Consider the following 49,741-nt stretch of genomic DNA (forward strand, 5'->3'; position numbering starts at 1 on the left):
CCCATGGTTCCGTCCATCGTTTTGCTGTAGGGCTGTCACGATAGCACGGAGCTATATACCCGCCACCGAGCGGGCTTTTTTATTCCTTACTCCCTTGCGGGGAGGAACCGAGATGCCAAACATGCCAGACAAACCAGACACATGGGCGATAGCGCTTGCGTGGTTGAGTCAGCATTCGCCGATCCTCTATGCGGCTGCTCTGTCGTGCGCCATGGCTGTATTGCGGATCACCTACGGAGGCGGCACCCGTCGCCAGATGTTGGTGGAAGGTGCGATCTGCGGCGGGTTCACCTTGACCATCATCAGTGGACTGGACTTCTTCGGCCTGCCCCAAAGCATGGCCACTTTCGCCGGTGGTTGGGTTGGCTTCCTGGGAGTGGAGAAGATCCGCAACATTGCCGATCGGGTGACTGAATTCAAGCTGCCGACCCGCAAGACCGAGTAAGTCGCGACACGTTTCGCGAATCAGCAAATTGTGTCGCGCGATGTTTTAATCGTGTCTTGCGAGGTCAGAAAAGCCTGGCTTCGAGGTTCTTTATGAGCTTCTGTTTTGCTCCGGTAAAGGTCGATTCTCGAATGCGCTGTGAGATATCCCCACCCAAGGTGCTTGGCCCATAAAGAAATTTGCACACTGTGTTATTGATCTCGTCATTTATTCCCCCAGCGCCGAGATTATTCCAGAGTTGAGAGTTGCGATTACGTTCAGCGACGACCTCAAATATCAGCAATGCAACGTCTGCTGGAGCCATGGTCGAAAAGCTGTCCCCACCGCTCAATGACTCGTTCGCAACTTGGCTTGAGGTTATCGGTTGCTTTGTTGCTTCGATCACAAACAGCTTTGCGACATGGGCACAGACAATCTCTAAACGGTCCCTCACTACATTTTCATGTTTCCATGCGGAGTCGAGCGCAATAACTTCTGGCCGGCTGGCGACTTCTTTCGCCTTTCCAAACAGTTCCATTTTTTTTCCTTGAGAGATTGGTGGGACAGCAGTACTCATACCGGCATTGGGCCATCAACTCAATTGCTGCTTTAGTCCAACTTGAGACAATTTATGACGACCAAGAAACCCGACTGGGAGGCGATCGAACGAGCCTACCGGGCCGGTTCGCTTTCCATCAGAACCATCGCTGAGCGCCAAGGCGTGAGCGACACCGCGATCAGGAAGAAGGCCAAAGCCCTTGGATGGGCGAGAGACCTTTCTGACCAGGTGAGGAAAGAGGTTCGCAGCAAGCTGGTTCGCGGAGAGGTTCGCAACGACCAAGGCGCGAACTGCGAACTTGACGCCGAGATCATCGAAGAGGCGGCAGAGGAAGGCGCCCGAGTGGTTCGCAGCCACCGCCGCGACATTCGCAAGGCGACGATCCTTGTGAACCTGCTGATGGATGATCTGATGACCACCATCCAGCGCCGCGAAGAGATCGAAGACGCGATCGAGGATGAAACTTCCGAAGACAACAACGGCATGCGCCGGGCCTCGATGCTCGCCGCCGTGGCGCTGCCCAGCAATTCCAAAACACTGTTCCAGCTTTCCTCTGCAATGAAGAACCTGCAGGTCCTGGAGCGTCAGGCATTTGGCCTGGACGAGAAGGAGAAGGCGGACGACGCCGACGAACTCTCGAAGATGATGGACGAATTATCGAAGGACGCCTGACATGAAGCCCGAGCACATGAAGCTGCTCCAGGATAAGCGTTGGCGGTTGAACAATCTCTACTTCATCACCGACAAGCAGGGCAAGAAAGTCCGCTTCCGGATGACGGACGAGCAGATCGAATACTTCGAAGGGATGCACACCCGGAACATCATCCTGAAGGCTCGGCAGCTCGGTTTCACTACCGAGTGCTGCATCACCCAACTGGACGCCGCTCTTTTCGAGTCGGCCAAGTGCGCGCTGATCGCCCACACCCTGAATGACGCCAAGCGCCTGTTCCGGGAGAAGGTGAAGTACGCCTACGACAACCTGCCGAAAGAGATCCGTGCCGCAAACCCAGCGAGCAACGACGCCGCCGGCGAACTGGTGTTCAGCAAAGGTGGTTCGCTCTACGTCAGTACCTCGTTCCGTGGCGGCACGTTGCGTTACCTGCACGTTTCCGAGTTCGGGAAGATCTGCGCCAAGTTTCCGCACAAGGCCCGTGAGATCGTCACCGGCGCCTTCGAGGCGGTGGCTACTGACTGTTTCGTCACCATCGAATCCACGGCGGAAGGCCGGGCCGGTTACTTCTTCGACTATTCACAGAGCGCCGAGAAGCAACTGCTGTCCGGTACGCCGCTCGGCAAGCTGGATTGGAAGTTCTTCTTCAGCTGGTGGAAGAATCAGGCCTATTGGCTCGACCCGGCACAAGCGGTTATCCCGGAGCGCCTGACCAAATACTTCAACGAGTTGTTCGCCAAGCACGGCATCGACACGAATCCGGGCCAGCGCGCCTGGTACGCCGCCAAGGAGAAGACACTCGGCGATGACATGAAGCGGGAATACCCGTCGATCCCAGCCGAAGCCTTCCAACAGTCGATCGAGGGCGCCTACTACGCCCAGCAGTTCACCAAGCTGCATGCCGCTCAGCGCATAGGCGCAATACCGAACAACAGCCACCTGCCGGTGATGACCTTCTGGGACATCGGCGTCAGCGACTCCACGGCCATCTGGTTCGTGCGCCAGGTTGGCGAAGAGTTTCACGTCATCGATTACTACGAGAACTCAGGCGAAGGCCTGCGGCACTACATGAAGGTGCTCAAGGACAAGGGTTACACCTACTCCGAGCACTGGGGGCCGCACGACATCGACAACCGAGAATTCGGCAGCGATGCCAAGACCCGCCGAGAGTTGGCGCGTGAGGGTTATGAGATCGACGGCGAGAAGTACAGCATGACCTTCGAGATTGTCCCCAAGATCGGCGTCAACGACGGTATCGAACAGGTTCGCGAGATCCTGCCGAAGTGCGTGTTCGATGAGGCTAAGTGCGAAGAGGGGATTGGATGCCTCGAAAACTACAAAAAAGAATGGGACGACAAGCGCGGCTGCTGGAAAAACAACCCGCTCCGTGACTGGACCTCTCACGGCTCCGACGGATTCCGGTACTTCGCTGTCGCGAAGAGCGCCAGGAAGCCGGCCACCAAAATCAGAATGGGATTTGCACGCTGATGAGCGACGTCACTTTCACTCGCCCCGAGTACGACGCGGCGAAAAACCGCTGGCGCTTGGTGCGCGACGTCTGCAAAGGCTCGGAGACCATCAAGGCGGCCGGCGACCGTTACCTGCCAAGGCCGAATGCAGCCGACACCAGCGAGGACAACACAGAACGCTACTAGGCGTACAAGAAGCGGGCGGTGTTCTACAACGCCACCGGCAGAACGAAGCACAGCCTCGTCGGCGCGGTGTTTCGCACCTGGCCAACCCTCACGGTTCCGGCAGCACTCGATTACGTGGCTAGGGACATCGACGGGCAAGGCGTCAGCGTCTACCAACAATCCCAATCGGTGATCGGGCATCTGCTCGAAGTAGGCCGTCACGGGCTGCTGGTCGATTACGCAGCAGTCGAGGCCGGAACGGTCAGTAAGGCAGACGAGCTTTGCGGCCGCGCTCGAGCGAACATCGCCAGCTACACCGCTGAGTCGATCATCAACTGGAAGACTCGCCAGATCGGCGGTCGGCATCTGCTCAGCCTTGTCGTGCTGCGCGAGACGATTGATGTTGATACCGATGATGGATTCGGTAGCGAGCAGGTCATCCAGTACCGGGTGCTACGCCTGGATCCGGCCGGACAGTACACGCAGGAAGTCTGGGAAGAGGGCTCAAGCGAGACAACCCAGAAGGTCGCACCGTTTACGCCGCTGAATGGCCTCGGTCGTCCATGGCAGGTAATCCCGTTCCAATTCGTCGGCAGCGAAAACAACGACACCAGTATCGACGATTCGCCGCTGTACGACATGGCGGAGATCAACGTCGGCCATTACCGCAACAGTGCGGACTATGAAGAGGCGGCCTACCTGGTAGGGCAACCTCAGCCATGGATGTCTGGCCTGAGCGATCAGTGGCGCGACCATCTGGAAGAAGAGGGCATCTACCTCGGATCCCGAGCGCCTTGGTTGCTGCCTCAGGGTGGAGCCTGCGGAATGTTGCAGGCCCAACCGAACACAGTCGCGAAAGAAGCTATGGACGCGAAGAAGCAGGATATGGTTTCGCTCGGCGCCCGACTGATTGAGAGGGCAGCGCGGTGAAGACCGCCACCCAAGCTGACAACGATAGCGCCGCCGAACACAGCGTCCTGTCGCTGGTGGTCAGCAACGTGAGCGAAGCATACAGCCAGTGCCTGGAAGGGATGGCTGAGTTCGTCAACGCTACCGGCGAGGTGGTCTACAAGCTCAATCAGGACTTCAGCCAGATCACTCTGGACGCAGCCATTCTGGTGGCGCTGTTCAACGCGGTGCAGGGGGGCAAGCTTCCAGAGGGTGACCTCTGGCAGTACCTGCGTGATCGCGGGGTGATCAACCCGGAAAAGACGGACGACGAAATCCGGGACGAACTGGAGGCGCAAAGCTCCGGACCGGACTTGGATGACACAGAGGTAATCACGAATGGCGGCCAACCAAGCAATCCTTGACGCCACAATCCGGCACACCGTCTTCCTCGAGCAGTTGAAGTCGGGAGAGGTGGAGAAGTTCGCTCCCTTCCTCAAGGAGATCGACCGCTCGATCCGCGAGCGGCTGACCCGGGCCGATCTGACGGATTACACCGTCGCCCGTCTGGAACGGCTGCTTAGCGAGGTCGACAGCCTGCTGCTGGGCATCTTCGACCGGTACAGCGAGAAGCTGAACCTCGACTTGGTGGATATCGCCAACTACGAGGCCGAGTTTGAGGCGACCAGCTTGACCCGGGCGGCGCCGGTGGGCGTTTCGTTTGATGCGGCGGTGCCAGGTGCTGCGGCAATCAGGGCGGCAATCCTAACCAATCCGCTCAGCGTGCGCGGCGCCGACGGAGGAAAGCTGCTCAAGTCGTTCATTGAGGGCTTCACCAGCACCGAGCGGCAACGCCTAACTGGCGCGATCAGGCAGGGCTTCTTCGAAGGCCAGACGAACTTCCAGATCATCAAGAATATTCGCGGTACCAAGGCGCTCCAGTACAACGACGGCATCCTGGCTACAACGAACCGTAATGCCGGCGCCATAGTCAGGACGGCGGTGCAGCATGTCGCCACCCAGGCGCGCATGGAGACGCTGAAGGAAAACAGTGACGTCGTACAGTCGGTGGAGTGGGTCAGCACCTTGGATTCGAAGACCACCAGCCAGTGCCGGACGCTCGACAAGCAACGATTCAAGCTGACTGAGGGGCCCAGGCCACCTATCCACATCAACTGCCGCTCGACGGTGGTGGCGGTGACCCGGTTTAGCACTCTGTTTGCTAAGGACGCCATTCGGGCATCCATCGGCGACGGCGGTGCGCAGCAGGTGAGGGCTGACCTCAGCTATTACGACTGGCTCCAGCAGCAGCCGTCGGCGTTTCAGGACAAGGCCATAGGCCCGGTCCGAGCCAAGCTGTTTCGTGAAGGCGGCCTGAGTGTTGAACGCTTCGCCGAACTGCAGCTTGATCGTAACTTTGCGCCGCTGACTCTACTGGAAATGAAAAGGCTCAAGCCGTTTGCTTTCAACAACGCTGGTCTCTGAAAAAATGAGCGGCGGGGTTGCTCAGCAACACCCGCCTCAAGGAATCAAGGGCGGTCTCGATTAAACCACTGGGAGTCGATTTTCTTTTCTTTTGGAATCGGATGCTGCTTACAGAACTCGGCTGCTTCTTCGTAAACAATTTCGAGACAGTTGACAGTTCGCGAGTATGGCTGGATCTGGGCCTGCGAGATTGCTCGCTCACGATCAAAGATTTGACCGGGGAGCAACTGCGCTTGGTTGAAACGGATCTCGCGAAACAGACCGGTTTTGACCAATTGGTCGGTCACTTCGTTGACGGCCTGCATAGTGTTCCGATACGGCTCGCTGATGAAGCAGATCCGAATCAAAGCTTCGAGCGAGAAGCGCTCCCGGCCTTCGAAGTCACGAAGCGGTTTGGCGCGCTTGTTGATCGGAAGGCTTTGGATTCCACAACGCACCCAGTATTCGACGAATCGTGGAAGGTCAAGCGTTGCGCCGGCCCCAGCGTTTGGCAGGGTGATCGCCAGCGGGATTTCGTAGGTGGTGCTCATCGAGCCCCGCGATGGCTCAATTCCGAATGCACGCTTGTACTCATCGTCGTACGGGATGACGACGAAAAGTGGTTTTTTGTTTGCATCATAGATGATCTGATGGTTTTGCATTTGGACCTCCTTGGGTCGCATAAGGAGCGAATTATTTCGCTCCGTGAGCAAAAATATACTGCTCCCTGAGCGCTCCTTCAAGCATTTATTTGCTCCTCCTGTCTGTGGCCGTCCACAACATCACTTATTAATCCCTAAAAACAGTAGGCCGAGCCTGCATCTAAGTCTCTGGGAGACACCCAATGCTGAAATTCCAAATGGATACCCTGGAAGGGGTAGATGAAGCCGTGCGCGCTCTTTACATCGAGAAGGACGGCAAGTTCGTACTCGGCATTGAAGGTCTGCCGCAGCAAGAAGATGTATCCGGCCTGAAGGCCAAGGTGGATGAACTGCTCGGCGAGAAGAAGCTGGCCGAGAAGAAGGCGCGGGAGGCGGAAGAAGCCGCGCGCCTGGAGCGTGAAGAAGCCGCTCGCAAATCTGGCAACGTCGAAGAACTCGAGCGTTCCTGGACTGAAAAATTCAACCGCCGCGAAGCTGAGCTGAACGGCATGCTGGAACAGGAGCGTGGAACGCTGAGCGGACAGATCCGGGATCTGACTGTCGGCCGTACCGCTACTGATATCGCGTCTGCCCTGGCGGTTCAAGGCAGCGTCAAAGCCCTGTTGCCACACATCGAACGCCGTCTGAGCGTCGAGCAGCGCGACGGGAAGCCTGTTGTGGTCGTCCTCGACGCACAGGGCAAGCTCTCGGCGGCAACGCTGGACGAGCTGAAAGCAGAAATCGCGAATGACGCGGCTTTCGCGCCGCTGATCGCGGGTAGTAAGGCATCGGGCGTCGGGGCTGCGGGTGCTGGAGGTGGCGGCGGGGCCGCGAAAGGAAACATCGGCGGCACCAAAACTGAACGTACTGCGGCGATCGCCAGCAAGTACCCAGATCTCCCACAATCGTAAGGAAATAGTCCGTGTCCCTGTCTCAAATGCAGGTTTTCAACCAGTACATCATGCCGGCGACTCTCGAAACGCTGGATCAGCTGACTGCTGCCTTCAACGCTGCCAGCAATGGCGCAATCATCATCTCGTCGGAAGGCTTCACTGGCGACTTCCTCCAAGAGTCGTTCTTTCAAACCCTGGGCGCCGCACAGCGTCGTGTCGACCGCTACGCTGCGAACGGAGCCGCGCCGATCACCGACCTGACCGAGCTGAAGAACTCGTCGGTCAAGATCGCCGGCGGCTTCGGCCCTATCCGCTACGAGCCGTCTCAAGACAGGCTTCAGAGGCAATCGGATTTGCCTATCTGAAACTCGACTATCGGTGAGGCGGTTGAATCTTTGTAAAGGAGGTCAATGGAAAGACCCGATTTCACGAATTGTCCTAAACCTTTTTCATTACAGAATGCAGAAGCCGCAAGCGCTCTTGCGTCCTTGGTGAATTCATCAGAATCGATTTCGTTTTTCGTAACTTTAGTGAGTGTGTAAGAGATACGCATGACCTCATCGCTGTAGGTCACAGAATCGATGCGAGTTGAATCGTCAGATGCTTTTCCGGACTGAACACTCATGATGAGCGCGAGACCCTTGAGCTGGCGTTCCCGCTCCTGCTTTTTCTCTTCCGGAGCAGATTGTGCGTGCCATACCTGTACCAAAATAAAGAGCAAAATCATTGCCGAAAAAAAAATGATTATTCCGCGATTCTGTTTCAATTGAGATCACCGTAGCAAAAGGCCATCACTTATTTGACCATGCCGGTAACATCATCTCAAGTTAGTGGATATGCCGGTTACATCTCCGGCGCCGAGTTCCACGGCCAATCGTGAAATCTCCGGCCTCGCTACTGGCGCCAGGCTGATTTTTGGGTTGTTTTTATCGACTCAATAGCAGGTCTGATTGGCTCATTGTGCCTAAACGTTGGCACTGGTGAGGTAGCTTCTGTTTTTGGCCCAGCATGTTGGGGCTTTTTTTTGCCTCAAATCAACCTGTAGCCAAGACAGCCTTCGGGAAGGCCTGGACGTCGATAGCTGGATAGTGCGTTGAGCCAGTATTCGTCGATCCTCTATGCGGCTGCGCATGCCTGTATATCACCTACGGAGGCGGCACCCGTCGCCAGATGCTGGTGGAGGGCGCAATTTGCGGCGGGCTGACCTTAACCATCATCAGTGGCCTGGACTTCTTCGACCTGCCACAGAGCATGGCAACCTTCCGGCGGTAGGGCTGGTTTCCTGGGCGTGGAGAAGATCCGCAACATCGTGGACCGGGTGACTGACTTCAAGCTCCCAAGTCGGAAGCCTGAATAGGTCGTCCTGACGGGTGCTTCTACGCTTCAATTTGTTCAGGGCAGTTGAGTTGCTTATTCAGCTCGTGGCAATGAGTTTCTGCCTGCACAGCCTGAAGGAAATTTTGATTGATCGCCTGGCCTGTGCGGACATCGACGATTCGATAGTAGAAACCGTTCAAAACGCCGTTAGCGGGTTTCTTTTGCACGATGAATACTTCTTCCATGGCGACCCCCTTTTAAGTCAATTCCTACACCGTAGTAGCTGGATTTTCATTTTCCAGTGAAACGGATGAATGGGGCTTCGACTGACTGATCGCCGCTTACGGATTTGTCGCAACACGTTTCGCGAATCAGCAAATTGTGTCGCGGCATGCGACGTGATTGGTGTGCTGCCGGGCGCCCCAAAACGAATAAGCGATTGATATTGCGAGTAGGCCTTCTCAGGCTCGGACTCGTTTTTGGGTAATTGCGAGCATGATCGATGAAACTATCCCAGGCATCAGGAATATACATGTGGCTTGTGGGATTTCGCAGGTGTAGTAAGCGATGATCAAGCCCCAGGACATGGTAACCACTGCACTGAACGCAAGTAGGCGACTGTTTCGAAGATTGGGTGAGGCTGCCATCGCAAGTGAGTAGATTTTCCAGGCAGAGCCGATGCCGAAAATCGAGATGATGCAGATACCAATGGATCCTGCTACCACGAAGGGCGTTGTGGGAGGAATAAACATGGCAGGAATGAAGATGCCAATCAGCCCCGCTGTGAAAAGCAGAGTGATAGGCAGAAAGCCGACAATTGCTCCAATTGTCAGGCCAATGCGCAGTTTTGTCAGGTTCTCCATGTTTCTTGCCTTGGGTTCCATAGCGCCATTCGCGGGGGGGTATTACCGGCATCCAGCCACTATTTCAAGCCCTGGGTGATCCCCGTTCACGTGCCGGGCCGCGACCAAGGGCTCACCGACGGCGATGCCGGCCGGTCCGTGCCTGTCGTTTGTCGGCTGCAAGCCACTTCATCCATGTATTAATCCTCCACGGCGCAAGCTCGTCGGCCGTTGTGCAAGGTGGCGGTTGGCAGAGCGGTGGGTCTTGCTACAGCAAAAATGCAAAGCGACGAACTGCAGGATTTCGAATGGAGAAAATTGGAAAGGGTCCTGAATCTGTGCTTTAAAAGACAGGCCGCGAGTCAGGATTCCGCGGCATGTGCGCCTGGAAGGCGCCGGCCCGTGAGAGGCGGATTGTCTCCAGGTGTTTCCTGAATAATAAAAGGACTTAACGATGACTCTTTCTCTGCAAGACATCAAACCTGACCAGGTCGAAGCGTTCAGCAAGCAGTCGCGAGCTGCCTTTGATGCGGAAATCAAAAGCCGGCAAGCGGTTCTCAGTGCAAAGCCCGCACTGCAGGAAGTTCTCAACCAAAACGTTCATCCGCAATCGTTGTGCGGCTGCGGATGTCAGCAAAACGTCTGTGGCTATTTCTGTTTTGAAGGTTGTGGTTGTGGCTGCGCGCCGCATCCCGAAACGATCCAGATCAGTTCGTCGCTCGCCATTATCGGGCCTGAAGCGCCACAGCAAGGCACCAAGGTTCGCTTTATCGGTCAAGCCTCGGGCTCCGGCAGCAACATCGACATTTCCAATGCCTACTTGCAGGGAACCGTGCCGGATGCGGAGAACCTCGTCAACGTTCCGCTGACGCTGCAACTGGCGATCAACGGAGGCACGTTGTCGCTGTCCTTGTATGAAGGCAACCGTTTGCTGACAGTGCTGACTCATCCAACGCAATATGGCACGATCAGTGGGCAGTTTTTCGGCGGTGGGACTGGCAAGTTCGTTCCAGCGTGATGTGACTGGCGACTAAGTCATTTCATGCGACACAAAAAGCCCTGACAGTCATTGTCAGGGCTTTTCAGTTTCTGGCTGTTTTCACACCGATTAGCTGTCGAACACCTGCGAAGGCCGGCGCAATGTCGGATCAAACGGATTGATCTTCGGCCCGATCCCCGCCGCTTCGCGCTTGAGCAATTCCACCACCATCGGCAACCGGCTCGGCCCGAGTCGATCGCTGATGGTCGCCACACTCAACGCCGCTACCGCGTGGCCGTTGCGATCCAGAATCGGCACCGCCAGACCTGCCATACCCTCCAGAACTCCGGTGTTACGTGCGGCGTAGCCCTGGCGGCGAACGTTCTCGACTTCCGAGCGCAGGAACACTTCGTCGTACAGATGAAAGTCCTTGAGCCGTGGCAGGTTGTAGCGGATCACGGTTTCGCGTTCTTCTTCCGGCAGGAATGCGAGGATCGCCAGGCTGCCTTGCCCCACGCCCAGCGCCACGCGTCCGCCGATATCGCCGGTAAAGGTGCGGATCGGGTAGGGGCCTTCGCTGCGGTCCAGGCAGATTGCATCGAAGCCGCTGCGCGCCAGCAGGAACAATGAGTCTCCCAGCGATGCGCTGAGGCGCAGCATGCTCGGTCGTACCAGGTCGCGCAGGTTGCCGGTATTGCCCGCGTTGGCCGCGAGGGCGAAGAACTCCAGGCTCAGTCGATAGCGTTTGGTGCGCACGTCCTGCTCGACCATGCCTTCGTCCATCAGGCTGCGCAGCAGGCGGTGGGTGGTGGGTTGCGAGAGGCCCACCTGTTGCGCGAGTTGGGTCACGCGCTCACCGCCTTCAGGCACCGTTCCCAGGATGCGCAGCAGCGCGAACAGTCTGGACACCGCGCCAGCACCCACTTCTTTCGCACTTTCATTCCGCTCAGTGGAATCCATTGGCGATCTATCCGATACAAATTTTGTTGAATGAATAAAACTGAAAAAACTGCTTCATTCAGTGAAATTCCATCTTCCGTCCATCCTAGTCTTCGTCCTAATCTGCGTCCACAGGGGCGAAATGAACAACAAACGGCAGCCGGTTCCAATCGAGCGCCACCGCACCCGCTAGACCCTTTTCGCATCTGCCCAAAACAAAAAAGCGCGTTTCGACGCGACTCAAAAAGGTGGAACGCAGATATGGCATTTCTCCAGCTCAACGCCTTGAGCAAACGCTACGGCGCCGTCGATGCGGTGGTTGCCACCGACCTTGCAGTTGAGAAGGGCGAATTCGTGTCCCTGCTCGGTCCTTCGGGCTGCGGCAAGACCACCACGCTGCAAATGATCGCCGGATTCGTGGATGTCAGCGGCGGGCAGATCCTGCTCGACGGTCGCGATATCACTCACGCCAAGCCTGCCAGTCGTGGCCTGGGCGTGGTGTTCCAGAGTTACGCGCTGTTCCCGCACATGACCGTGCGCGACAACGTTGCTTTCGGCCTGAAGATGCGCAAAGTGCCGGCCACCGAGATCGCCGGCAAGGTCAAGACCGTGCTGGAACTGGTGCGCCTGAGCCAGCACGCCGAGCGCTACCCGCGCGAGTTGTCCGGCGGCCAGCGTCAGCGGGTGGCCCTCGCGCGAGCCCTGGTGATCGAACCGCCGGTGTTGCTGCTCGACGAACCGCTTTCCAACCTCGACGCCAACCTGCGCGAAGAGATGCAGTTCGAAATCCGCCGCATTCAGTGCGCCGTCGGCATCACCACATTGATGGTCACCCACGACCAGGCCGAAGCACTGTCCATCAGCGATCGTGTGGTGGTGATGCAGGCCGGGCGGGTGACCCAGATCGACGCGCCGTACAAGTTGTATGAACATCCGCGCACGCGCTTCATTTCCGACTTTGTCGGCAAGGCCAATCTTCTGGCCGGTGACTACGACGAGTCGGGAATCCCGCAGGTGCGTCATACCGGCGGCGAAGGCGCACTGACCCTCAGCCTGCGTCCGGAAAAAATCAGTCTGGTGGACGCCGGTTCCGGACGCCTGCAAGGCGAGGTCATCAACCGCTACTTCTTCGGCAGCCAGTGGCTGTATCACGTCAACACCGCGCTCGGCGAAATCACCGTGGTGCGCAGCAACGACGGCAATGCGCCGCTGCGTTGCGGCACGGCGGTGGGGCTGGACTGGCAGGCGAGTCTGCTGCGGGTGCTGGCGGCCGATGAGGTGCGCGCATGAGTCGGGGCTATCTGCTGTCGCTGCCGGCTCTGGCATTGTTTACCGGGCTGTTGATTCTGCCGCTGGGCCTGACGCTGGTGCTGTCGTTCAACGTGTTCGACTATCAGGTGGGCGTGAAGGCCGATGAATGGACCCTGGCGCACTACCTGTCGCTGTTCAGCGATTCGTACTTCTACGAAATTTTCTGGCGCACCTTTTGGATCAGTGCGCTGGTGACGCTGCTGTGCGTGGTGATCGGTGTGCCGGAGGCTTACATCCTCAGCCGCATGGGCACGCCGTGGCGCTCGGTTTTTCTGATTCTGATCCTCACGCCATTGCTGATTTCAGTGGTGGTGCGGGCGTTCGGCTGGAGCCTGCTGCTGGGCGCCGACGGCCTGATCAATCAAATGATCCAGGCCTTGGGCGGACGTCCGGTGAAGCTGTTGTACACGCCGTTCGCCGTGGTCATCGCGCTGGTGCACGTGATGCTGCCGTTCATGATTATTCCGGTGTGGACCTCGTTGCAAAAGCTCGACCCGTCGGCAGAGCAGGCGGCGCTCTCGCTGGGAGCCAGCCAGACCACGGTGATGCGCAAGATCGTCTTGCCTCAAGTCATGCCGGGCGTGCTGTCCGGCACCCTGATCGTGTTCGGTCTGGCGGCCAGCTCCTTTGCGATCCCGGGCCTGCTGGGCGGACGTCGGCTGAAAATGGTCGCCACGGTGGTGTACGACCAGTACCTCTCGGAACTCAACTGGCCCATGGGCGCGACCATTGCGGTGGTGCTGCTGCTGGTCAATCTGCTGATCATGCTGAGCTGGAACCGCATGCTCGAAAGCCGCTACAAAAAGTCCTTGGGGGGTTAAGCGCATGTCCAGAAACGGTCCTTTGGCCCTCGGGTTTCATAGCCTGGTGGTGCTGTTCATGATGGCGCCGCTGATGGTGGTGTGCCTGGTGGCGTTCACCCCGGAAAACACTCTGAGCCTGCCCACTTCGGGCTTCTCCCTGCGCTGGTTTCGCGCGGTGTTCGAGCGCGCCGATTTTATCCATGCGTTCTATAACAGCCTGATCCTGGCGTTCACCGCTGCGACCCTGGCGACCTTGATTGCGGTGCCGGCTGCCCTGGCGATCAGCCGTTATCAGTTTGTGGGGCGCAACTTTTTCAGTGCGCTGTTTCTGTCGCCGATCATCATTCCGCATCTGGTCCTGGGCGTGGCGATGTTGCGGCTGTTCGCGTTGATGGGTGTCAACGGCAGCTTCACCTGGTTGATGCTGGCGCATGTCGTAATCATCACCCCCTACGTGTTGCGGCTGGTGCTGGCCGCTGCCATCGGTATCGATCGCAGCGCCGAACAGGCCGCCGAATCCCTGGGTGCCAGCCGTTTCACGCTGTTCCGGCAGATCACTTTGCCGATGATCCTGCCCGGCGTTGCCGGTGGCTGGTTGCTCGCGTTCATCAACAGTTTCGATGAAGTCACGCTGTCGATCTTTGTCAGTTCGCCGGCCACGCAAACCCTGCCGGTGCGCATGTATGTGTACGCCACCGAGTCCATCGACCCGATGATGGCGGCGGTCTCGGCGCTGGTGATCGCACTGACGGCGGCAACCATGATTCTGCTCGACCGGGTCTATGGCCTGGACCGGGTGCTGGTGGGGAAACATTGATGGCGCTGTTCAAACGACTGGCAGAAAACGAGCGCCCGACGCTGGCTTTCACCCTCGACGGGCAACCGGCCACGGGACTGCTCGGCGACACCCTGCTGACCGCCGTGCTGACTTGCGCCGAACACCTGCGCGGCAGTGATTTCAGCGCCGAGCGGCGTGCCGGATTCTGCCTGATGGGCGCGTGCCAGGACTGCTGGGTACGGCTGGCGGATGGTCGGCGGGTGAGGGCTTGTTCGACGTTGCTGGAAGACGGCCAGGCCATCAGCCGCGACCCGGGGCGTCAGTCATGAAGCCGGTGGTGATTGTCGGTGCCGGCCCGGCAGGCATCCGTGCTGCACAGACCCTGCTGCACCATGGCGTAATACCGTGCATGGTGGACGAAAGCCTGCGCGGGGGCGGGCAGATCTACCGGCGTCAGCCCGCCAACTTCCGGCGCTCGGCCAGGCAACTTTATGGTTTCGAGGCGCACAAGGCCGAGGCTGTGCATCGCACGATGGATGAGTTGGCGCCGCTGATCGACTACCGCCCGGAGACGCTGGTGTGGAACGCCGAGGACGGTCGTCTGGATATGCTCAGCGACGGCCGCGCCGACAGTCTCGAGTATTCGAAAGTCATCGTCGCCACGGGGGCCACCGACCGCATTCTGCCGGTGCCAGGCTGGACCTTGCCTGGTGTCTACAGTCTGGGCGCGGCGCAAATCGCTTTGAAGTATCAGGGCTGTGCTATCGGCGAGCGAGTGGCGTTTTGCGGCAGCGGGCCGTTGCTGTATCTGGTGGCTTATCAATACGCCAAGGCCGGGGCCAACGTGGTCGCGGTGCTTGATAGTGCGCCGTTCAGCGCCCAGTGCCGGGCGTTGCCGGCGTTGCTCGGGCAACCGACGACGTTGGCCAAAGGTGTGTATTACCGCGCCTGGCTGGCAGCCCATGGCATCCCCGTGCATCAGGGCGCAACGCTGACGCAGATCGACGGTGAACAGCGGGTCAGCGCTATTCGTTGGGGGGAGAGCGCCCTGGAGTGCGACGCTGTGGCCTTCGCCCATGCCCTGCGCAGCGAAACCCAATTGGCGGATTTGCTCGGTTGTGAATTTGTCTGGAATGCCCTGAACCGTGCCTGGCTGCCGCAACGGGACGCCGCCGGGCGCAGCAGCATCGACAGCGTTTATCTGGCGGGCGACGGAGCCGGGATCATGGGCGCCGACGCCGCGCAAATGGCCGGTGAGCGTGCGGCGCTGGCGGTGCTGGAGGATCTGGGCATTGCCATCGATCAGCGTCGTTCGGTCGTTCTGGAACAACAACTGGCTGGCATCCAGCGCTTTCGCCATGGCCTGGAAACCGCGTTTCCCTTTCCTGAACAGTGGGCGAGGCAGGCTCCCGATGAGTTGATCCTGTGCCGTTGCGAAGAGGTCAGCGTCGGCGAAGTGCGCGCGGTGGTCGATCAGGGCCACTGGGAACTGAATCGGGTCAAGGCCCATTGCCGCGTCGGCATGGGGCGCTGTCAGGGCCGGATGTGCGGACTGGCGGCAGCGGAAATCGTCGCCGAACGCAGTGGGCGCGGGATTGAAAACGTCGGACGGCTGCGCGGCCAGGCACCGATCAAACCGCTGCCGTTTGGTGTGGAGCTGGAGCCATGATCGAAGCTGAAGTCATCGTGCTGGGCGGCGGGATTGTCGGTGCGTCGGCGGCCCTGATGCTTGCCCGCAAAGGCAAGCGTGTGGTGCTGGTGGAGCGGGATTTCTGCGGTTCGCATTCCAGCGGTGTGAACTACGGTGGTGTGCGGCGTCAGGGCCGGCCGTTGCATCAGTTGCCGCTGTCGCAGCGTGCTCATCAGCTGTGGGCGGACTTGCCGGCGCTGATCGGTATCGATGGCGAATATGTGCGCTCCGGGCATTTGAAGCTGGCGCGCAGTCAGGCCGACCTGGAGGCTTTGCACCGCTACGCCGATTCGGTGCGGGGTTTTGGTCTGGGTCTGCAACTGCTGGATTACGCCGAGTTGCGTGCGCGGTTTGCGTGGGTCGGCGATGTGGCGGTGGGGGCCTCGTTATGTCCCGAGGACGGCCATGCCAACCCGAGGCTGGTGTCGCCCGCTTTCGCCCGCGCCGCAAAACAGTCCGGCGCGCAGGTGTTCGAACAGGCTGAAGTGACCTGGATCGAGCATGACGGTCGACTGTTCCAGGTGCATTGCGCCAACGGCCTGCGTTTGCAGGCGCCCTGGCTGCTCAATTGCGCCGGTGCCTGGGCCGGCACGGTGGCGGCGCAGTTCGGCGAGTCGGTGCCGATCACCTCGGCGCACCCGGCGATGCTGGTCACCGAGCCGTTGCCTGTGGTGATGAACGTCAGCACCGGGGTCGAGGGTGGCGGAATTTATGCGCGGCAGGTGGCCCGGGGCAATTGCATTCTCGGCGGCGGTCGCGGCTTCGCCCTTGGCCCTCGACAGGCACGCCCGGGGCAAGCGGCGGTGCTGGAAATCCTGCGCAACGCCGGGGAGTTGTACCCATTTCTCAAGGGCGCCCAGGCGATCCGCACCTGGAGCGGCACCGAAGGTTATCTACCCGATCACGAACCGGTGATCGGCCCCAGCAGTACCACACCTGGCCTGCTCCACGGTTTCGGCTTTGCCGGCGCCGGGTTCCAGCTCGGTCCCGCCGTCGGTGAAGCCTTGGCAGAGATTGTCTGCAACGGGGCCAGCCGCCAGCCCATCGAAGCGTTTTCCATCTGTCGTTTCCAAGCCTGAGAGGAAAAACATCCATGAACACACGTATTGCGCTGTCCTGCCTGTCCCTCGCTCTGTTCGCTTCCACCGCCCACGCCGTGCCGACGCTGTACCTGGGCATGAACGGCGGCACCATGGAGCGGGTCTATGCCGACAAGGTGCTGCCCGCGTTCGAAAAGGCCAACAACGTCAAAGTGGTGATCGTGCCGGGCACCTCGTCGGATATCCTGGCCAAGGTCCAGGCCAACAAAGACAATCCGCAGATGCACGTGATGTTCCTCGACGACGGCATCATGTACCGCGCCATTTCCATGGACCTGTGTGACAAGCTCGCGCCCAGTGCGCCCCTCGAGCAAATCCCGGCCAAGGCCCGAATCAAGGATCAGGCCGTGGCGGTGACCCTGGGCGTCACCGGCCTTGGCTACAACGCCAAGATGTTCAAGGAAAAAGGCTGGGCCGCACCGACCTCGTGGATGGACCTGGCGGACCCGCGCTTCAAGGAGAAAGTGGTGTTCCAGTCTCTGGCCTCATCGACCTTCGGTTTGCATGGTTTCCTGATGTTCAACCGCATTCAGGGCGGCGATGAGAGCAATGTCGAGCCGGGCTTCAAGGCCTGGCCGAAAACCGTCGGCCCCAATGTGCTGGAGTACATCGCCAGCTCGGCAAAAATCTCCGAGATGGTGCAGACCGACGAAGCCGCGATTTTCCCGCTGACGCCGACTCAGGTTGCCACCCAGAAACTGCTCGGTGTGCCGATGGAATATGCGCAGCCCAAGGAAGGCGCGGTGGTGCTGAACGTGGCCGAATGCGTGATCGCCCGCAACGACCAGCCGGAACTGGCGCAGAAACTGGCCGCGTTCCTGCTGACCGCCGAAGCCCAGGCCCCGGCGCTGGAGGAGGGTGACCAGATTCCGTCGAACCCGACCACCCCGACCACCGACAAGACCCGCGCGCGGGTGGATGCTATGCAGGGGTATTTGCAGACGGCGATCTCGATTGATTGGGACCAGGTGAACCTGGCGCGGCCCGAGTGGAATGCGCGCTGGAGCCGGTCGATCGAGCGGTAGGGATTAGCGCCTGTTTCTCGACCGCAGGGGAGGCTAATCACACCTCCCTGACATCGACCCAACGCTGCTCCCGCGCCGCCTGGCGAATCGCCGTCGCCAGGCGTTCCACTGCCAGCGCCTGTTCGAAATCCGTACCGGCGGCTCCCTGGCCGGCCACGGCCATGATCAGCTCATGCACTTCCAGGGTCTTCAATTCGTTGTAACCCAACTGATGCCCCGGCGCCGGGCTGAATGCCGCATACCCGGGCAGGTCCGGCCCGGCCAGCAAGCGCTGGAAGCCGTCCTGCCCGACCCGGTACAGGCGCAATTCATTCAAGCGCTCCTGATCGAACGCCAGAGTGCCCATGGTGCCGCTGATCTCGAAACTCAGATGATTCTTGTAGCCGTGCTTGAGCCAACTGCTGCTGAAGGTGCCGCGTGCGCCACTGGCGAAGCGCAGCAATGCATGGACCTGATCGTCGACGGCAATGCGGCGTTGTTCCTCGCTACCGGCAGTCGCAGGGCGCTGGCGGTGTACGGTCTGGGTATCCGCGCAGACCGCCTCGATATCACCGAGCAGATAACGCGCCATGCCCAGCAAGTGGCTGCCCAGATCGGCCAGTGCGCCGCCGGCATGCACGGCCTCGCAGCGCCATGACCAAGGGGAGGCCGGGTCGGCCATGAAGTCTTCGCTGAATTCGCCTTGAAAACTGATGATCTCGCCAAGCCCACCGCTGTGAATCAGCGCTCGCGCCAGGCCGATGATCGGGTTGTGCTGGTAGTTGTAGCCGACGCGGGTGACCACGCCGGCATCCTTGGCCGCCCGGTGCATGGCCGTGGCCTGCTGCAGATTCACCGCCAAGGGTTTTTCGCAATACACCGGTTTGCCGGCGGCGATGGCGGCCATGGCCATCGGATAGTGCAAGTGATTGGGGGTGGTGATGGCGATCAGGTTGACCTTCGGATCGTCGATCAATCGCTGCCAGTCGCCATAGGCTTGCTCGAACCCCCACGCCGTGGCACAGGTTTGCGCGCGGATGGAATCGGCATCCGCCAGCGCGGCAAGGCGAAGGGTGAAGGGCAGCTCGAATGCCGCACTGACGTTACGAAAAGCCAAAGCGTGGGCACGGCCCATGAAGCCTGTGCCGATCAGTCCGATTCCGAGTTCGCGCATGACGAGAGCCTTTTGAAGGGTTGTTTTCAGAAGGCCTATTTGTAGAATAAATATTCTCTCTAATCAATTTTTAGAAAAAATATTTACGAATTGTCGACGCAGTCCGCTCAGTCCTCGAACCCGACCTGCTCGTGAATCTCGTCGACCTTCAACTCCAGTCGATAAGCCACGGCGATAAACAGCGCCTGGCACAGGCACAGCGTCGCGCTCAACGAGCGGAAGGCAAACGAACTGCCTTCGTTGACCAGCAGAACAGTGTTGGCGCGTTTGGCCAGGGGCGAGAGATTGCTGTCGGTGATGATCAGGGTTTTCGCCTGATGGTGCTGGGCGATGCGCAGGCAGTGCTGGGTTTCCTTGCCGTAGGGCGTGAAGCTGATGGCGATCACCAGATCATTGGCGCGCACGCTGCGCATCTGTTCGCGGTAGCTGCCGCCCAGGCCCGAGACCAGATGGATGCGCTTGTTGGTGTGTTGCAGGTTGTAGACCAGGTAATCGGCCACCGCGAACGAGCGGCGCACACCGACCACGTAGATGTTGTCGGCATTCACCACCAGGTCCACGGCCTTGTCGAAGGCCTGGTCATCGAGTTCCAGCCCCAGTCGTTCGATGCCCGACAGGGTCGCGTTGATGCACTCGCGCGCCAGGTCGCCGCCGCTGGCTTTCTGCGACTTGTTGGCGATCATGCTGCGGATGCGCTGCTGGTAGTTCTGCACCGGCGTGGTCTTGTGGGTATACGCCTCACGGAACAGCGCCTGCATTTCGCTGAAGCCGCTGAACCCGAAACGCTGGGAAAACCGCACGATCGCCGATGGATGCACTTCGCACTCGCGGGCGATGTCGCTGATGCGGTCGACCATGATCCGGTCGCTTTGCTGGCTCATGTAGCTGGCGATTCGTTTGAGCTGGCGCGGCAGGCTTTCGTATTCCTGGGTAATCAGTTGCAGCAGACGCTCGGCATTGATCGGGGGGCTGACAAGATCGCTCTCGGGCGTGCTCTCGGTCGTGGCCGGCTGATCGGTGCGGGACATTGGGGAATCCTTCTGGCTTGTTCTTATAGGGACGGTGCTTCACCTCGTCCCCTGACAATAGGTTGGCTGTGCGCAGTCTACAGGGTAGCCCCGAAGAAAATCTTGAGCTTGCGCGGCGGTGAGGCTTGCTGAAACGATTGCTCTGGGCCTGGAACGGTTGTCCCAAAGTTTATTGGAAAAAATATTCCACGTAAAAATTAATTGGAATATTTATTGATTGTTCGATCCCGGTCGTTTTAGTCTGCATCCACCAAGCGTGTCCGGCGCGGTCGTCGTCCGGAACACGGGCTGATAAAAATAACAGGAGCCAGCATGGGCCAGACTCGTTTTGCCAGTGGACGTCGATTGGATCTGATTTGCCTGGGGCGCCTTGGCGTCGACCTCTATGCGCAGCAGGTCGGGGCGCGGCTCGAGGACGTGAGCAGCTTCGCCAAGTACCTCGGCGGGTCGTCCGCCAACATCGCCTTCGGCACCGCGCGGCTGGGACTGAAGTCGGCAATGCTGAGCCGGGTAGGGGACGACCACATGGGCCGCTTCCTGGTGGAATCCCTGACTCGCGAAGGCTGTGATGTCAGCGCCATCAAGGTCGATTCGGAGCGTCTGACCGCCATGGTCCTGCTGGGCCTCAAGGATCGCGAAACCTTTCCTCTGGTGTTCTACCGCGAGAATTGCGCGGACATGGCGCTGCGCGCCGAAGACATCAGCGAAACCTTCATTGCCGCCAGCAAGGCCCTGCTGATCACCGGCACCCATTTCTCCACCGACGGCGTTTACAAGGCGAGCATCCAGGCGCTGGACTACGCCGAGAAACACAACGTCAAACGGGTGCTGGACATCGATTATCGGCCGGTGCTCTGGGGCCTGACCGGCAAGGCGGACGGCGAAACCCGTTTCGTCGCCGATCGCAACGTCAGCCAGCACGTACAAAAAATCCTCCCGCGTTTTGACCTGATCGTCGGCACTGAAGAAGAGTTTCTGATTGCCGGCGGCGCCGAAGATTTGCTCACGGCGTTACGCAATGTCCGCCGGCTCAGCGCCGCGACGCTGGTGGTCAAGCTCGGCCCGCAAGGTTGCACAGTGATTCACGGTGAGATCCCGGCACGGCTCGAGGACGGCGCCATTCATGCCGGTGTGCGCGTGGAAGTGCTCAATGTGCTGGGGGCCGGCGATGCCTTCATGTCGGGTTTCCTCAGCGGTTGGCTGGAGGACGCCAGCGACGAACGCTGCTGCCAGTTGGCCAATGCCTGTGGCGGGCTGGTGGTGTCGCGCCATGCCTGCGCTCCGGCGATGCCGACCCGCGCCGAACTCGATTACCTGTTCAACAGCCCGGTGCCGATTACCCGGCCGGATCAGGACGCGGTGTTGCAGCGCCTGCATCAGGTCAGCGTGCCGCGCAAACAGTGGAAGCAACTGTTCATCTTCGCCTTCGACCATCGCGGGCAACTGGTGGAACTGGCGCAACGCGGCGGGCGCGACTTGAGCAGCATCGGCGCACTCAAGCAACTGTTCATCCAGGCGGTGGAGCGGGTCGAAGCCGATCTGCGCGAGCAGGGCGTCGAGGCCGATGTCGGGCTGCTGGCCGACCAGCGTTTCGGCCAGGACGCATTGAATGCCGCCACCGGCCGTGGCTGGTGGGTGGCGCGGCCGGTGGAAGTGCAGGGTTCGCGGCCCTTGGCGTTCGAGCACGGTCGCTCGATCGGCAGCAACCTGATCGCCTGGCCGCAGGAGCAGATCATCAAGTGCCTGGTGCAGTTTCATCCCGACGACGAGCCGCTGCTGCGCCTGGAACAGGAAGCGCAGATCAAGGGGCTGTATCAGGCGTCCCAGGTCAGCGGGCATGAACTGCTGCTGGAAATCATCCCGCCCAAGGATCATCCATCAGCCCATCCGGATGTTTTGTATCGCGCGCTCAAACGCCTCTACAACCTTGGCATCTACCCGGCGTGGTGGAAGATCGAAGCGCAAAGCGCCGAGCAATGGCAGCAACTCGACGAACTGATCCAGGAACGCGACCCGTACTGCCGTGGCGTGGTGCTGCTGGGCCTGAACGCACCGGCCTCGGCGTTGGCCGAAGGTTTTGAGCAGGCGCGCCAGAGCCGGACCTGTCGCGGGTTTGCCGTCGGGCGGACGATCTTCCAGGAACCGAGCCGCGCGTGGATGGCCGGGGAAATCGACGACGAGACGCTGATTCGCCAGGTGCAGGGCATCTTTGTCGAGTTGATCGATGCCTGGCGCAAGGCCCGCGCCTGACACACCGCATTCGCGAGCAAGCCCGCTCCCACAGGGCTCCATGTACAACAATAAAAGGTGCAGTCATGCCCGCTATTCGAATTGGCATCAACCCGATCTCCTGGAGCAACGATGACCTGCCGGCCCTCGGCGGTGAGACGCCGCTGAGCACCGCCCTCAGTGAAGGCAAGGAGATCGGCTACGAAGGTTTTGAGCTCAACGGCAAATTTCCCAAGGATGCCAAAGGCGTCGGCGACGTGCTGCGGCCCTATGACCTGGCGCTGGTGTCCGGTTGGTACTCCAGCCGACTGGCACGGCGTTCCGTGGCCGAGGAAATCGACGCCATCGGTAGCCACGTCGAACTGCTGGCGAAGAACGGCGCCAAGGTGCTGGTTTACGGCGAAGTCGCCGATTCGATCCAGGGGCAATACATTCCACTGGTGGAACGCCCGCGTTTTCACACTGAGCAGGCCTGGCAGGCGTACGCCGACAAGCTCACCGAACTGGCGCGTTTCACCCTGTCCCAAGGCGTGCGCCTGGCCTATCACCACCACATGGGCGCGTACGTCGAATCCCCGGCCGACATCGACAAGCTGATGGCCCTGACCGGCAGCGAAGTCGGCCTGTTGTTCGATTCGGGGCATTGCTACATGGGCGGCGGCGAGCCGTTGCAGGTGCTGCAAAAGCACCTTTCGCGGATCTGCCATGTGCATTTCAAGGATGTGCGCAAACCGGTGGTGCAACTGGCGCGCAACAATCTGTGGAGTTTTCCGGACTGCATCATCAACGGCACGTTCACCGTGCCGGGCGATGGCGACATCGACTTCGCCGAACTGCTGGACGTGTTGCTGGCGGCCGATTACCACGGCTGGCTGGTGGTCGAGGCCGAGCAGGACCCAGCGGTGGCGCCGAGTTATGTCTACGCGAAAAAGGGCTACGACACCTTGCGTGGGTTGCTCGACGCGAGGATTGCATCATGAGCCTGCTGGTCAAAAGCAATCCACGCGGCCGGACTCTGGTCGAGTTGGCCGAGGGTGAACTGGAATACGTCGGCTTCGCCGCCTATCGCTTGAGTCTGGGCGAAACACTGCCGGTCCGTGCCAATGAAAAGGAGTTGTGCCTGGTGCTGCTCAGCGGCCGGGTCAGCATCAAGGGCGAGGCGCCGGGGCAGGGCGCATTCGACTGGGACAACATCGGCGATCGCCAGTCGGTGTTCGAAGACAAATCGCCGTTCGCCGCCTACTTGCCGCCGGGCAGCCAGGCGCAAGTGGTGGCGTTGAGTGATGTGCAACTGGCGGTTTGCGCGGCACCGGGTTCGACCGCCGAGCACTTCGGCCCGCGCCTGATCAAACCGCAAACCATGAAGCGCAGTGTGCGCGGCAAGGGCGCGAACACTCGTTACGTCTGCGACATCCTGCCGGATACCGAGCCCGCCCATTCGCTGCTGGTGGTCGAAGTGCGCACGCCCTCGGGGCACTCGTCGAGCTACCCGCCGCACAAGCACGACACCGATGACCTGCCGCACCAGAGCTTTCTCGAAGAAACCTATTACCACCAGATCAATCCGCCCCAGGGCTTCGTGTTCCAGCGGGTCTACACCGACGATCGCAGCATCGATCAAGCCATGGCCGTGGAAAACAGTGACCTGGTGATCGTGCCCAAGGGCTATCACCCGGTCAGTGTGCCGTACGGCTACGAGTCGTATTACCTGAACGTGATGGCCGGGCCGAAGCGCGTCTGGCAGTTCCATAACGATCCCCAGCACAGCTGGTTGCTGGATCTCTGAATTCCAACCTTCGAATGTCAACCTCTGCACGGAGAACAATAACGATGAGCGACGTCCAGGTCGTAGGCCATTACATCCACGGTCAGGTGCAAGACAGCGGCAGCGAGCGCTTCAGCGACGTCTTCAATCCGGCCACCGGCAGCGTTCAGGCCCGCGTCGGGCTGGCCAGCCAGGAGACCGTGGAGCAAGCCGTCGCTTCGGCGCTGAAAGCCTTTCCGGCCTGGTCCGAGCAATCGTCCCTGCGGCGTTCGCGGGTGATGTTCAAGTTCAAGGAATTGCTCGATCAGCATCACGATGAACTGGCGGAAATCATCAGTCGCGAACACGGCAAAGTCTTCGCGGACGCCAAGGGTGAGGTCACCCGTGGCATCGAAATCGTCGAGTACGCCTGCGGTGCGCCGAACCTGTTGAAAACCGAATTCAGCGACAACATTGGCGGTGGCATCGACAACTGGAACCTGCGTCAGCCACTCGGCGTTTGCGCCGGGATCACGCCGTTCAACTTCCCGGTGATGGTGCCGCTGTGGATGATCCCGCTGGCGCTGGTCACCGGTAACTGTTTCATCCTCAAACCGTCCGAGCGCGATCCGTCCGCCAGTTTGCTGATGGCGCGTCTGCTGAGCGAAGCCGGGTTGCCGGACGGTGTGTTCAACGTGGTTCAGGGCGACAAAACGGCGGTCGACGCGCTGTTGCAACACGCGGATGTCGAGGCGATTTCGTTTGTCGGCTCGACACCGATTGCCGAGTACATCCATCAGCAGGCGACCGCACGCGGCAAGCGGGTGCAGGCGCTGGGCGGTGCGAAGAATCACATGATCGTGATGCCCGACGCCGACCTGGATCAAGCGGCGGATGCGTTGATCGGCGCCGCCTACGGCTCGGCGGGCGAACGTTGCATGGCGATCTCGATTGCGGTGGCGGTCGGTGATGTCGGCGACCGCTTGATCGCCCGCCTGCTGCCGCGCATCGACCAGTTGAAGGTCGGCAATGGCCTCAAGGGTGACACCGACATGGGGCCGCTGGTCACCGCCGAACACAAGGCCAGGGTTGAAGGGTTCATCGACCAGGGCGTGACCCAGGGCGCGCGGCTGATTGTCGACGGCCGCCACTTCAAGGTGCCGGGGGCCGAGAGCGGCTTCTTCGTCGGGGCGACACTGTTCGATCACGTCACCACCGAGATGAGCATTTACCAGCAGGAGATTTTCGGCCCGGTGCTGGGCATCGTGCGCGTGCCGGACTTCGCCAGCGCGGTGGCGCTGATCAACGCCCATGAGTTCGGTAACGGCGTGTCGTGCTTTACCAGCGATGGCGGGATTGCCCGCGCGTTCGCCCGCACCATCAAGGTCGGCATGGTCGGCATCAACGTGCCGATTCCGGTGCCCATGGCCTGGCACTCGTTCGGTGGCTGGAAGCGCTCGTTGTTCGGCGACCACCATGCCTACGGCGAAGAAGGCATCCGGTTCTACAGCCGCTACAAAAGTGTCATGCAGCGCTGGCCCGACAGCATTGCCAAAGGTCCCGAGTTCAGCATGCCGACGGCTAAATAATTGACCTGCGCGGAGAACAACAAGAATGAGCAAGCCCCTGCGTTTCGCCTTGAATCGTATGGTCGCACCCCGTTTGTCCCTGCCGGCGTTCGTCGAGCTGGCGCACACCCTCAAGGCTGATGCCATCGAGATCCGCAATGACCTCCAGGGCGTCGAGATCGAAGACGGTACTGCGCCGGAACGCGTGCGTGAATTGTGCGCGGCCACGGGCATCAGCGTGCTGTCGATCAACGCGCTGTATCCGTTTGATGTGTGGAATGACGAGCGCCGTGCACAGGCCTTGAAACTCGCCGCTTACGCCCGTGATTGTGGCGCTCGGGGGGTGGTCATGTGCCCACTCAACGAGCGCGGCGACTTGCGCAGTGAAGCCGAGCGCGCGGCCGGTTTGCGCACCGCGCTGACGCAACTGGCGCCAATCCTGCGTGAGCACGCCATCCTCGGCTTCATCGAACCGCTGGGTTTCGAAGAATGTTCGCTGCGGCGCAAACGTACGGCGGTGGAGGCGATCAAAAGTGTCGGCGGGCTGGATGTGTTCCGCCTGGTGCATGACACCTTTCATCATCACCTGGCCGGTGAACAGGAATTTTTTCCCGAGCTGACCGGGCTGGTTCATATCTCCGGTGTCGAGCAGACCGACGCGCCGCTGGCGACCATTCGCGATGGTCATCGGGTGCTGGTGGGTGAGAGCGACATGCTCGGTAACGCAGCGCAGATCGAGCGGTTGCTCGGCGAAGGCTATGACGGCTATCTGTCGTTCGAACCATTCGCCGACAGCGTCCATGGTCTGGTGGATATCCGGACGGCGCTCGGCGCCAGCATGGATCACCTGCAGAAGTCCCTGAGCTGACTTTCCCGTAGAGAACGGATATGCATTTGAAAGGTGCGGTTATGACCACAACAAGACTGACCATGGCCCAGGCACTGGTGAAATTCCTCGACAACCAGTACATCGAAGTCGATGGCGTCCAGAGCAAATTCGTCGCCGGGGTCTTTACCATTTTCGGCCACGGCAACGTGCTGGGCCTGGGGCAGGCGCTGGAGCAGGACAGCGGTGACCTGATCGTCCATCAGGGCCGCAACGAGCAGGGCATGGCCCACGCGGCGATCGGTTTCGCCAAGCAGCATCTGCGGCGCAAGATCTACGCCTGCACGTCATCCGTCGGGCCTGGCGCGGCGAACATGCTGACCGCTGCCGCCACCGCGACGGCCAACCGCATTCCGTTGCTGCTGTTGCCCGGTGACGTCTACGCCTGTCGGCAACCGGACCCGGTGTTGCAGCAGATCGAGCAGTTCCACGACTTGAGCATCAGCACCAACGATGCGTTCAAGGCGGTGAGCAAATACTGGGACCGGATCAACCGTCCCGAGCAACTGATGACGGCGGCGATCCACGCCATGCGCGTACTCACCGATCCTGCCGAAACCGGCGCGGTCACTCTGGCCTTGCCTCAGGACGTGCAGGCGGAAGCGTATGACTATCCCGATTACTTTCTGCAAAAGCGCGTCCATCGCATCGAGCGCCGGCCGGCCACCGAAGCGATGCTGGGCGACGCGCTGGCGCTGTTCAAAGGCAAACGCAAACCGCTGATCATTTGCGGCGGCGGGGTCAAGTACTCGGGCGCCAACGCCGCCTTGCAGGCATTCGCCGAGCGCTTCGACATTCCCTTCGCCGAAACCCAGGCCGGCAAGAGTGCCGTGCTGTCCAGCCATCCGCTGAATGTTGGCGGGATCGGCGAGACCGGTTGCCTGGCGGCGAATCTGCTGGCCAGGGACGCGGATCTGGTCATCGGCATCGGCACCCGTTACAGCGATTTCACCACCGCGTCGAAATCGTTGTTCCAGCATCCTGAGGTGCAATTTCTCAACCTCAACATCAGCCCGTGCGATGCGCTGAAGCTCGACGGCGTGCAATTGCTGGCGGACGCCCGAAGCGGTTTGCTGGCGCTGACCGAAGCACTGGGCGACTACCGTTCCGGCTGGGGCGATCAGCCCCGCGAAGCCCGGGCGCGACTGGATGAAGAGGTGGACCGGGTTTTTCAGATCGAGTACCAGACCCAGGATTTCGTCCCGGAAATCAACGACCACCTGGACCCGGCGGTGCTGCGCGAATTCATCGAGCTGACCGGCTCCTGCCTGACCCAGAGCCGCGTCCTCGGCGTGCTCAATGAAACGCTTGCCGATGACGCGGTGATCGTTGCCGCCGCCGGCAGCCTGCCCGGCGATTTGCAACGCAGTTGGCGCAGCAAGGGCGTGAACACCTATCACGTCGAGTACGGCTATTCGTGCATGGGTTATGAGGTCAACGCCGCGCTGGGGGTGAAGCTCGCCGAGCCTGAGCGTGAGGTCTACGCGCTGGTGGGCGACGGCTCCTACATGATGCTGCACTCGGAGCTGGCGACCTCGATTCAGGAGCGGCGCAAGATCAACGTGGTGTTGTTCGACAACATGACGTTCGGCTGCATCAACAACTTGCAGATGGGTAACGGCATGGACAGCTTCGGCACCGAATTCCGTTTCCGCGACCCGCAATCCGGCAAGCTCGACGGTGCTTTCGTGCCGGTGGATTTCGCCATGAGCGCGGCGGCCTATGGCTGCAAGACCTACAAAGTGAACACCGTTGAAGAGCTGCGCGCCGCGTTGGCGGATGCGCGTCTGCAATCGGTGTCGACCCTGATCGACATCAAGGTCCTGCCCAAGACCATGATCCACGGCTACCTGTCGTGGTGGCGGGTCGGCGTGGCGCAAGTCTCCACCAGCGCCCGCACCGACGCGGTGGCCCAGACCCTTAATGAACGACTGGCGAAGGCCCGTCAGTACTGATTGCCCTAAAACCAACAAAAAAATTCACAGGAGAATCTTTATGTCATTGAAGTTAGGCGTCATCGGCACCGGCGCCATCGGCCAGGACCACATCCGGCGTTGCAGCCAGACCTTGCTCAACAGCCAGGTGGTGGCGGTCACCGACATCAATTTGCAGCAGGCGGCCAGGGTCGTCGCCGATCTGAAACTGACCGCCGAGGTTTATCCCGACGGCCATGCGCTGATCAAGGCGCCGGAAGTCGAGGCGATCCTCGTCACCTCCTGGGGGCCGAGCCACGAAGCGTTCGTGCTGGCGGCGATTGCCGCCGGCAAACCGGTGTTCTGCGAGAAGCCGCTGGCGGTCACCGCCGAAGGCTGCCGCAAGATCGTCGAGGCCGAAGTGGCCCACGGCAAGCGTCTGGTGCAGGTCGGTTTCATGCGTCCGTACGATGACGGTTATCGCGCGTTGAAAGCGGTGATCGACAGCGGCCAGATCGGCGAACCGTTGATGCTGCATTGCGCTCACCGCAACCCGACCGTGGGCGAAAACTACAAGACTGACATGGCGATCACCGACACGCTGATCCACGAACTCGACGTGCTGCGCTGGTTGCTCGACGACGATTATGTTTCGGTGCAAGTGGTGTTCCCGCGCAAGAGCAGCAAGGCCCTTGCACATCTGAAAGACCCGCAGATCGTTCTGCTGGAAACCGCCAAGGGCACGCGCATCGATGTCGAAGTCTTCGTCAATTGCCAGTACGGCTACGACATCCAGTGCGAAGTGGTGGGGGAGACCGGTATCGCCAAGCTGCCGGAGCCATCGCAGGTGCAATTGCGCAGCGGGGCGAAGCTGTCCAACGCGATTCTGATGGACTGGAAGGATCGCTTCATCGCGGCGTATGACGTTGAGTTGCAGGCGTTCATCGATGGCGTGCGCGCCGGCCAGGTTGGCGGCCCTTCGGCGTGGGACGGCTTTGCCGCCGCTGTCGCTGCCGATGCATGCATCGAGGCGCAAGGCAGCGGGGCCATCGTCAGGGTTGCACTCCCTGATCGGCCGCGTTTCTACGGCTGAGGCCATCAGTGTCTGAATAGAGGAGTCAGGTATGCGTATCGGACTTGTCGGTTACGGCCATGGTGGCCGGTTTTTCCATGCTCCGCTGATCAGCAGTTTGCCGGCGGCGACCTTCGTTGGGGTGGTCACCCGTTCCGCGCAGCGTCGGCAGTTGCTCGCGGCGGAACATCCGGGGGTGCCGGCCTTCGACAGCATCGGCCAGTTGGTGGAGGCCGGAATTGATGTACTGGTGGTGTCGACCCCGCTCAAGGGGCGTCCGGCACTGGTGCTCGACGGCATTGAGCATGGTGTGGCGGTGGTCAGCGACAAGCCGTTCGCCGCCGATGCGCAACAGGCGCAAACCCTGATCACCATGGCCGAGCGTCAGGGAGTGCGGCTGAGTGTCTATCAGAACCGACGCTGGGACTCGGACTTCCTGACGGTGCGCAAGCTCATCGAGGCGGGTGTGCTGGGTCATGTCAGCCGTTTTGAATCGCGGATCGAGCGCTACTCGCCGCAGTCGGTGAACAACGCCAGCGGTGGTGGTTTCCTGCGCGATCTGGGCAGTCATCTGGTGGATCAGGCGTTGCTGCTGTTCGGTCCGGTGACGCAGGTCTACGCCGAACTGGATTACCTGGAACAGGGCCAGGCCCTCGATAACGGCTTCTTCATGTCCCTGACCCACGCCAGCGGGGTGATTTCACACCTGGGCGGCAGTTGCCTGCAAAACACCCCAGGCTCGCGCTTTCGGGTGACCGGCACGCGAGGCTGTTACAGCGTTGATGGTCTGGACGGGCAAGAGGCGTCAGCGCTCGCCGGGCTCTCGCCGAAAACCTGTGGCGAACGCTGGGGCGTGGAGGAGCATCGGCGCTGGGGCTGGTTCGAGCAGGGCGAGGAGCGTGAGAAGGTGCCTTCGGAGCGCGGTTGCTGGAACCAGTTCTATTTACAGCTGCAAACCGCATTGCAGAGCGGTGGACCATTGCCTGTGGAGGCCCGTGACGCATTGGCCACCACCCGTGTGCTAGACGCTGCGCTGCTGAGTTTCAAGCGGCGTCAGGTGGTGGAATTGAGCCCGTTCGCCAGTCACGGAATAAAACCATAATAAAATTCTAAAATGAGTTGATATGGAAAATATTTTCCAATAAAGTCGTTTTCAGACAGACCTGCCCTACATCCTGTTTCAACGTTTCCCTGCTTGTCCGCTTACTGAAAATCGTCATGCCTCATCCATAAAACCAACAAGAATGTGGAGAAAGACTTTTCATGAAGACCAAGATCCGTTTTGCCTCACTGGCCTTGTCACTGATGTTTGCCAGCGGCGCTGCACTCGCTGACATGAAGATCGGCGTGAGCATGTCCCAGTTCGATGACACCTGGCTGACCTACCTGCGTGAATCCATGGACAAGAAAGCCAAGTCCTATCCCGACGGTGTCCAGTTGCAGTTCGAAGACGCGCGCAGCGACGTGGTCAAGCAACTGAGCCAGGTCGAAAGTTTCATCAGCCAGAAAGTCGATGCCATCGTGGTCAACCCGGTGGATACCGCCGCCACCAAGAAAATCACTGAAGCGGCCGTCAAGGCCGGCATTCCGCTGGTCTACGTCAACCGTCGTCCCGATGATCTGAACCTGCCCAAAGGCGTGGTGACGGTGGCGTCCAACGATCTGGAGGCCGGTGAAATGCAGATGCAGTACCTGGCCGACAAGATGGGCGGCAAGGGCGACATCGTGATTTTGCTCGGCGACCTGGCGAACAACTCCACCACCAACCGCACCAAAGGCGTCAAAGAGGTGCTGGCCAAATACCCGAACATCAAGATCGAGCAGGAGCAGAGCGGCACCTGGCTGCGGGATAAAGGCATGACCCTGGTCAACGACTGGCTGACCCAGGGCCGCAAGTTCGACGCGGTCGTCTCCAACAACGACGAAATGGCCATCGGCGCCGCAATGGCCCTGCAACAGGCTGGCGTCGAAAAGGGCAGCGTGCTGATTGCCGGGGTCGACGGCACGCCGGACGGCTTGAGTGCAGTGAAGCGCGGCTCGCTGGCGGCTTCGGTGTTCCAGGACGCCAAGGGCCAGGCTGACGGCTCCATCGACACCGCCGTGAAAATGGCCAGAAACGAACCGGTCGAGCCAGCCGTCTGGGTGCCGTTTCGCCTGATCACGCCGCAAAACGTCGACCAGTTCAAATAGTCCGTCCGTTCAATAACAACAATAAGCACGCAAGGTGGCCCCGGCGACCTTGCTGATGGAGTACCTGATCATGTTCGCTTCAGCGACTGCTTCGAGCACCCCTCTGGCGGGTGTCCAGCCAGCTGCAACACCTGCCGATGAGCCGTATCTGCTGGAGATCATCAACGTCAGCAAGGGGTTCCCCGGTGTGGTGGCGTTGTCCGATGTGCAGTTGCGGGTGCGTCCCGGCTCCGTGCTGGCGCTGATGGGCGAAAACGGCGCCGGCAAGTCCACCCTGATGAAAATCATCGCCGGCATCTACCAGCCGGACGCTGGCGAAATACGTCTGCGGGGCAAGCCGATCGTGATCGAGACGCCGTTGGCAGCGCTTCAGGCCGGGATCGCGATGATTCACCAGGAACTCAACCTGATGCCGCACATGAGCATCGCCGAAAATATCTGGATCGGCCGTGAGCAGCTCAACGGTTTGCACATGATCGACCACCGGGAAATGCACCGCTGCACCGAAAAACTGCTGCAACGCCTGCGCATCAACCTCGACCCGGAAGAGCAGGTCGGCAACCTGAGCATCGCCGAGCGACAGATGGTCGAGATCGCCAAAGCGGTGTCCTACGATTCCGACATCCTGATCATGGACGAACCGACGTCGGCCATCACCGACAAGGAAGTCGCCCACCTGTTTTCGATCATTGCCGACCTGAAAAGCCAGGGCAAAGGCATCATCTACATCACCCACAAAATGAACGAAGTGTTCGCCATCGCCGATGAAGTGGCGGTGTTTCGCGATGGCGCCTACATCGGCCTGCAACGGGCCGAAAACATGGACAGCGACAGCCTGATTTCGATGATGGTCGGTCGCGAACTGAGCCAGTTGTATCCGCTGCGCGAACAGCCGATCGGCGACCTGCTGCTGTCGGTACGCGACCTCCGGCTCGATGGCGTTTTCAAAGGGGTGTCTTTCGATCTGCACGCCGGGGAAATCCTGGGCATTGCCGGGCTGATGGGCTCCGGACGCACCAATGTCGCCGAAGCGATTTTCGGCATTACCCCAAGCGATGGCGGCGAAGTGCGCCTCGATGGTCAGGTGGTGCACATCAGCGATCCGCACATGGCGATCGAGAAGGGCTTTGCGTTGCTGACCGAAGATCGCAAGTTAAGTGGCCTGTTCCCGTGTTTGTCGGTGCTGGAAAACATGGAGATGGCGGTGCTGCCGCACTACGCCGGCCACGGTTTCATTCAGCAAAAGGCCTTGCGGGTGCTGTGTGAAGACATGTGCAAGAAACTGCGGGTGAAAACTCCTTCCCTGGAACAGTGCATCGACACCTTGTCCGGCGGCAACCAGCAGAAAGCCTTGCTGGCGCGCTGGCTGATGACCAACCCGCGCATCCTGATTCTCGACGAGCCGACCCGAGGCATCGATGTCGGCGCCAAGGCCGAGATCTACCGGCTCATCGCCTGCCTCGCCGGCGAAGGCATGGCGGTGATCATGATTTCCTCGGAACTGCCGGAAGTGCTCGGCATGAGCGACCGGGTGATGGTCATGCACGAGGGCGACCTGATGGGCACCCTCGACCGCAGCGAAGCGACTCAGGAGCGGGTCATGCAACTGGCCTCCGGCATGACGGCGATCCACTAGGTTTTCAACGAACTTTGAGGCTGGCGGCGGTTTTTGCCGCGTCCGGCACCGCACAAGAAGGGTGAGTGGTTATGAACGCGATACTGGAAAACAAGCCTGGAACGGCCCCGGTCAGAAGTCGTCGGCGCTTGCCGACCGAACTGAGCATTTTCCTGGTGCTGATCGGCATCGGCCTGGTCTTCGAAATGTTCGGCTGGATCGTGCGTGACCAGAGTTTTCTGCTGAACTCCCAGCGTCTGGTCCTGATGATCCTGCAAGTGTCGATCATTGGTCTGCTGGCGATTGGCGTGACCCAGGTCATCATCACCACGGGCATCGATTTGTCGTCGGGCTCGGTGCTGGCCTTGTCGGCGATGATTGCCGCGAGCCTGGCGCAGACCTCTGATTTCGCCCGGGCGGTATTCCCCTCGCTGACGGACCTGCCGGTGTGGATTCCGGTGATTGCGGGGCTCGGTGTCGGGCTGCTGGCGGGCGCCATCAACGGCAGCATCATTGCCATCACCGGAATTCCGCCGTTCATTGCCACCCTCGGCATGATGGTTTCGGCCCGTGGCCTGGCGCGTTACTACACCGAAGGCCAGCCGGTGAGCATGCTCTCGGACTCCTACACGGCGATCGGTCACGGCGCGATGCCGGTGATCATTTTCCTGGTGGTGGCGGTGATCTTCCATATCGCGCTGCGCTACACCAAGTACGGTAAATACACCTACGCCATCGGCGGCAACATGCAGGCGGCGCGCACGTCCGGGATCAACGTCAAGCGTCATCTGGTCATCGTCTACAGCATCGCCGGCTTGCTGGCGGGACTGGCCGGCGTGGTCGCTTCGGCGCGTGCCGCGACCGGCCAGGCCGGGATGGGCATGTCCTATGAACTGGATGCGATTGCGGCGGCGGTCATCGGCGGCACCAGCCTGGCGGGCGGGGTAGGGCGCATCACCGGCACGGTCATCGGTGCGTTGATCCTCGGGGTGATGGCCAGCGGGTTCACGTTCGTCGGGGTCGATGCCTACATTCAGGACATCATCAAAGGCCTGATCATCGTGGTGGCGGTGGTCATCGACCAGTACCGCAACAAGCGCAAGGTCAAGCGTTGAGGCCGAGGGCAAAAAGACCATCGACAGGCGGCAAAGTGCTGGCCCCCGGATTCTGCTTCCACCGGCAAACTCGCCCTTTTTCAAAAGGTTAGGTTTGCCTATGCGGACGATCGTCATCACCGTTGCAACGCTTTCCCTGGCTCTCCTCGCGCTGGACGTCCAGGCCAGGGAACTGAGCAAGAGCCATCGTTTTGCTTGTACCTGGGGTTCGGATATCGCCGCCGGCGCGCAGCAATCGAAGCTGTCGGGGATGTCCCTGTATGGCGCCCGCAAGCGCTTGCAGGTGCGCAAGTTCCAGCAGCCATGGATGCGCATGACGGCGATGGGGATCACCGAGCAGACCTACAACAGCACCTCGCGGCTCAAGCCTGCGGATGTCAAGCAGACTTACTACGAGCAGTGCGTGCGGCATGAGCTGGCGCAGCGATAAATAAAGAAGCCCGACCTGAACAGGTCGGGCTTTTTCATGGGCGCCGCGAACGCAGTATCACTTGTCACTTTCGCAATTGACCATCCACGACACGCCAAAACGATCCACCAGCATGCCGAAGCGTGCGGCCCAGAAAGTCGCTTCCAGGGGCATGTCGACCCGACCATCCTTGGCCAGTGCGTTGAACACCTGCTCGGCTTGCGCAATGGTGTCGACGTTGAGAGAAATCGAGCAGCCGCTCATGCCTTGGGTTGGCCGGTCGGGCGTGGTGTCGGAGGCCATCAACATCTGGTCGCCGACTTTCAGGCAGGTGTGGATGATCAGGTTGTGGTGTTCTTTCGGCACGTGCTCGGCGGCGGGTGTTTCGCCGAAGGTCATCATCGCTTCGAGCTTGCCGTGCAGCGCTTGCTCGTAAAAGGTGAAGGCGGCACGGCAGTCGCCGTTGAAGATCAGGTACGGGTTGATTTTCATGGTGGTACTCCCGAACAGGCAGTGAAACGCAGCACGGCCGGGTGTGCCGAAGCTGCATCATGGATGGACTCCATCCAGCAAAGCGTTAGAGCGCTGAATTGCCAGCCGATACTGCAAATTTTTTCTGTGGAATGACCGACGGTGTGTCGTCAGGTGGATGGCCTCATGATTCCCGCGCGCTGTGAACCGCCGCAGAGCCGGCTACGTGCGTCGCAGGTTTGTTCTGCATCAACGCATCGATGGCCTTGCGGTAGTTTTGCCCACCCAGCGCCATGCTGTTGTTGTGGGTCGCACCGGGCACCAGCAACAGGCGTTTGGGTTGGCGGGCAGCGGCAAACAACTGCTCGCTGAAGCGTGGCGGGACGAAGGCGTCGGCCAGACCATGCACCACCAGCAGGGGCATATGGATGTCGGCGATCTTGTCGATGGAGTCGAATTTTTGCGACAGCAACCAGCGTACCGGCAGCGAGGTGTTCGCGACGGCGGCGGCGACATCCGCCAGAGAGGTAAAGGTGGATTCGATGACCAGGCCCCGCACCGGCAGCGGCGTATGGTTTCTGGCGGCGTTCTGGCCCAGTTCGGCGGCCAGGTCGATGGCAACCGCACCGCCCAGGGAGTGCCCGTAGATCAGGCGTTTGCTCGGGTCAGGTTGCAGCAACCGGAAACGCTCCCACGCCACCCGCGCATCTTCGTAGACGGTGCTTTCCGAAGGCAGATCGCCGTGGCTCTGGCCGAAGCCGCGATAATCGATAGCCAGTACCGAGTAACCCGCCGCGCGCAGTTGTTCGATACGAAACAGTTGCCCGGTGAGGTTCCAGCGCACGCCGTGCAGGTAAAGAATGGCCGGGGCGTTCGCACGCTCCGCCGGCCACCACCAGGCATGAATGTTCTGTCCGGCCTTGAAGCTCTTGGGCCGCAGCTCGAGTTCCTGAACGCTGTCGGGCAAGCCGTGATACCAGCCTGCCGTCCCCGGTTCGATGCGAAACAGCAGTTTGCGCTCCGTGTGTTCGAGTACCGCGCAACTCGCCGGCAGGCCGATGATCAGCGCGGCCATGCAGGCAAACGCCAGACGGCGGCGTCGAAGTCGGGTCATGAAGGCGAGGAACATTAAACGTTTCACCGGTGCGCGGACAAAGAACGCTTTTTACCAGAAGCGTTGGCCCACGCGGGACATTTTCGACCACCGTGAGCCCGCAACGATTACAAAATGCTGCAACGGCTCAACCGATCTCCAGCACGATCTTGCCGATGTGGTCGCCAGTCTCCATATGGGCATGGGCCAGGTTCGCATCGGTGAGCGGATAAACCTTGTCGATCATCGGCAGGCAACGCCCGCTCGCCAGCACCGGCCATACATGTTCGTGCAGTTGCGCGGCGATGGTGGCTTTCTCCGCAGTGGTGCGGGGGCGCAACAGCGAACCGGTAACCACCGCGCGCTTGGCGAGAATGGCCAGCAGGTTGATGTCGTTGGCCCGGGCACCGCCCAGAAAGCCCAGCATCACCAATCGACCGTCCATCGCCAGGGCACTGACGTTCCCGTTCAGATAAGAGCCGCCCATGATGTCGAGGATCACATCGACACCTTGGCCGGCGGTTTTTTCAGCAATGACTGTGGCGAAATCTTCTTCACGGTAATTGATCGCCCGACCGCCCAGGTTCTCGATTGCCGCACATTTTTCGGCACTGCCGGCGGTGGCGAAGGCTTCGATGCCGAACTCGCGGCAGAGCATCAACGCGGTGGTGCCGATGCCGCTGGTGCCGCCATGGATCAATACGCGCTGGCCCGCACGGGCACCGCCGAGGCCGAACAGGTTGGCCCAGACCGTGAAGAAGGTTTCCGGTATCGCGGCGGCCTGCACCCAGTCCAGCCCCTCTGGGATCGGCAGGGCCTGACCGGCCGGAACGGTGCAGTATTCGGCGTAACCGCCACCGTTGGTCAGCGCACAGACCCGGTCACCCACCGCGAAGGTGCTGACACCCACGCCGACTGCCACCACTTCACCGGCCACTTCCAGCCCCGGTATCGGGTTCATGCCGGGCCTCATCGGATACTGGCCGGCGCGCTGCAAGGCATCCGGACGATTGATGCCGGCGGCGTGAACGCGAATCAGCACTTCGCCTTCAGCGGCGGTTGGCAGCGGCACTCGGCGCGGTTGCAGAACGTCCGGGCCACCGGGCTGGGTGATTTCGATACGGGTCATTTCATTGGGCAGCGTCATTTTGGTTTCCTGGCAGGCAAAAGGTCTGTAAATGGGAGCGCGGCCGGGAGGCAATGATTCCCGCCAACGATCCTTTCAATGTTTATGGCGCCCAGCATATCGGCTATCGTTGCTGCGTTTATGCAGCGATTTCGCTGCTTGATGATGCGAAATTGCAGCGGTGGAATAAACGATGAATTGGGATGATGCGCGGGTGTTTCTCGCTGTCTGTCGCGAGTCGACGTTGCGTGGCGCCGCGCGGGTGTTGGGTGTGGATCAGGCCACGGTGGGGCGGCGCATCAACGCGCTGGAAAGGTCCTTGAGCGCCACGCTGTTCCTGCGTACCTCTGAGGGCTATGCGCTGACGGCAGTGGGTGAAGCGGCATTCAAATCTGCGGAAAAAATGGAACATTCGGCGCTGGAACTGGAGCGACAGATCCAGGGTCTGGACGATCGTCTGACCGGAACTGTCCGCGTCAGTACCACCGATTCGCTGGCGATCGACTTCCTGATCCCGGCGATGGCGCGATTGCACGAGCGGCACCCGGATGTGCGCGTGCAATTGGACGCCACCACGCAGATGCTCAGTCTGGCCAAGCGCGAAGCCGACATCGCCGTGCGCAATGCACGCCCGGACAACCCCGACCTGATCGCCCGACGCATCGCCCGCTGGCCGGTGGGGCTGTTTGCATCGCAGGCGTATATCGATGCCCACGGCGTACCGACACCCGGTACGGCGTTCGAGGGGCATGATCTGGTTGTCTATCAGCCGTATCTGGAGCGCAGCCAGGAGATGACGCTGGTCAACGAACCCGTGAGTCGCGGGCGCATTGTCGCGAGTCTGGGTTCCAGTCTGCTGGGCCGCCGCTCGATCGCTGCTGGCCTTGGTGTAGGAGAATTCCCGGTTTACATGGGGAATCGTGACGGGCTGGTTCGACTCTGGCCGGAGCGAACACGGTCGTTGCCCTACGAGGTCTGGCTGGTGACCCACGCCGACTTGCGCCATACGGCGAGGGTCAAGGCGGTCATCACGCAGATTGTCGAAGCGTTTGCAGCCGAAAATGAGTAGTGCGGGCGCGCCGTTTGAGTGGTTTTAGCCAACTACATTACTTGGCGATTTTACCTACAACTGCACCGGAATCCGCTGGCTTGTGAGTCATGTGGACTCGGCCTTATCGTTTCTGAAACCTCTTGCGGGGCGGATGGCTCGCCTGGGAGGGGATCAATCAGGGACGTATTGATAAGCAGCAGAGGTGTGGAATTGCTTGCAAGGGAATTCAGCCAATTTCAAGAATGTGACATGGCCCGTGAATCTGACGGTATCGACTCCATGAACGACAAGACAAGTGATGTATTCAACGCCAGGATCGAAGCGATCGAGGTGAAAACGGACGCTCGAGTCGATGCCCTGCGCGCGAGCCTTGATGCGTTCGTTGCGGCTCAAGCAGAGCGGGGCAAAGCCCAACAGGAACACCAGCAGTATTGGCTGAAAGTGCAGGAACGGCTGATGTTACGGCAGAAACGTGCTCAGGAGCGTGCCCGGCTGGAATGGGAGAAAACTCAGGAGGCTGCCCGGCAGGAGTCCCAGAAGTCACAGGAGGCCGCCCGGCAGGAGTCCCAGAGATCACAAGAGGCTGCCCGGCAGGAATCCCAGAGATTACAGGAGGCTGCTCGCCAGGAATTCCAGAGATCGCAGGAAGCCGCTCGGCAGGAATGGCAGCATTCTCAGCAGAAGGCTCGGGAGGAATGGCAAAAAGCGCATGAAAAAGAACGACGGGAGCGCGAAAAAAACGAGGTTATTGCTCGACAGGAACGCGAGAAGGCGCGTAAGGCCTACGACATCGCTCAACGGGAGCGCGACAAGCGTCTCGAACTGATGTTCGAACGGGTCGTCAAGGCTGAAGAGCGTGCGGAAGACTATACGAGGCAAATTGTAAGTTTCAAACGCAGTCACTACGCGGGTGCTGTCGTGCAGTTGTTTGCTGCCGTGGCGATACTGGTGGGCGCCATGTATGCCAACCAGGCCAACGTCATGGTCGCGATGCAGACCACGTTGTCGGTGATCCAGGCAGTCAAGGATGCGAATACGTCGCCATTGGTGATGCCGGCGTCAGCCACGACAGAATGAAAAACGGCCTTCAATGAAGGCCGTTTTTTGTGGGTGATGAAGTCATGCCTCATGGCATTTCCGGCAACTCCTGAGGCCGCAGATCAAACACCAGTACTTCGGCATCGGTGCCGTTGCTCAGGGTGAGTGCCTGTTCTTCGCGAACCCGCACGCCGTCACCTTCCTGCAATTGCACGCCGTTGAGTTCAACACTGCCGCGAGCCACATGCACGTAGGCATAGCGGTTGGCAGCCAATTTCAGGGTTGCGCTTTCCGCTCCGTCGAACAGGCCGGCATACACACGGGCATCCTGGCGTACTTTCAGCGAGCCATCGGTGCCTTCCGGAGAAATGATGAGCTTGAGGCGACCCCGTTTGGTTTGCGAGCTGAAGTGCTCTTGCTGGTAGCGCGGTTTGGCGCCCCCGACATCCGGCACGATCCAGATTTGCAGGAAGTGCACAGGCTTGCTCGCCGAGTGGTTGAACTCGCTGTGGGCCACACCGCTGCCGGCGCTCATCAGTTGCACATCGCCGGGACGAATGACCGAGCCGGTGCCGAGTGTATCCTTGTGTTCCAGCGCACCTTCGAGCACGTAGGAGAAGATTTCCATGTCGCGGTGCGGGTGTTGGCCGAAGCCTTTGCCAGCGGCGACGCGGTCATCATTGATCACCAGCAGGTCGGAAAAACCCTGCTCGCGAGGGTTACGGTAGCTCGCGAAGGAAAAGGTGTGGAACGACTTCAACCAGCCATGATTGGCGAGGCCACGATCGGAGGCTTTGCGAAGGGTCAGCATGATGAAATCTCCTTTCAGGACGTGAATTCGTCCGAGTGAGGAGAAGGTTACTGTTAACCGATCTGTGCAATAAGTAGATGAAAATTGAAATACTGTCTCCTTGCAGTTGACAGTTTTGCGCGGTTTTACCTGAGCGTTTTACTCGCCATAATGCGGCGACTTATAACTGTTCATTGATTTCAGTGATGTCATTCCATGAAAACTGTAGCGATGGTGCTGTTTCCCGAGTTTCTCCTGCTGGACATGGCCGGGCCGCTGGAAGTGTTTTCGGTGGCGAACCGCTACTTGAAAGCACAAGACCACTATCAATTGGTCACCCTCGGCACCGAGCGCGGGCCGTTGCGCGCATCCAACGGTGTTCTGATGCATGCCGACCGGCATATCGATGAGGTCGACGACAGTTTTGATCTGTTGCTGGTGCCGGGTGGTCCGGGGGCCTATAACGAAAAACATCCGCCGCTGCTCGCCTGGTTACCGGGTGCGGTCAAGCGCAGTCAGCGCTACGGGTCGATCTGCACCGGGGCTTTCGTGCTCGGTCATGCCGGCCTGTTGAACGGCTTTCGCGCGACCACCCACTGGAACTACACCGAGCGTTTGATCAAGAGTTTTCCCCAGACCATCGTCGAGACCGATCAGATCTACGTTGAGGATCGCAATCTCATCACTTCGGGCGGTGTTACCGCCGGCATTGATATGGCGCTGGCGGTGGTCGCCCATGACCATGGCAAGAAACTCGCCCAGGATGTGGCCAAAGTGCTGCTGGTGGTGATGAAGCGTCAGGGCGGGCAGGCGCAGTTCAGCCCGTTGATGGCAGCGGTGGCGCCTCAGGAAACCCCGATCACCCGCGTGCAGAACCATGTTCTGGAGCATCTCGACGAAACGTTCAGCGTCGAGCGCATGGCCGGTCTGGCGAACATGAGCGCGCGGCATTTTGCCCGGGTGTTCGCCCGCGAGGTGAACATGACACCCATGGAGTTCCTGCAGAACGCGCGTATCGATTGCGCGCGAAACTTGTTGGAAACCAGTGACCTGCCATTGAAAACCGTGGCGTACAAGAGTGGTTTCGGCAGTGTGCGCCACATGCGTTTTCTGTTCGGCGAAAAGCTCGGACTGACACCGACGCAGTACCGCGAACAGTTCAGCTAGAGCGGTTCTGTCCGTCTGGCGCACCCGGATGTCCGTGTTGCGCCCTGCGTGAGACTTGTTCCGTCACCGAGGGCTGCGAAGATAGCGGTCATGAACAGCCTCAACGATTTGAGTTCGGCATCGGTCCTGCGTTTTGGCCCGTATGCATTTCACCTGCGCCAACGGCTGATCCTCGAAGGGGATCGGCAACTGCGCATGGGGGGGCGTGCGCTGGACATTCTGCAAGTGTTGGTCGAGCGTGCCGGCCGGGTGGTCAGCAAGGAGCGATTGATCGCTTTGGTGTGGCCGACTTCCGTGGTGGAAGAGATCAACCTGCGCGTACACATCGCCGCGCTGCGTCGAGCTTTGGGCGATGGCGAAAACGGTCAGCGCTACATCATCAATGTGCCACAGTGCGGCTACAGTTTTGTCGCCCCGGTGCAAGGCGACAGTGTCCCGCAGGTGGCCTTCGAAACTCTGCAGGCGCCTCAGCACAATCTGCCGGCACGTTTGACGCCGGTCACCGGCCGCGACTCGCTGATTGGCGGTCTGGTGCGGCAATTGCCGTTGTCGCGACTGATGACGATCATCGGACCGGCCGGGGTCGGCAAGACCACCGTAGCCCTGCGTGCGGCCGAGTTGCTGCTGCAACATTTTGCCGATGGCGTCTGGCTGGTGGACTTCTCGCAGATCGATAGCTCCACGCCGTTGCTCGAACATGTGCTGCGCACCCTCGATACCGATTTCACCACACTCACCGCGTGCCATGCCTTGCTGGTGCTGGACAATTGCGAGCATTTGCGCGAGGCCTGCCGGGGGCTGCTGGAAAAACTGCTGGGTGCGGCACCACGCCTGTCGGTCCTTGCCACCAGTCGCCAGGCGTTGCAGGTCGGGCTGGAAACCGTGCAGCAATTACCGCCCCTGGCCATTCCCAAATCCACTGCGCTGAACAGTGTCGAGGAAGTGATGAGTCACTCGGCGGTGCAGTTGTTCGTCAGTCGTGCCCGGGCGCGGCAACAGGGTTTCAGTTTGCGCGAGCAGGATCTGAAGGCTGTGCGCGATATCTGCCGGCGGCTGGATGGGCTACCACTGGCGATCGAACTGGCGGCTGCGCAAATCGATGCGCTGGCAATCGTCGGTGTGCAGGCGCAACTGGATAATTGCCTGCAACTGCTGAGTCATGGGCGGCGCACTGCAGTATCCCGTCATCAGTCGATGAAAGCCGCACTGGACTGGAGTTATGGACGCTTGAGCGACGCCGAGCGGCAAGTGCTGCAACGGCTGTCGGTATTCAGAATGGCGTTCACGCTGGATGCGGCGATTGGCGTGATCAGTTGTGCCCGGTTGCCTGCTTCGACGCTGGTGGCGCTGGTCGAGCAACTGGCGGACAAGTCACTGCTGAGCGTGGAGCGGGGCGGCGCGGTGCTGCGTTACCGGATGCTCAACACCACGCGCCGCTATGCCTGCGAACAGCTGGCGCACAGTGGCGAGCTGAATGACTTCGAGGGTCGGCACGCCCGCTACATTGACCGTACCCGCTGGGCTTCAGGCGTGCAGTTGGCGGTGTAACTCGTCAAGCAGCGCGCGGACCTTGCGCAAGTCCGGGGTCGCATAGCCCTCGGTGAAGCGCTGGTAGATCGGCGTCAGCAGTTGCAGCGCTTCGTGGTGGCGCGACTGGCGTTGCCATAATTGAGCCAGTGACGTGGCACTGCGCAGTTCCCAGGCCAGGGCGCCCTGGCGGCGGGCAATGGACAGCGCTTGCTGCAGCACGGTTTCGGCAAGCTCCGAGTTGCTGGCCGCTGCTCCTGCGCTTTCGCGGGCAAGCCCGCCAAGAGGTTCGTCCAGACACCTCGACTCCTCGGCCAACAACCCCTCGGCCCGCACCCGCAGAATCTCCGCTGTACTCCAGCCCGCCGCGCCACTGTTCGCCCGCGCAAGCAAGTCGTCATCAATGAACGCGCTGTCGAGGGTGACCATGATTTCCTTGATCAACCCGCTGTTACTCGGCGGCGCCAACGTCTCGGCACCGGCATTGATGACCTGCGCGTAGTGCCGGCCCCAGGTGTGGAACAGCAATACCGAATGTTTCTGCGCCTGTTCCAGCAGCAGTTGCAGCAAGGCGCGCGCGTTCTGTTGGTCGCCGTTGTAATGGGCGATCAGGCAACTGGCGAGGGCCAGGGTGTAGCAAATCGAGGTGCCGTGATCGATTTGCACGGCGATATCCAGTGCCTGCCGCGCGGTGCGCCAGGCCTGTTCGGGCAAGCCTTGCAGCCACAGCACCCGGGCGAGGACGGTCAGTGAGGCAACGCTCTGGTCGTATTGCACGCCGAAACCGTGGGTGAAACGGTTGAGGTGACCGCTGTGGGCCATGCGCTGAATCACCTGCTCGGCGTGAATCCGTGCCTGGAGCTGGTCGCCGGCGTAATGCAGGGCCAGCACCCGCAGGCGGTGGGTGCTCAGTAACAGTTGCGGATCGCCGTCCAGTCCCAGGCGATCGAACTGTTCACTTTGCTCCAGCGCCATCTGGTAGTGACCGCAACTGAGGTTGACCGCCATATGCCCGGACACCGCGCGTAACTGGCCGGCCATGTCATCGTGTTGTTGCGCCAGCAGACGCGCGCTGACAAACGCGGCAATGGTTTCCGGAGTACCACCCCAGGTGTGATAGCAGGCGCTGCCGAGGGCCAGTTTCAGGGCGATTTCCAGTCGCGGGCAGGGTTCGCTCGAGGACTCCAGTTCCGCCAGCGCCTGACGCACGTAACCGCCGTATTCCTTGAGCAAGGACAATTCCTGCCACAGCGGGGCAGACGTGGCGGCCAGCCGCACACCCAGATCCCGCGAGCCCTCGCTGTGCAAGGCCCAGTCCAGGGCGGCACGCAAATCTTCCAGGCCACGGCTGTAGCGCTCGATCCACACCCCGGTCGGGGTGTTTTCCCAATCGTTTTGCGCCTGATGCATCAATGTCAGGCAGCGTTCGGCGTGGCGCTCGCGGGTTGTGCCGAGTTCGGCGGCCCGCTCAAGCATTTCCAGCGCATAACGGCGAGTGGTGTCGAGCAAGCGATAAAACACTTCTTCATCGCCCACTTCGACGCTGAGCAGCGACTTGCCCACCAGTTGCGTGATCGAAGCAAACACCTCACCGGGTTCGACCTGTTGGCCGACGATCACCGCAGCGGCGGACTCCAGGGTGAAACCACCCCGAAATACGCCCAGCCGGCGCAGGCAGATCTGCTCGCAGGGGTTGAGCAGGTTGAAGCTCCAGTCCAGCGTGGCGCGCAGGGTTTCATGCCGGCCCAGACTGGTCTGATTACCCGCCGGCAAACGGCCTTGCAGTTGTGTGAGCAAACCGTCCAGCCCGAGGCTGGCGACCTGCGCCGCCGCCAGTTCCAGGGCCAGCGGAATGCCGTCCAGCCGTCGACAGATTTCGCTCGCCAGTGGCAGCTCGGCGTCGCTCAACTCAAAGTTTTCGTGGGCGGCCATCGCGCGTTCGACGAACAACTGCAACGCGGAAAACCCCATCGCCTGTTCGCGGTCGAGTACGGCAATCGGCGGTGGGCAGTCGAGGGACTCCAGACGCTGCACGAACTCGCCTTCGGCGCGCAGGCTCTCGCGACTGGTGGCCAGAATGTGTACCTGCGGCGCGCCACGCAAAATGCTCTCGCCGAGCAGGGCCACGGCATCGATCAGGTGTTCGCAGTTGTCGATCACCAGCAGCATCTGCCGGTCGCGCAGACTGTTGATCAGGCAGGCCAGCGGCTCGCTGTCATGCAGCGACAAATCCAGCAGGCCGGCCAGGTGCGAGCAGATCAGCCGTGCATCGTTGAGCGGCGCCAGGTCGAGCAGGCGAATGCCGTCGCGATAGCGTCCGATCAGTTGTTCGGCCACTCGCAGGGCGACAGTGGTCTTGCCGATTCCGCCGGGGCCGACCAGGGTGATGCAGCGCTGGCGGGGCAATTGCGTCATCAGACTGTCGACCAGCGGCTGGCGGCCGATCATCCGCGTGCGGCGCAGCGGCAGGTTGTGCCGACCGGGTTTGGCGGGAGGCGGGCTGTCGAGAGATTGCAGGGCGATCGGCGCGACGAAGCTGTAGCCACGCTGCGCCACGGTCACGATGTAACGCTGCCCGGCCTGACCATCGCCGAGGGCCTTGCGCAGCGCTGCCATGTGGACTCGCAGGTTGATGTCTTCCACCACGCTGTCCGGCCACACCCCGGCGATCAACTGCTGCTTGCTCACCACCTCTCCGGGGTGGGCCAGCAGGATCAGCAGGATGTCCATGGCACGCCGGCCCAGGCGCAACGGCTGGTCGCCTTCGAGCACCAGGCGTTGTCCGGGATGAATCCGATAGGGGCCGAAACCGATGGCCTGATTCGGGGAAAGACTCAACAGCTCACTCCTGCGATGCTTTTTTTATGATCCTGCTCCCGTTCGGCGACGATTCGGTGACGGGCAGGGCGGATCGGCGCTTGAAGTGGCGCAAACCGTCTGATCCGCGATATCCGAGCATATTCCTCAGGATCTGGCGTCAGTGCAATGCGCAGGCGCCGGGGCATTTTTGCCCCGGCATCGGCGTCGGGCGCCGCAACCACTGTATTTAAAGGTCGAAGCCTGTGTCGGGGCACCCGACGACCGGGAAAAATTAACAACGATTAACTCGTCCTGCAGCAGCACTACGTCCAAAACTTCGGGTAATGGAATGCATACGTCCCGGAGGACGCTGCAAATGAGCAAGGTAGTGGTGGTCTATCACAGTGGCTACGGGCATACCCGGGTCATGGCCGAGGCTGTGGCTCAAGGGGTGGAGCGCCACTTGGGCAGCGCCTGCCGGCTGATTGCGGTAGAGGATGTCGAAGCGCACTGGGACGAGTTGCACCGCGCCGACGCAATTATCTTCGGCGCGCCGACCTACATGGGCAGCGCGTCGGCGGCGTTCAAGCAATTCATGGAAGCGTCGGCGGCGTTCTACCTCGCCAGGCCCTGGCGCGACAAGATCGCCGCAGGGTTCACCAACTCCGGCAGCCTGTGCGGCGACAAGCTCAACACCCTGTTGCAGATGGCGGTGTTCGCCGCGCAGCATTCGATGATCTGGGTGGGCCTGGATCTGCTCCCGGCGCGTTCTGCCGCCGGTCTCTTCGACGGCCAGTTGAACCGTCTCGGCAGCTCTCTCGGGGCGATGTCGCAATCCTGTGTCGAGCAGCCGCCGGAGCACGCCCCGCCGCTGGAAGATCGCCGCACCGCCGCGCACCTGGGCGAGCGCGTGGCGCGCCTGGCGCAACGCATGAGTCAGCAATAAATCCTAGAGGAAGGCCCGTTGCAGCGTTGTCGAGGATCGCGACGTTTTGCTTTTCGGATTGCGCACCTCTCGACAGCGCCAGGCAAACGGATTGATCCCTTCACTGCGGGTGAAGATGTGACAGAAGTGCGCCTGATCGCAGAAGCCGCATTCCAGGCTGATTTGCGTCAGGCTCAGGTCGGTGTGCTGGATCATCAGCTTGGCCCGGGCGATGCGTTGGGTGCGAATCCAGTCCTGTGGCGACAGCCCGGTGCTGCATTTGAAAGCCCGCGAGAAGTGACTGCGCGACAGGCAGCAGGCACGGGCCAGTTCGGTGACTTCAAGGCTGTCGCCGAGGCGGTCGAGGATCAGTTGTTTCACCAGGCGTTCGCGCTGCGGGCTGAGACCGCCAGTGCTGCTCTTGAGCGGTTCGCTGGCGACGGTTGGTTGTAAGTGAGCCATGGCCAAAGTCCGTGTCGGGGGGAACGCACGGTCAGCGCTTTCCCTCGGGTCAATAAAACAACGCTGCGCAGAGCAATTCATTGTTGGGCGGTGACCGGAGGCTGACGAGTTAAACGTTGTTAATTGCGCCGTCGAGCAGGCGCGGGATCGAGTAAAGTGCGCAGCACTTGCGTCCGGCATAAAAGGAAAAATACCCATGAACCGTAACGATCTGCGTCGTGTCGACATGAACCTGCTGGTGATTTTCGAAGCGTTGATGTTCGAGAAGAACCTGACCCGCGTTGCCGAAAAGCTGTTCATGGGGCAACCGGCGGTCAGTGCGGCCCTGGGGCGCCTGCGCGATCTGTTCGATGATCCGCTGCTGCTGCGCAACGGGCGCGGCATGGAGCCGACGGCACGGGCACTGTCCATTCTCGAAGAACTGCAACCGGCCATGGACGTGATCTCTGGCGCGGTCAGCCGGGCCAAGGAATTCGACCCGGCCACCAGTTGTGACCTGTTCCGTATCGGCCTGTCGGACGATGCCGAATTCGGCCTGTTTCCGCCGTTGCTGCGTCAGTTGCAGGAAGAGGCGCCGGGGATTGTGGTCGTGGTGCGTCGTGCCAACTACCTGCTGATGCCGGCACTGCTGGCCTCCGGGGAAATCTCCGTGGGCGTGAGCTACACCACGGATCTGCCAGCCAACGCCAAACGCAAGAAGCTGCGCGACATTCCCTGCAAAGTCCTGCGCGGCGACGACCGTCCGGGGCCGCTGAGCCTTGACGAATACTGCGCCCGGCCCCATGCGATGGTGTCGTTCTCCGGCGATCTGAGCGGCAACATCGATCTGGACCTGGCCAAGGTCGGACGGACGCGCCGGGTGGTTCTCGGCGTGCCGCAATTCAGCGGTCTGCGCGCGTTGCTGGCGGGCACTGAAATGATCGCCACCGTGCCGGATTACGCGGCCTGCGCGCTGGTGGAGGGCGGCAAGCTGCGCGCCGAGGATCCGCCGTTCCCGATCGATGCTGCGCAGTTGTCGATGGCGTGGAGCGGGGTGCATGACAACGATCCCGCCGAGAAGTGGCTGCGCTCGCGGATCAATCAGTTCATGTCGGTGGCGCTGGACATCAAAAGCCCCTGATCCTCTCCGGAGGGAAAGGGGACCCCGACCACTTGTCGTAAAACCGCCGCCCCCTGTCAGATCTGACAGGTGCCAATTTCGCCCTTTTGACGCTCAATCACTCCGTCATCCTTGATCGGAGTTTCCGTCATGAACACCCCGGCGCCCACCGGCAACACCCCGCTGCTGCTCAAGGAACTCGACATCCCCGGTCGCAGCCCCCAACCGATATCGACCAACCCCATTGTCTGGGGCATCAACTGGGCCGCCGCGCTGGGTAACTTTCCGCTGCTGGGGTTACTGTGCCGCGCCGGCCCCTGGTCCACCATGAACGTCGGTGACCGCTTGGTGGTGAACTGGGGCCCCGGCCAACAGGTGGTGAACAAGACCATCGACAAGGATGAGGTCGATAAAACGCTGACGCTGTTCGTGCCGCCGGGGCGTCTTCTGGATGGCCCGTTCAAGGTGTCCTACGTGGTCACCCGCCTGGGTCAGGTGGCCGAGCCTTCGGAAGTGATGGACGTGCTGGTCAAGCTGACGATTCCCGGTGGTCAAGACACTGACCCGGGACCGGGCCACTCCAACTTCTTCATGTTTCTCCCCAAGGGCACGGTGGAAAACGGCATCGACAAGGACAACGTCGCCGACGGGGTCGATATCACCATCGGTCCGGACCCCGCCTCGGGGCGGCCTTATCTGAATGCGGCAGCGGGCGACGTGGTTCTGGTGAGCTGGGGCGGCGTGTTCGTGCCCGGCCCGCCGCTGACCCAGGATCAGGCGGACGGCAAGGCAACGATCATCATTCATGTCGATGAGGCGACCATTCGCGAAGCCGGCGACTCGGACGGGGTAGCCGTGGCGTTCGAAGTCCATGACAAGGTGTTCAACCGCTCCGAAGACTGGAGTCATGAGCAGCGGGTGCCCGTGGCGATCGACACGACCCGGCCGGCGGCGCCGCTGCTCAAACAAGCGATCAGCAACGTGCTGGACCTCGACAAGCTCGGCAATGCCGACGGCATCGCTCAGGTCATGATTCTGGACAACCGGATCGCCGTCGGCGACATCATCACGGTCAGGGTCAAGGGCGCGACGACGGAGGGGGTGCCGATCGATGAGAAGATGCCCGCCGAGCCGGTGGTCAGTGTGCCGAGCATTCTGGAGATCGATATTCCCAACGCCCTGCTGCGGCGCATGGCCAAGTCGCAACTGATCCTGTCCTACGCCGTGCAGAAGCGCGATGGCGCCCCCGACTTGCAGGCCAGGTCCCAGTTCATCAGTGTCATCGGCGAAGCCCGGCGGCTGCTGGCGCCGAAA

Annotated in this window: 45 protein-coding genes and 4 pseudogenes; 35 read left to right on the forward strand and 14 right to left on the reverse strand. The window is 60.7% G+C overall.

The genetic code is table 11. The features are described from left to right. Positions 1–112 precede the first annotated feature (112 nt). Positions 113–445, forward strand: a complete 333-nt coding sequence (locus KVQ74_RS26635) for a phage holin, lambda family (RefSeq protein ID WP_217834361.1) — start codon at positions 113–115, stop codon at positions 443–445. A gap of 64 nt (positions 446–509) precedes the next feature. Here the strand turns inward: KVQ74_RS26635 and KVQ74_RS26640 are convergent, their stop codons facing one another. Then, a complete protein-coding gene (locus KVQ74_RS26640; RefSeq protein ID WP_217834362.1) occupies positions 510–962 on the reverse strand; it encodes a hypothetical protein in 453 nt (150 codons plus the stop codon). A gap of 93 nt (positions 963–1,055) precedes the next feature. Here KVQ74_RS26640 and KVQ74_RS26645 point away from each other — a divergent pair, with 93 nt between their 5' ends. The 4 genes and pseudogenes from KVQ74_RS26645 (at position 1,056) to KVQ74_RS26660 (ending at position 5,660) form a co-directional block, all read left to right on the forward strand. Next, on the forward strand, positions 1,056–1,655 hold the full coding sequence (locus KVQ74_RS26645) for a hypothetical protein (RefSeq protein ID WP_217834363.1): 600 nt from the start codon (positions 1,056–1,058) through the stop codon (positions 1,653–1,655). 1 nt (position 1,656) lies between these two features. Further along, positions 1,657–3,141 carry a terminase gene (locus tag KVQ74_RS26650; protein WP_217834364.1) on the forward strand — a complete coding sequence of 495 codons (1,485 nt, stop codon included), beginning with the start codon at positions 1,657–1,659 and terminating at the stop codon, positions 3,139–3,141. Further along, positions 3,141–4,600 (forward strand): annotated as a pseudogene (locus tag KVQ74_RS29475) (DUF4055 domain-containing protein). The gene KVQ74_RS26650 and the pseudogene KVQ74_RS29475 overlap by 1 nt, the downstream one beginning before the upstream one ends. Further along, positions 4,575–5,660: a minor capsid protein gene (locus KVQ74_RS26660; RefSeq protein ID WP_217834365.1), complete on the forward strand. Its 1,086-nt coding sequence runs from the start codon at positions 4,575–4,577 to the stop codon at positions 5,658–5,660. Before KVQ74_RS29475 ends, KVQ74_RS26660 begins: the two are co-directional and overlap by 26 nt. 44 nt (positions 5,661–5,704) lie before the next feature. Here KVQ74_RS26660 and KVQ74_RS26665 read toward each other — a convergent pair whose 3' ends face one another. Continuing rightward, positions 5,705–6,301: a hypothetical protein gene (locus KVQ74_RS26665; RefSeq protein ID WP_217834366.1), complete on the reverse strand. Its 597-nt coding sequence runs from the start codon at positions 6,299–6,301 to the stop codon at positions 5,705–5,707. Between the two features lie 182 nt (positions 6,302–6,483). Between KVQ74_RS26665 and KVQ74_RS26670 the strand changes: the two genes are divergently transcribed. Continuing rightward, a complete protein-coding gene (locus KVQ74_RS26670; RefSeq protein ID WP_217834367.1) occupies positions 6,484–7,191 on the forward strand; it encodes a hypothetical protein in 708 nt (235 codons plus the stop codon). 11 nt (positions 7,192–7,202) lie between these two features. Then, a pseudogene (locus KVQ74_RS26675) lies at positions 7,203–7,502 on the forward strand (major capsid protein); the annotation flags it as partial. Positions 7,503–7,510: 8 nt separating this feature from the next. Here KVQ74_RS26675 and KVQ74_RS26680 read toward each other — a convergent pair. Further along, on the reverse strand, positions 7,511–7,939 hold the full coding sequence (locus KVQ74_RS26680; protein ID WP_225930202.1) for a hypothetical protein: 429 nt from the start codon (positions 7,937–7,939) through the stop codon (positions 7,511–7,513). Positions 7,940–8,292: 353 nt separating this feature from the next. Here KVQ74_RS26680 and KVQ74_RS26685 point away from each other — a divergent pair. Then, positions 8,293–8,530: pseudogene (locus KVQ74_RS26685) on the forward strand (phage holin, lambda family); the annotation flags it as partial. A 19-nt stretch (positions 8,531–8,549) separates the two neighbouring features. Here KVQ74_RS26685 and KVQ74_RS26690 read toward each other — a convergent pair. Both KVQ74_RS26690 and KVQ74_RS26695 read right to left on the reverse strand, forming a co-directional pair. Beyond that, positions 8,550–8,735 carry a hypothetical protein gene (locus KVQ74_RS26690; RefSeq protein ID WP_217834368.1) on the reverse strand — a complete coding sequence of 62 codons (186 nt, stop codon included), beginning with the start codon at positions 8,733–8,735 and terminating at the stop codon, positions 8,550–8,552. A 216-nt stretch (positions 8,736–8,951) separates the two neighbouring features. After that, a complete protein-coding gene (locus tag KVQ74_RS26695; RefSeq protein WP_217834369.1) occupies positions 8,952–9,353 on the reverse strand; it encodes a hypothetical protein in 402 nt (133 codons plus the stop codon). 433 nt (positions 9,354–9,786) lie between these two features. On the opposite strand from KVQ74_RS26695, the gene KVQ74_RS26700 reads away from it, so the two are divergent. Further along, entirely contained in the window at positions 9,787–10,350 is a 564-nt protein-coding gene (locus tag KVQ74_RS26700) for a hypothetical protein (RefSeq protein ID WP_217834370.1), read from the forward strand. Between the two features lie 90 nt (positions 10,351–10,440). On the opposite strand, the gene KVQ74_RS26705 is transcribed toward KVQ74_RS26700, so the two are convergent. After that, positions 10,441–11,271, reverse strand: a complete 831-nt coding sequence (locus tag KVQ74_RS26705) for an IclR family transcriptional regulator (protein ID WP_217834371.1) — start codon at positions 11,269–11,271, stop codon at positions 10,441–10,443. 240 nt (positions 11,272–11,511) lie between these two features. Between KVQ74_RS26705 and KVQ74_RS26710 the strand changes: the two genes are divergently transcribed. From KVQ74_RS26710 to KVQ74_RS26740, 7 genes are read left to right on the forward strand one after another with little or no spacing between them, the layout of a single operon-like run. After that, complete coding sequence (locus KVQ74_RS26710; protein ID WP_217834372.1) at positions 11,512–12,540, forward strand: ABC transporter ATP-binding protein; 1,029 nt, start codon at positions 11,512–11,514, stop codon at positions 12,538–12,540. Next, positions 12,537–13,382 (forward strand): ABC transporter permease, encoded by an 846-nt coding sequence (locus tag KVQ74_RS26715; protein ID WP_217834373.1) that lies wholly within the window; start codon positions 12,537–12,539, stop codon positions 13,380–13,382. The genes KVQ74_RS26710 and KVQ74_RS26715 overlap by 4 nt, the downstream gene beginning before the upstream one ends. 4 nt (positions 13,383–13,386) lie before the next feature. Beyond that, on the forward strand, positions 13,387–14,181 hold the full coding sequence (locus KVQ74_RS26720; protein WP_217834374.1) for an ABC transporter permease: 795 nt from the start codon (positions 13,387–13,389) through the stop codon (positions 14,179–14,181). Then, a complete protein-coding gene (locus tag KVQ74_RS26725; protein ID WP_217834375.1) occupies positions 14,181–14,471 on the forward strand; it encodes a (2Fe-2S)-binding protein in 291 nt (96 codons plus the stop codon). The genes KVQ74_RS26720 and KVQ74_RS26725 overlap by 1 nt, the downstream gene beginning before the upstream one ends. Next, positions 14,468–15,811 (forward strand): FAD/NAD(P)-dependent oxidoreductase, encoded by a 1,344-nt coding sequence (locus KVQ74_RS26730; RefSeq protein WP_217834376.1) that lies wholly within the window; start codon positions 14,468–14,470, stop codon positions 15,809–15,811. Before KVQ74_RS26725 ends, KVQ74_RS26730 begins: the two co-directional genes overlap by 4 nt. Further along, the gene (locus KVQ74_RS26735) at positions 15,808–16,911 is read left to right on the forward strand and encodes an NAD(P)/FAD-dependent oxidoreductase (protein WP_217834377.1); all 1,104 of its coding nucleotides are present in this window, start codon (positions 15,808–15,810) and stop codon (positions 16,909–16,911) included. The genes KVQ74_RS26730 and KVQ74_RS26735 overlap by 4 nt, the downstream gene beginning before the upstream one ends. A gap of 14 nt (positions 16,912–16,925) precedes the next feature. Then, positions 16,926–17,957 (forward strand): ABC transporter substrate-binding protein, encoded by a 1,032-nt coding sequence (locus tag KVQ74_RS26740; RefSeq protein WP_217834378.1) that lies wholly within the window; start codon positions 16,926–16,928, stop codon positions 17,955–17,957. Positions 17,958–17,994: 37 nt separating this feature from the next. On the opposite strand, the gene KVQ74_RS26745 is transcribed toward KVQ74_RS26740, so the two are convergent. Both KVQ74_RS26745 and KVQ74_RS26750 read right to left on the reverse strand, forming a co-directional pair. Continuing rightward, positions 17,995–19,110: a Gfo/Idh/MocA family protein gene (locus KVQ74_RS26745; protein ID WP_217834379.1), complete on the reverse strand. Its 1,116-nt coding sequence runs from the start codon at positions 19,108–19,110 to the stop codon at positions 17,995–17,997. 107 nt (positions 19,111–19,217) lie between these two features. Then, entirely contained in the window at positions 19,218–20,138 is a 921-nt protein-coding gene (locus KVQ74_RS26750; RefSeq protein WP_217834380.1) for a MurR/RpiR family transcriptional regulator, read from the reverse strand. A 312-nt stretch (positions 20,139–20,450) separates the two neighbouring features. Here KVQ74_RS26750 and KVQ74_RS26755 point away from each other — a divergent pair, with 312 nt between their 5' ends. The 12 genes from KVQ74_RS26755 (at position 20,451) to KVQ74_RS26810 (ending at position 34,900) form a co-directional block, all read left to right on the forward strand. Continuing rightward, positions 20,451–22,388, forward strand: a complete 1,938-nt coding sequence (locus KVQ74_RS26755; protein WP_217834381.1) for a bifunctional 5-dehydro-2-deoxygluconokinase/5-dehydro-2-deoxyphosphogluconate aldolase — start codon at positions 20,451–20,453, stop codon at positions 22,386–22,388. Positions 22,389–22,453: 65 nt separating this feature from the next. Continuing rightward, positions 22,454–23,347: a myo-inosose-2 dehydratase gene (iolE, locus tag KVQ74_RS26760; protein WP_217834382.1), complete on the forward strand. Its 894-nt coding sequence runs from the start codon at positions 22,454–22,456 to the stop codon at positions 23,345–23,347. Next, complete coding sequence (iolB, locus tag KVQ74_RS26765) at positions 23,344–24,153, forward strand: 5-deoxy-glucuronate isomerase (protein ID WP_217834383.1); 810 nt, start codon at positions 23,344–23,346, stop codon at positions 24,151–24,153. Before iolE ends, iolB begins: the two co-directional genes overlap by 4 nt. 44 nt (positions 24,154–24,197) lie before the next feature. Beyond that, positions 24,198–25,700 (forward strand): CoA-acylating methylmalonate-semialdehyde dehydrogenase, encoded by a 1,503-nt coding sequence (locus KVQ74_RS26770; protein ID WP_217834384.1) that lies wholly within the window; start codon positions 24,198–24,200, stop codon positions 25,698–25,700. A 25-nt stretch (positions 25,701–25,725) separates the two neighbouring features. After that, the gene (locus KVQ74_RS26775; protein ID WP_217834385.1) at positions 25,726–26,547 is read left to right on the forward strand and encodes a TIM barrel protein; all 822 of its coding nucleotides are present in this window, start codon (positions 25,726–25,728) and stop codon (positions 26,545–26,547) included. 41 nt (positions 26,548–26,588) lie between these two features. Further along, positions 26,589–28,520 (forward strand): 3D-(3,5/4)-trihydroxycyclohexane-1,2-dione acylhydrolase (decyclizing), encoded by a 1,932-nt coding sequence (gene iolD / locus KVQ74_RS26780; protein ID WP_217834386.1) that lies wholly within the window; start codon positions 26,589–26,591, stop codon positions 28,518–28,520. Between the two features lie 40 nt (positions 28,521–28,560). Beyond that, positions 28,561–29,571: a Gfo/Idh/MocA family protein gene (locus tag KVQ74_RS26785; RefSeq protein ID WP_217834387.1), complete on the forward strand. Its 1,011-nt coding sequence runs from the start codon at positions 28,561–28,563 to the stop codon at positions 29,569–29,571. A gap of 31 nt (positions 29,572–29,602) precedes the next feature. Next, positions 29,603–30,652, forward strand: a complete 1,050-nt coding sequence (locus KVQ74_RS26790; RefSeq protein WP_217834388.1) for a Gfo/Idh/MocA family protein — start codon at positions 29,603–29,605, stop codon at positions 30,650–30,652. Between the two features lie 161 nt (positions 30,653–30,813). Beyond that, positions 30,814–31,740 carry a sugar ABC transporter substrate-binding protein gene (locus KVQ74_RS26795; RefSeq protein WP_217834389.1) on the forward strand — a complete coding sequence of 309 codons (927 nt, stop codon included), beginning with the start codon at positions 30,814–30,816 and terminating at the stop codon, positions 31,738–31,740. 70 nt (positions 31,741–31,810) lie between these two features. Further along, positions 31,811–33,376, forward strand: a complete 1,566-nt coding sequence (locus KVQ74_RS26800) for a sugar ABC transporter ATP-binding protein (RefSeq protein WP_217834390.1) — start codon at positions 31,811–31,813, stop codon at positions 33,374–33,376. 71 nt (positions 33,377–33,447) lie between these two features. After that, positions 33,448–34,470, forward strand: a complete 1,023-nt coding sequence (locus KVQ74_RS26805) for an ABC transporter permease (RefSeq protein WP_217834391.1) — start codon at positions 33,448–33,450, stop codon at positions 34,468–34,470. A 100-nt stretch (positions 34,471–34,570) separates the two neighbouring features. Next, positions 34,571–34,900, forward strand: a complete 330-nt coding sequence (locus tag KVQ74_RS26810) for a hypothetical protein (RefSeq protein WP_217834392.1) — start codon at positions 34,571–34,573, stop codon at positions 34,898–34,900. A gap of 57 nt (positions 34,901–34,957) precedes the next feature. Here KVQ74_RS26810 and KVQ74_RS26815 read toward each other — a convergent pair whose 3' ends face one another. The 3 genes from KVQ74_RS26815 to KVQ74_RS26825 all read right to left on the reverse strand — a co-directional run bounded on the left by KVQ74_RS26815 (position 34,958) and on the right by KVQ74_RS26825 (position 37,590). Next, positions 34,958–35,371, reverse strand: coding sequence for a VOC family protein (locus tag KVQ74_RS26815; protein WP_217834393.1), 414 nt, complete (start codon positions 35,369–35,371; stop codon positions 34,958–34,960). 163 nt (positions 35,372–35,534) lie between these two features. Then, a complete protein-coding gene (locus KVQ74_RS26820; RefSeq protein ID WP_217834394.1) occupies positions 35,535–36,479 on the reverse strand; it encodes an alpha/beta hydrolase in 945 nt (314 codons plus the stop codon). 112 nt (positions 36,480–36,591) lie between these two features. Beyond that, complete coding sequence (locus KVQ74_RS26825) at positions 36,592–37,590, reverse strand: NAD(P)H-quinone oxidoreductase (RefSeq protein ID WP_217834395.1); 999 nt, start codon at positions 37,588–37,590, stop codon at positions 36,592–36,594. A gap of 172 nt (positions 37,591–37,762) precedes the next feature. On the opposite strand from KVQ74_RS26825, the gene KVQ74_RS26830 reads away from it, so the two are divergent. Both KVQ74_RS26830 and KVQ74_RS26835 read left to right on the forward strand, forming a co-directional pair. Beyond that, positions 37,763–38,638, forward strand: a complete 876-nt coding sequence (locus KVQ74_RS26830) for a LysR family transcriptional regulator (RefSeq protein ID WP_217834396.1) — start codon at positions 37,763–37,765, stop codon at positions 38,636–38,638. A gap of 231 nt (positions 38,639–38,869) precedes the next feature. Then, positions 38,870–39,697 carry a hypothetical protein gene (locus KVQ74_RS26835; RefSeq protein ID WP_217834397.1) on the forward strand — a complete coding sequence of 276 codons (828 nt, stop codon included), beginning with the start codon at positions 38,870–38,872 and terminating at the stop codon, positions 39,695–39,697. 49 nt (positions 39,698–39,746) lie between these two features. Here KVQ74_RS26835 and KVQ74_RS26840 read toward each other — a convergent pair whose 3' ends face one another. After that, positions 39,747–40,469, reverse strand: a complete 723-nt coding sequence (locus tag KVQ74_RS26840; protein WP_217834398.1) for a pirin family protein — start codon at positions 40,467–40,469, stop codon at positions 39,747–39,749. Between the two features lie 195 nt (positions 40,470–40,664). On the opposite strand from KVQ74_RS26840, the gene KVQ74_RS26845 reads away from it, so the two are divergent. Continuing rightward, positions 40,665–41,615 (forward strand): GlxA family transcriptional regulator, encoded by a 951-nt coding sequence (locus KVQ74_RS26845; RefSeq protein ID WP_217834399.1) that lies wholly within the window; start codon positions 40,665–40,667, stop codon positions 41,613–41,615. 90 nt (positions 41,616–41,705) lie between these two features. Then, positions 41,706–43,163 (forward strand): ATP-binding protein, encoded by a 1,458-nt coding sequence (locus tag KVQ74_RS26850; RefSeq protein WP_217834400.1) that lies wholly within the window; start codon positions 41,706–41,708, stop codon positions 43,161–43,163. On the opposite strand, the gene KVQ74_RS26855 is transcribed toward KVQ74_RS26850, so the two are convergent. Further along, complete coding sequence (locus KVQ74_RS26855; protein WP_217834401.1) at positions 43,140–45,980, reverse strand: ATP-binding protein; 2,841 nt, start codon at positions 45,978–45,980, stop codon at positions 43,140–43,142. The two genes, KVQ74_RS26850 and KVQ74_RS26855, sit on opposite strands and share 24 nt — an antisense overlap. Positions 45,981–46,317: 337 nt before the next feature. Between KVQ74_RS26855 and KVQ74_RS26860 the strand changes: the two genes are divergently transcribed. Further along, complete coding sequence (locus KVQ74_RS26860; RefSeq protein ID WP_217834402.1) at positions 46,318–46,887, forward strand: flavodoxin family protein; 570 nt, start codon at positions 46,318–46,320, stop codon at positions 46,885–46,887. Between the two features lie 3 nt (positions 46,888–46,890). Here KVQ74_RS26860 and KVQ74_RS26865 read toward each other — a convergent pair whose 3' ends face one another. Then, positions 46,891–47,328, reverse strand: coding sequence for a helix-turn-helix domain-containing protein (locus KVQ74_RS26865; RefSeq protein ID WP_217834403.1), 438 nt, complete (start codon positions 47,326–47,328; stop codon positions 46,891–46,893). A 196-nt stretch (positions 47,329–47,524) separates the two neighbouring features. On the opposite strand from KVQ74_RS26865, the gene KVQ74_RS26870 reads away from it, so the two are divergent. Then, positions 47,525–48,448 carry a LysR family transcriptional regulator gene (locus tag KVQ74_RS26870; RefSeq protein ID WP_217834404.1) on the forward strand — a complete coding sequence of 308 codons (924 nt, stop codon included), beginning with the start codon at positions 47,525–47,527 and terminating at the stop codon, positions 48,446–48,448. A 129-nt stretch (positions 48,449–48,577) separates the two neighbouring features. Further along, positions 48,578–49,741 (forward strand): annotated as a pseudogene (locus KVQ74_RS26875) (hypothetical protein); the annotation flags it as partial.

The organism is Pseudomonas botevensis, from assembly GCF_019145475.1.
Lineage (GTDB): Bacteria > Pseudomonadota > Gammaproteobacteria > Pseudomonadales > Pseudomonadaceae > Aquipseudomonas > Aquipseudomonas botevensis.

Bases quoted from the DNA above. Each gene is read 5' to 3' on its own strand.
- KVQ74_RS26790 (WP_217834388.1), top strand. From the start codon at position 29,603: ATGCGTATCGGACTTGTCGGTTACGGCCATGGTGGCCGGTTTTTCCAT.
- KVQ74_RS26810 (WP_217834392.1), top strand. From the start codon at position 34,571: ATGCGGACGATCGTCATCACCGTTGCAACGCTTTCCCTGGCTCTCCTC.
- KVQ74_RS26725 (WP_217834375.1), top strand. From the start codon at position 14,181: ATGGCGCTGTTCAAACGACTGGCAGAAAACGAGCGCCCGACGCTGGCT.
- iolE (WP_217834382.1), top strand. From the start codon at position 22,454: ATGCCCGCTATTCGAATTGGCATCAACCCGATCTCCTGGAGCAACGAT.
- KVQ74_RS26755 (WP_217834381.1), top strand. From the start codon at position 20,451: ATGGGCCAGACTCGTTTTGCCAGTGGACGTCGATTGGATCTGATTTGC.
- KVQ74_RS26835 (WP_217834397.1), top strand. From the start codon at position 38,870: ATGGCCCGTGAATCTGACGGTATCGACTCCATGAACGACAAGACAAGT.
- iolB (WP_217834383.1), top strand. From the start codon at position 23,344: ATGAGCCTGCTGGTCAAAAGCAATCCACGCGGCCGGACTCTGGTCGAG.
- KVQ74_RS26800 (WP_217834390.1), top strand. From the start codon at position 31,811: ATGTTCGCTTCAGCGACTGCTTCGAGCACCCCTCTGGCGGGTGTCCAG.
- KVQ74_RS26815 (WP_217834393.1), bottom strand. From the start codon at position 35,371: ATGAAAATCAACCCGTACCTGATCTTCAACGGCGACTGCCGTGCCGCC.
- KVQ74_RS26870 (WP_217834404.1), top strand. From the start codon at position 47,525: ATGAACCGTAACGATCTGCGTCGTGTCGACATGAACCTGCTGGTGATT.
- KVQ74_RS26665 (WP_217834366.1), bottom strand. From the start codon at position 6,301: ATGCAAAACCATCAGATCATCTATGATGCAAACAAAAAACCACTTTTC.
- KVQ74_RS26770 (WP_217834384.1), top strand. From the start codon at position 24,198: ATGAGCGACGTCCAGGTCGTAGGCCATTACATCCACGGTCAGGTGCAA.
- KVQ74_RS26795 (WP_217834389.1), top strand. From the start codon at position 30,814: ATGAAGACCAAGATCCGTTTTGCCTCACTGGCCTTGTCACTGATGTTT.
- KVQ74_RS26820 (WP_217834394.1), bottom strand. From the start codon at position 36,479: ATGTTCCTCGCCTTCATGACCCGACTTCGACGCCGCCGTCTGGCGTTT.
- KVQ74_RS26670 (WP_217834367.1), top strand. From the start codon at position 6,484: ATGCTGAAATTCCAAATGGATACCCTGGAAGGGGTAGATGAAGCCGTG.
- KVQ74_RS26640 (WP_217834362.1), bottom strand. From the start codon at position 962: ATGGAACTGTTTGGAAAGGCGAAAGAAGTCGCCAGCCGGCCAGAAGTT.
- KVQ74_RS26750 (WP_217834380.1), bottom strand. From the start codon at position 20,138: ATGTCCCGCACCGATCAGCCGGCCACGACCGAGAGCACGCCCGAGAGC.
- KVQ74_RS26715 (WP_217834373.1), top strand. From the start codon at position 12,537: ATGAGTCGGGGCTATCTGCTGTCGCTGCCGGCTCTGGCATTGTTTACC.
- KVQ74_RS26705 (WP_217834371.1), bottom strand. From the start codon at position 11,271: ATGGATTCCACTGAGCGGAATGAAAGTGCGAAAGAAGTGGGTGCTGGC.
- KVQ74_RS26730 (WP_217834376.1), top strand. From the start codon at position 14,468: ATGAAGCCGGTGGTGATTGTCGGTGCCGGCCCGGCAGGCATCCGTGCT.
- iolD (WP_217834386.1), top strand. From the start codon at position 26,589: ATGACCACAACAAGACTGACCATGGCCCAGGCACTGGTGAAATTCCTC.
- KVQ74_RS26660 (WP_217834365.1), top strand. From the start codon at position 4,575: ATGGCGGCCAACCAAGCAATCCTTGACGCCACAATCCGGCACACCGTC.
- KVQ74_RS26775 (WP_217834385.1), top strand. From the start codon at position 25,726: ATGAGCAAGCCCCTGCGTTTCGCCTTGAATCGTATGGTCGCACCCCGT.
- KVQ74_RS26700 (WP_217834370.1), top strand. From the start codon at position 9,787: ATGACTCTTTCTCTGCAAGACATCAAACCTGACCAGGTCGAAGCGTTC.
- KVQ74_RS26710 (WP_217834372.1), top strand. From the start codon at position 11,512: ATGGCATTTCTCCAGCTCAACGCCTTGAGCAAACGCTACGGCGCCGTC.
- KVQ74_RS26865 (WP_217834403.1), bottom strand. From the start codon at position 47,328: ATGGCTCACTTACAACCAACCGTCGCCAGCGAACCGCTCAAGAGCAGC.
- KVQ74_RS26830 (WP_217834396.1), top strand. From the start codon at position 37,763: ATGAATTGGGATGATGCGCGGGTGTTTCTCGCTGTCTGTCGCGAGTCG.
- KVQ74_RS26720 (WP_217834374.1), top strand. From the start codon at position 13,387: ATGTCCAGAAACGGTCCTTTGGCCCTCGGGTTTCATAGCCTGGTGGTG.
- KVQ74_RS26695 (WP_217834369.1), bottom strand. From the start codon at position 9,353: ATGGAGAACCTGACAAAACTGCGCATTGGCCTGACAATTGGAGCAATT.
- KVQ74_RS26690 (WP_217834368.1), bottom strand. From the start codon at position 8,735: ATGGAAGAAGTATTCATCGTGCAAAAGAAACCCGCTAACGGCGTTTTG.
- KVQ74_RS26840 (WP_217834398.1), bottom strand. From the start codon at position 40,469: ATGCTGACCCTTCGCAAAGCCTCCGATCGTGGCCTCGCCAATCATGGC.
- KVQ74_RS26740 (WP_217834378.1), top strand. From the start codon at position 16,926: ATGAACACACGTATTGCGCTGTCCTGCCTGTCCCTCGCTCTGTTCGCT.
- KVQ74_RS26850 (WP_217834400.1), top strand. From the start codon at position 41,706: ATGAACAGCCTCAACGATTTGAGTTCGGCATCGGTCCTGCGTTTTGGC.
- KVQ74_RS26860 (WP_217834402.1), top strand. From the start codon at position 46,318: ATGAGCAAGGTAGTGGTGGTCTATCACAGTGGCTACGGGCATACCCGG.
- KVQ74_RS26785 (WP_217834387.1), top strand. From the start codon at position 28,561: ATGTCATTGAAGTTAGGCGTCATCGGCACCGGCGCCATCGGCCAGGAC.
- KVQ74_RS26645 (WP_217834363.1), top strand. From the start codon at position 1,056: ATGACGACCAAGAAACCCGACTGGGAGGCGATCGAACGAGCCTACCGG.
- KVQ74_RS26805 (WP_217834391.1), top strand. From the start codon at position 33,448: ATGAACGCGATACTGGAAAACAAGCCTGGAACGGCCCCGGTCAGAAGT.
- KVQ74_RS26745 (WP_217834379.1), bottom strand. From the start codon at position 19,110: ATGCGCGAACTCGGAATCGGACTGATCGGCACAGGCTTCATGGGCCGT.
- KVQ74_RS26825 (WP_217834395.1), bottom strand. From the start codon at position 37,590: ATGACGCTGCCCAATGAAATGACCCGTATCGAAATCACCCAGCCCGGT.
- KVQ74_RS26635 (WP_217834361.1), top strand. From the start codon at position 113: ATGCCAAACATGCCAGACAAACCAGACACATGGGCGATAGCGCTTGCG.
- KVQ74_RS26735 (WP_217834377.1), top strand. From the start codon at position 15,808: ATGATCGAAGCTGAAGTCATCGTGCTGGGCGGCGGGATTGTCGGTGCG.
- KVQ74_RS26845 (WP_217834399.1), top strand. From the start codon at position 40,665: ATGAAAACTGTAGCGATGGTGCTGTTTCCCGAGTTTCTCCTGCTGGAC.
- KVQ74_RS26650 (WP_217834364.1), top strand. From the start codon at position 1,657: ATGAAGCCCGAGCACATGAAGCTGCTCCAGGATAAGCGTTGGCGGTTG.